This window comes from Streptomyces turgidiscabies Car8, from assembly GCF_000331005.1.
Classification (GTDB): domain Bacteria; phylum Actinomycetota; class Actinomycetes; order Streptomycetales; family Streptomycetaceae; genus Streptomyces; species Streptomyces turgidiscabies.
The window spans coordinates 1-47426 of record NZ_AEJB01000423.1 but is presented as its reverse complement, the minus strand read 5'-3'; the positions used below and the strand labels follow the sequence as shown (position 1 = coordinate 47426).

The window sequence follows — 47426 nt, the reverse complement described above, 5'->3', positions numbered from 1 at the left end:
AAGGCCACGTCACTGCCGTACCGGTACAGCCCGTTGTGGGCCGTGCTGATGTCGGCGGTGGCGGTCAGCGGGTACGACTTGTGGGCCGACGCGAAGTAGCCGCCGTCCACCGCGTAGTTGCCGTTGGGCGCGTGGTAGGAGACGACGTACGCCGTGTCGGCGCTGATCGCGACCGGGGTCGCGAACGTCATCGTCTGCCAGCCGGAGGCGGACTCGGTGGTGAAGGTGCCGGAGGCGAGGAGCGTGCCGTCGGCGGACCAGAGGCTGCCGGTGTGGGTGCCGGTGTTCGTGGCGCCCTTGTAGAAGGTGACACCGGTGACCCAGCCGCTCGCCGAGGACTGGAACCTGGTGCCCAGTTCGAGGGAGTTGGGGTCGTCGGTGACGGCCGTCCTGGCCGGCACGGTGCTGGTGTTCCACAGCGTGCAGGGGCAGGTGACCGCGGGCGGGGTGGAGCTGGTGGTGAACGACCACGTCACCGGGGCCGTCATGGCGTTGCCCCACAGGTCCTCGGCCTGGACGGACGCGGTGTACGTGGTGTGCAGTTCCAGCTCGGTCGACGGTGTGAAGGTCGCCTCCACCGCCGGGGATTGGCTTTCCCAACCGATGAGTACCGTCAGTGTTGTGATCCCGTGCTACAAGTACGGTCATTTCCTCGCCGACTGCGTGAGCAGCGTCCTCGACGAGCAGGACGGCGTTGACGTCCGGGTACTCATCATCGACGACGCCTCTCCCGACGACTCGGCGGAGACCGCGCTCAAACTGGCCGCCGCCGACTCACGCATCCAGGTCCGCGTCCACGAGACCAACAAGGGACACATCGCCACCTACAACGAGGGCCTCCTCGAATGGGCCGACGGTGACTACGTCGCACTTCTCTCCGCCGACGACCGACTGGTCCCCGGCGCACTGGTACGCTCCGCCGCCCTGCTCGACGCCCACCCGGAGGCCGGGTTCGCCTACGGCCGCCCCCTGCGCTTCCAGCACGGCGGCCCGCTGCCCAGGGCCCGCACGAGCGGCACCGGTTCGACCGTCTACCCCGGACACTGGTGGCTGGACCGCCGGTTCCGCGAAGGCACCGGCTGCATCACCTCACCCGAGGTCGTCGTCCGCACCAGCCTGCAGCGCGAGGTGGGCGGCTACGACCCCGAACTTCCGCACGCCGGCGACATCGAGATGTGGATGCGGCTCGCCGCCCGCGCCGACGTCGGCTACGTACGCGGGGCCGACCAGGCCTTCTACCGCGTCCACGGCAACAACATGTCCACCACCGACTTCGGCGGCCAGCTCGACGACCTGCGCCAACGCCTCGTCGCCTACGACTCCGTACTCGACAAGTGCGCCGACCTGCTGCCCCAGGCCGACCGGCTCGCGGAGGCCGTGCACACCCGCCTCGCCCGCTTCGCACTGCGCCGCGCCTACCGCGCCTACGACCGGGGGCGCACCGAGGTCGTCCCGGTCGACGAACTCGTCGCCTTCGCCGAGGAGTGCCTCCCCGAGTACGAGGCGCTGTCCGAGTACCGCGCCCTGCGGCTCAGACAGCGGATCGGAGCGAAGACGATGCCGTATCTGCAACCGCTGGTGTGGTCGGCAGTGGCCGAACGCGGGCGGGAGTGGCTCTGGTGGGAGTCGTGGAAGCGCCGCGGCATCTGATGCTCCCGTTCAGTCCGAAGACCGTGACCGGCCGACGCCGAGGCGCCTCGCGCCCCCTTCGGGGCTCAGCCCGTCACCGGAATCCCGCCGGGGTGCTGACGCGGATCCGGCGAGACGCCCTTCCTGTCCCTGCGGCGCAGCGCGTACTGGTCGAACCACAGCGCGCTCAGGAGCGCGACGGTCGCACCCAGCAGGGCCGTACCGGCCAGCGCGCGGCTCTTGGTGCCCAGCACCCGGGCCGCGCTCGGGGCGACCAGGACGGAGGCGTTGATCCGCGCCCCCGCCGAGATCCCCTGCGCCTCCTGGACGTCCGCGACGTGCTTGGCGTAGACGCCGATGATGTTGCGGACCGTGGTGTCGGCCTCGGCGGGGTCGGCCGCCCGCGCCTGTACCTGCAACGAGGGGATCAGATAGGCGGGCGTCGCGCTGGTGCCGCTGTTGCGCGGGATCAGCTGGTACGTCCCGCGGACGCCCGCAGAGCTCAGTTCCCTGCGTCCGGCGGGCGATTCGAGCTGCTGGATGACACCGTACGAGAGGGTGGCGAGCGGGGGTTGGAGATTCGTCAGCTGGTTCGGCTGGTTCCCCGTCACCGGCGGTTTGAGGACCACGACCGCCGAACTCAGGTACTGCGGGGCCGGCCGGATCACCGGGTAGGCCCCGGCGGCCGTCAGCAAAAGCGCGAGAACAAGCACGTACCAGCGGCGGAGCAGCGCTTCGGCGACGTCACGGGGCGACACGGGGATTCCTTCCGTCGGCACCGATCCTCGCAGGCGTGGGGGCGGATCGCCACCAGATCACGAGGCCTATGCTTGGCCGGAGCCCGGACGTCCGGTCACGCGGCACCGGGCCGGGGGGAGAAGTCATGAGCCTTGGCGACATCTGGGCGATCATGTGCAGGCGTTGGTACTTCATGGTGCCACTCACCCTGCTCAGTCTTCTCACGGGCGGATATCTGTACCGGACCATCCCGGTGTCCTACGAGTCGCAGAGTTCCGTCACCCTGCTCGACTCCACCGCGGTCGCCGATCTGGCACCCACCTTCGGCAACCCCATATCGAACGCGGGCGGTTCGCTGGTCGTCACGGCCGACGTGCTCATCAGGACACTCCAGTCGAGCGACTCGGCCAAGGAACTGCACTCCCGAGGCGTCACCGACCGGTACACGGTCGGCTTCGCGCCCGAGGCCGACAGCCCGCTGCTCACCCTGGGCGTCACCGGCACCGACCGGGCGAAGGTACTGCGGGAGACCACCACCCTCACCAGGTTCACAGGCGAGCAGCTGAAGGCCCTGCAGGCCGCCTCCAAGGTGCCGGCGAAGTACTCCGTGCAGGCCGCGCCGGTCGTCCTGCCGCAGACACCGGTCTCGCAGTCGAAGGCCCGGTACCAGAACATCGCGTCGGTGCTCATCGTCGGGATGGTCAGCGCGTTCCTGCTGTCCATCCTGGCCGAGGGCGTCGCGGTGGTCCGCAGGCGCGGTCGCGCCACCGCCGGATACGTTCCCCGGCGCCACCGCGTCCGGCCCCCCGAGCGGGCGCCCAGGGGCCTGCTGGTGCGGAAGCTGGACGCGACGACGATCCTCACCGGCTATCTGGTGCTCGCCTTCTTCGTCCCGTCGAACCTCACCCTGCCCGCGCTGGGCGGCGTCGGCACCCCCGCCAACGTCTTCGCCCTGCTGGGACTTCTCTGGTATCTCGCGACCTGGCTCGGCGGCCGAATCCGTCCCGCGGAGGGCACCAGGCTGCCGCGCGTGGCGATGTGTCTGCTCGCCATGGCCGTGCTGCTGTCGTATCTCGCGGACGCCGGCCGCGACAGCTCGCACGAGGAGGTCCTCGGGGCCGACCGGGGGCTCATCGGACTCGGCGTGTGGGTGGCGCTGGTGGTGCTCGCCTCGGCCGGCATCCAGGAGCGCAGCCGACTGGAGACGCTGATGCGCCGGCTCGTCGTCCTGGGCACGGTGGTCGCCCTGATCGGCTACTACGACTTCTTCGCGGCGACCAACATCGCCGACTCCATCCACATCCCCGGCCTGCAGTCCAGCACCGCCGGGATCAGCGCCATGGACCGCGGCTCGTTCACCCGCCCGCGCTCCACCACGGCCCACCCGCTGGAGTTCGGCGGGATGCTGGCCATCCTGGTTCCCTTCGCCGTCCACCAGGCGTTCGATCCGGTACGCCGTCACGCGGGCGCGCTGCGTCGCTGGGCCCCGGTGGCGATCATGGCGGGCGCGCTTCCGCTGACGGTGTCCAGGACGTCCATCATCGGCGCCGCCATCGTGATCCTGGTGATGGTGCCCCGCTGGAAGCCGGGGCGCCGCTGGGCCGCGATCGGGATCATCGGGGGCTCGGTGGCCGGCTTCAAGGTGATCATTCCCGGGCTGATCGGCACCATCACCAACCTGTTCGCCACCTTCTTCGCCGGTTCCGACAGCAGCACCCAGGCCCGCACCGTGAAGTACGGCGCGATCGTCCCCTATCTCGACGAACACCCCTGGTTCGGACGCGGCTTCGGCACCTTCACCCCCGACCTGTACTTCTTCACCGACAACCAGTACATGCTGACCCTGGCCGAGATGGGCTTCGTGGGCCTGGTCGCGCTGGTCGCCCTGTTCGTCACCGGGATACACACCGGCGGCGCCATCCGCCGCCTCGCCCGCGACGACTCGGACCGGGAACTCGGACAGGCGTTCCTCGCCTCGGCGCTTGTCGCCCTGGTCATCAGCGCCACCTTCGACGCGCTCAGCTTCCCCATGTACGCCGGGATGTTCTTCCTGACCCTGGGCGCCGGCGGCAGCTACCTCGGCTTCATCCGCCGCGAGGCGGCCGAGGCGGCGACATCGGCGGCGGCGGACGAAGCCGTGCCGGTCCCCGCACCCCGTAAGGCATCCGAGGCCCAGGTCCCCCAACTCGCGGAGTCCCGATGAGTCCCGTCGCCGTCATCGTCGTCACCTGGAACAGCGCCTCGGTGCTTCCAGGGTTCCTCGCCGCGCTTCCCGACGGCATGGCCGGCCTCGACTGGCGGCTCGTCGTCGCCGACAACGACTCCGCCGACGACACCGTCGAGGTGCTCCGGACACTGGCCCCCGACGCCACCGTCGTCCAGACCGGCCGCAACGCCGGGTACGCGGCCGGGGTGAACGCGGCGCTGGGCGCGGCCGGGGAGTACGGAGCCGTGCTCATCTGCAACCCCGACATCCGGATGCGGGAGGGCTGCGCCAAACGCCTCGTGGACAGTCTCGGCGACGGTGTCGGGATCGCCGTACCGCTCCTGTACGAAGAGGGCCGGGACACGCCCCACCGCTCGCTGCGCCGCGAGTCGAGTGTGACCCGGGCGCTCGGCGAGGCCCTCATCGGAAACACCCGCGCCGGCCGTTTCCCGCGCCTGAGTGAGCTTGTCACCGACCCCGCCGCGTATCGGCGGTCCACGCGCGCGGACTGGGCGACCGGCGCGCTCATGGCCATCTCGGGGGACTGTCTGGCCGCCTGCGGCCTGTGGGACGAGTCCTTCTTCCTCTACTCGGAGGAGACCGAGTACTGCCTGCGCGCGCGGGACCTGGGCTACGCCACCCAACTGGAGCCGACAGCCGAGGCCGTCCACCTGGGCGGCGACTCCCAGGTGTCCCCCCGCCTCTGGACCATCCTCACCCTCAACCGCGTCCGCCTGTACAGCAGACGCCACGGCCCCCTCGCCACGGCGGCCTTCCGCACAGCCGTCCTCCTCCGGGAAACCTCCCGCGCGGCCCTGGGCCGCCCGGCAGCCCGCGCGGCGGCAAAAGCGCTGGCAACACCGGGCGCCCTGAAGAAATCACCGGGCCCGTAATAGGGGCGCGGGGAACTGCGCGACAAGCCACAACGGCGCAGCACTCGGCCGACACCCCCGTGGCACCCCCTTACCCCGCACCACTCCGAGGCCGACAAACCATGGCGACGAAATCGTGCCCCACACCAGGAAGAACCGCGTCCTCCAAAGCGAAGCACCGCTCCAGCAGAGCCGACGTCTCAGGCTCCTGGTCAAGGAAGTTGTGCGCGATCCCCGAGAACGCGATGTGCAACACCGTCCCCCCGTACGGCCGTTCCTCGACGACGTCGAACTCGCGTCGCAGGCCCGGCAGCAGCGCCGCCGCGTCGACCGCCTCCGAGGGGTCGTCCAGCACCATCGACATCCTGCTGGGCCGCACGACACGGTGCTTGATCCGGCCGTCGGCCTGGCGCCGCCGCTCCTCGGGGAGCTGAGCCAACATGACGTTTGCCGCGTCCAGTTGACCGTCGGTCCACTGGAACCGGGTGGGACCGACGAACTCGTCGACCACGAACATGCCGTCGGATTCGATGAGTTGGGAGAGCCTCGGCAGGCCGGCGTCGAGGTCGTCGAAATGGTGCAGTGACTGCAGGCCGAGAAGTACGTCGAAGCGTTCCCCGTCGGCGGTCATCCGGTTGACGTCGGTGACGCGGAAGCGCAGGACGTCGGCGAGACCGTGCTCGGCGGCGGCGCGGGTGGCGAAATCGATGCGCTCCGGCGCCACGTCCACGCCCACCAGGAGGGTGAAGGCGCCGGTCTTCGCCCAGAGAAGCTCGTTGCCGCCGGTGCCGCACCCGAGCGACAGGCCGCGCAGACCGGTGCGCGGCGCGAAGTGCTCGGCGGCCACGTACTCGGGGAAGGAAGTGTCGGGATCGCCGGTCATCAGCAGGTTCCAGCGTCTGACGACCGCCGGTATCGCCCACCATTCCGTCAGCGACGGGTCGACCCGGGACCAGTGCTGGACCACTCGCGCGCCGCCCCGCACCCGTAACTTGGCGAGTACCGGGTCGAGTTCCAACCGCCGCACCTTGCGCAGTAACCGGTCCGCGTCATGTCTGTTGACCAGGTTGTTCAGCATACGGGCTCCGTTCTGACGGCTATGAGTGACTTCGGGGCACCGAGCACCCGCTCGCTGAGCAGCACCGACCTGGGGAACAGGTAGCGCATTTCGGTGCGGGTCAGCAGCTCGATGTTGATCACCGCGTCCATCGCCGACTCCGGGCTGTCGGGGCGGCTGTGGACGAGCGGCCAGCGCCGTACGAGACGGGCCCTGGCGGCCAGCGGCAGGAACTGGAAGCCGGGCGCCACGAAGTGGGGCTCGACGGGGAAGTAGCGGTACGGCGTCTGGATCCAGTGCAGCGGCGCCAAAGTCTCCACGGCCGAGACGAACTTGCGGCGCTGGCTGTGGCCGCCCACGTGCTCGATGGTCGAGTTGGAGAACACCAGGTCGTAACCGCCCTTGGCACTCAGCTCGGCCGCGACCGCCTCGTCGGTGACGTCGGCGACCTCCGCGCTGATCCAGTCCGGGAGTTCGGCGGGGTGCTCCTCCAGGTTGATCAGGTGGACGTGCTTGGCGCGCACCGGTGCGCGCAGCCACATCTCGGCCGTTCCGCCCAGGTCGAGGACGCTCATGTTCTCGATGCCGGGGAAGCAGCGCCGGAACCGCTCCCAGCGGGCGACGCGCATGCGTTCGCCCAGCGATCCGGGCGCGTCGACGAACTTGTTCCTGAGGGCGCGGGAGCGGGGCATGGGATCAACCACCTGTGTTCGGAACGGGAGAGGAGCAACGGCCGGCGGAGTAGTGGCCGGCGGAGTAAGGGTCGGCGGGGAGACGGTCGGGAGAGCAGGGTCGGTTCATCCCGCCGTCACCACTGGGTGTAGAAGCTGGCCGGGTTCACCAGATAGCGGACGGTGGGATGGGGCACGTGGAGCACCCGGTGCCCGCGCGCGTACCGGTGGATCAGCTCCCAGTCCTCGCGGGGCATCACCTCCGGTGTCCGGCGCAGCCGGCTGAAGCGCAGGGAGCGATCACGGCGGGCGACGAAGGCGTTGGTGTCCAGGAAGGACTCGCGGGCCGCCCTGCGCCGGTCGTAGGGCACCGACAGGACGTCCTTCTCGCTGCCGTCGGGCAGCACGCGGCGCAGTGCCGTGTAGACGCCGTCGGGCCCGTCGGAAGCCTCAAGGAACGCCAGAGTGCGCTCCAGATGGTCGGGTTCCCACAGGTTGTCGTCGTCCAGGAACGCCACGTACCGCGAGCGGCTGAGGCGGATGCCCACATTGCGCACCACTCCCGCGACCCCGGTGTTGGCCGCCAGGGAGACCGCGAACAGCCTAGGGTCGTCAGGGAGTTCGGTCAGACCGGCGCCGTCGTCGACCACGATGACGACCTGATCGCGAACCGTCTGGTCCAGAGCCGAGCGCACCGCGGCACGCAGCGCCTCGGGGCGCCGGTGGGTGGCGATCACCGTGGCGACCAGCGCCGAGGGCGGTGACGGCAGGCCCGCGGCCAGCCGCCGGGTCTCGGCGTCCTCGATCCGGCGCAGCCGCACCGCGGTGGGGGCCAGCAGGACCTTGTTCCTGACCTCGAAGAGCACCAGCCAGCCGAACAACGCCTTGAGCAGGGTCCAGGGCGCCCGTGCGACCCGGCGCACGACCCCGCTCACGACGACGGCTCCGGCGTGACCAGGCGGCCGTCGGACATCCGGTTGTTGCTCCACACGTTCCCGGCACCGCCCGCGTTCCAGTGGGCGACCACGCCGTAGCCACCGGACCCGGGGTGGTACTCCGTCGAGAAGACGTTGTCGGTGACCCTGATCCCGGTGGCGCCGGTGGAGCCGCCGTACAGGGCGTACGCGCCGCCGGCTATCCAGTTGTCGTCCACGGTGACGTTGCGGACCACCCCGGTGTCGGCGAACAGGCCGATGCTGCCCGAGGCACCCTGCTTGAGGCCGGTCGGGTTCAGCAGGGTGTTGTGGCGGATGATCAGGTGCCCGGTGTTGCCGCCGCCGCTGATCACCGTGTTGGTGTGCTGCCACTCGCCGCCCAGGTTGATGAACGGGACGATGTCGTGCACGTAGTTGTCGTGCAGGTTCCCCTGCCCCATCGACAGGGCGTCGCCGAACACCGAGACGTCGCACCAGCCGACCTCTATGGAGCTGCCCCCCATGTTCGACACCGCGTAGTCCACGCCGCCGTTGTCCGGGCCCTTGCCGGGTACGGCCGTGATGGTGGAGTGCAGGACGCGCAGACCGCTGTATCCGGGGCGCAGGTTGATGCCCCACCAGTTGTCCGAGGTGATCTTGGTGTCGATGACGGTGACGTTGTTCGCGTAGATGTCGAGCGAGCCGGTGATGTCCCAGCCCCGGATGACCTGCCCGTCGGTGCGGACCGCCATGTACCCGGTCTTGTGGGGTGTCAGTGGTACCCGCGGACCGGTGGTGTCGGCGTCGGGGAAGCCGCAGTCACCGGGGGAGGCGCATTTGGCTCGGGCCGCGGGTGGGTTCGACGAAGCGCCGGCGCCCGCTGCCGTGGCGGGTGTCCCCGTCGGGGTGGGCTTCGCCGAGGCAGTGGGCGTTCCCGTCGGGGACGCCGTCGCGGAGGGGCGGCCCGTCGCCTCGCCGACCGTGGTCGACGGAGCGGCGCTCGGTGCCGCCGAGGACCCGCCCGCAGGGCAGGTCAGCGCCTCGTCCGGGCAGTCCGGCAACGCGGCCTGCTCCGATCCGGAGCAGGCCGCGCCCAGTACCGCCAGCAGGGCCGCGAGAAGCAGTCCCGTGAGGGAGTTCCGGCTGATACGCCGTGACATCAGGTTCACCTCAGGTCCTTCTGGGTGGGCCGACCCGGTGCCGAGGACCGGTGCCGGCCGTGGTGGGACCGGTCGCCGCGGCCGACGCCGCGCAGGAAGTCGCGGCTGGGCAGGACGCACAGCGTGTAACCGGCCAGGGCGATCGCGCTGATGGCGAGAAGGGCGATCCGTCCGTCGCCGAACAGGCGCTGCAGGCCGAGGACGATCCCGGCCATCACGGCACCGCCGAAGAAGGGCCAGGCGCAGGCCTGGACGACCCGGCCGACACCGATGCCGCCACGGCTGAGGGCGACCAGGAACACGGGCACCACCATGCCGCCGGCGACCAGGACATGGGCCTGCGAGACGCCCACGATGCCGTTGAGCCGGGCGGCGACGAGCAGTACCGGGACCAGCGCGGCCAACCACAGACCCTGCACCAGGAAGAGCGACCGGCGCTGTCCGATCGCGACCAGACAGTCGTAGGCGAGTTCGCTGCCGATGCGGATCAGGCCGAGGACCATCAGCCAGGGCAGTGCCGCGGCGGCGGGGCCCCACTGGTCTCCGTAGATCGTCACGATGGCCGGCTCGGCCAGGCAGGCGAGCAGGACGCAGAGCGGGACGGTGCCGGTGATCACCACACCCAGTGCCCGGCTGAAGCCCTGGGCGAGCGCCTGCGGCGAGTCCGCCAGGCGGGAGAAGCCGGCGAAGGAGACCCGGCGGGCGGCCTCCGAGATGATCCGCACGGGCCAGCCGGACATGTTGAAGGCGAGGACGTAGAAGCCCAGAGCGACGTTGCCCAGCGTCGCGCCCACCACCATGGTGTCGACGTTGACCACCGCGAGGGCCAGCATGCTCGCCCCCGCCAGCGGGAGCCCGAACCTGAGAAGCGCCCGGGCCTGATCGGGGTCCCAGCCGAACTTCAGGGTGCCCGGAGCCGCCAGCCCGCAGCCGACCAGTGCCACGACGTTCCCCGCCACGGCTCCCCAGGCGAAGCTCATCGCGCCCCAGCCCTCGAAGGCCAGCAGCAGCGTCACCGCCGTGCTGGCCACGAAGTTGAGCCCGTCGATGATCATCCGCTTGCCCTGGGCGAACTCACGGGTGAGGAAGCCGGCCGGTACCTGTGCGATCCCGTCGATCACCACGCACAGGCACATCACCCTCAGCACGCCCGCGGCGTCCGGCGAGCCGAGCAGGCCCGCCACCGTCGGCGCCGCCGCGAACAGCGCCACGTACAGCGCGCTGCTGGAGAGGGCGCTGAGGGTCAGCACGGTCGGCGCGAACCGCCGTGCGTCGCCCTCCCAGCGCACGATGGCCAGGCCCACGCCCAGTTCGTTCGCGGACAATAGGACCAGCAGCACGGTCTGGGAGATGCCGTAGACCCCCCACTCCGCCGGCCCGAGGGCGAAGCGCGCCAGCAGGATGCCGGTCGCGAAGTTGCCCAGCCGCATCACGACGGTGTTGATCAGGCTCCAGCGCGCGGCCGAACGGACCTTTCCGCCCAGGGAGGCGGCCGGAGCGGGGGTGTCGCTCGGTTCAGCGGTCTCGCTGTCCGGTGTGCGAACGCTGTCCATGAGTCGACTCCTCGTCGAGCGGCTCGGCGGCGGGTGCCACGACCGTGGCGGTCCGTCCCGTCCTCGGCTCCGCGGGGGGACTGTTCACGGCGGACCGTGCCCAGGCGGGCGGCGTCCGCAGGGCGATGGTCCGTTCCGCGGGCGACTCCTCGGCCGACGGCCGAGGAGCGGTGACACGGGGTTCGGCCGCCGGTTCGGGGTCCTCGGCCGGCTGCTCGGGTTCTTCCGGCTGCGCCTGCGGGCGCGACCGGCGGCGTGCCTCCACGTAGAAGGAGGCGGCCAGGGTCAGGACCAGACCCCCGCCTCCGGCCATGATCATGTATTCGAGCCGGGTCTTGGTCTGCGCCATCGGGGGCTGTGGGACCACGATCGTCATCATCTGGATCATGGCCTTCGGTTCGACCGACTGTTGCTTCTGGAACTGCTCCAGGCGGTCCTTGGCGTACGCGGTCAGAATGCGGTCGGAGGCCAGGACGGAGGCCTTGCCGGTGCCGGTGACCGTGAGCCACATGAGCGGCCCCTGGGCGTTGTCGGCGATCTTGGCCTCGAACGTACCGGTGGCGCCACGGGACTTGAGTTCCCGGACGGAGTCGTCGGAGTTGAGGTTGCGGGCCAGGCTGTCGGCCATGCCGGTGAGCGATGTCTGGGTGCTCAGGAAGGGGTTGCCTCCGTAGGCGACGGTGGCCTTGGGGGAGTTCAGAAGCTGCACCGTGCTCTGCGACTGGTAGGTGACCGGAACCAGCAGCACCACGGCGGCCACCAGCCCCGCCGTCAGCAGCAGTCCGGGCAGCAGGACGTACCAGCGCCTGCGCATGACCCGGAAGATCTCAGCGAGATCCATGGCGGTCCCCCCTTGCGGCCAAATGTTCTACGAGCATGTGTTTCAAGCGGATCATATGGGGAATGTTCGATCCTTGGTTCTCGGCAGGTCGGTCGGTCTCCGCCGGGTGTTCGCGGTGCCCCCCTCCAGCAGCACGTCCGCGATGCGGTCGCTCGCGTGGCCGTCCCACAGTTCTGGTCTGCGCGGCGCGGGCGGAGCGTCCAGAACCCGGTTCACGGTGGACACGATCCGTGCCGGATCCCGGCCGGCCAGCACATTGGTGCCCTGCTCGACGGTGATGGGCCGCTCGGTGTTGTCCCGCAGGGTCACACAGGGCACGCCCAGCGCGGTGGTCTCCTCCTGGATGCCGCCGGAGTCGGTCAGTACGACGCGGGCGGAGTCCTGCAGGGCGATGAAGTCCAGGTATCCGGCGGGCGGTACGAGCCGGATGCCCCCGGGGACGCCGATCTCGGCCAGCCGCTGCGACGCGCGCGGGTGCACGGGCAGTACGAGCGGAAGGCGGCCGGCGATCTCCCCGAGGGCCTTCAGCAGGCCGGTGAGCACCGCGGGGTCGTCCACGTTGGCCGGCCGGTGGAGGGTGACGAGGCCGTACTCGCCCTTCGCCAGGCCGAGTTCGTCCAGGACGGACGAGGCCCTGGCCCGCTCCAGGTTGGCCAGCAACGTGTCGATCATGACGTTGCCGACCAGGTGGATCTGGTCGTCCCGGTACCCCTCCGCGCGCAGGTTCTCGACGGCGTCGGGGGAGGGGGCCAGCAGATAGTCGCTGACCCGGTCGGTGGCGACGCGGTTGACCTCCTCCGGCATGCTCCAGTCGCGGCTGCGCAGACCCGACTCGACGTGGGCGAGCAGCGGCCCGGCCTTCGCGGTGACCAGGGCGCAGGCCAGGGTGGAGTTGATGTCCCCGACCACCACGACGATGTCCGGGGACACCTCGTCGAGGAGCGGCTCGAACGCGGTCATCACGCGTCCGGTCTGCTCGGCGTGGCTGCCCGAACCGACCCCCAGGAAGCGGTCGGGCGGACGGATGCCGAGGTCGGCGAAGAACACGTCGTTCATGGCCGGGTCGTAGTGCTGACCGGTGTGGACGAGGACGACCTCGGCGCCCCGGCGTTCCAGGGCGTCCATCACCGGTTTGATCTTCATGTAGTTGGGGCGGGCCCCGGCGACACAGACGATTCGAGGCATGGCTCAGAGCACCTCGATCGTGGGCCCCGCCGACAGCCGGCGGCGGCAGTCGAGGACGAAGGGGGCGTGTTCGGTCACGAGTTCGTAGTCGAAGCTGTCGTGGTCGGTGAGCAGGACCACCACGTCGGCGGCCGCCAGCTCGTCCGGGGTCAGTTCGACCCGCACCAGGCGGCTGTCCACCGGCAGACCCTCGACCACGTGCGGATCGGCCGCCCTGACCTGGGCCCCCATGTCGAGCAGGAGCTGGGAGATACGCAGGGACGGCGACTCGCGGGCGTCGCTGGTGTTCTTCTTGTACGCCAGGCCGAGCAGCAGGATGCGCGAGCCGTTCACGGAACGGCGTCTCTCGTTGAACAGGTCACTGATCCGGCGCGCCACGTACTCGGGCATGTGGTTGTTGATGTCGTTGGCCAGCTCCACGAAGCGGAAGCTCTGGCCGAGTTCACGCTGCACCCGCCAGGACAGGTAGGAGGGGTCGATCGGCAGGCAGTGGCCGCCGACACCGGGTCCGGGCGTGAACTTCATGAAGCCGAACGGCTTGGTGGACGCCGCGTCGATGGCCTGCCAGACGTCGATGTCCAGATGGTGGGCGAACATCGCGATCTCGTTGACCAGCGCGATGTTCACATGCCGGAAGGTGTTCTCCAGGAGCTTGGCGAGCTCGGCCTCCTTCGGCGAGCTCACCGGCACGGTGGTGTCGACGAGTTGCGCGTAGAAGTCCTGAACCGCCTTGAGGGAGGCATCGTTGACGCCGGAGACGACCTTCGGGGTCTCCTTGAAGCCCCAGACGGCGTTTCCGGGGTCGATCCGCTCCGGGCTGTACCCGAGGTGGAAGTCGGTGCCCGCGGTCAGACCCGAGCCGTCCTCCAGGATCGGCGCGAACAGCTCCTGGGTGGTGCCGGGATACGTCGTCGACTCCAGGACGACGGTCGCTCCGGGGCGCAGATACCGGGCAAGGGTGACCGCCGAGTCCCTGATGTACCGCAGGTCCGGAGTGCCCTCGTGCAGAGGAGTCGGGACGGTCACCACGGCCATGTCGAAACCGCCGCAGTCACGGGCCGCTTCGCTCGGGCGGTACGAGCCGTTGTCCAGTGCCGCGCGGATCCGCTCGGAGGACACGTCCTCGACGAACGACTCACCGGCGGCGAGGGTCTTGACGCGCCGGGAGTCGACGTCGTAGCCGATCACCTCGTGTCCGACCTCGGCGGCGCGGATGGCAAGCGGCAGACCGACGTATCCCTGTCCGACCACGACGACGCGCATCAGTGGCTCCTGTTCGCGGTAGCGGGTGACGGGGTGGGCCGGATGAACTCCCGCGCCGTCATGAGGACGAAGGCAGCATTGGTGGTGAGGTAGCGCCGGCCCAGGCGGCGCGGCTCCTGCAGCGCACGGTAGAGCCACTCGACTCCCAGCCGCTGCCAGGTCTCGGGGGCCCGCTTGGTGATCCCCGCGAGGATGTCGAAGGAGCCGCCGACGCCGTGCACGACGCGGGCTCCGGTGCGTTCGCCGTACGCGGCGGTGAAGATCTCCTTCTTCGGCGAGGTCATGCCGAGGAACAGCATCCGGGCGCCGCTGTCGGCGATCGCGCCGGCGATGGCCTCCTGCTGGGAGTCGTCGAAGTAGCCGTTGCGGCTGCCGGCCACCTTCAGACCGGGGAAGCGGTCGGCCACCCGGCGCAGCATCTCCTCCAGCACCTCTTCCTTGGCGCCGAGGAAGTACACGGAGATGCCCGCCGACTCGGCCTCGGCCAGCAGCCGCAGGAACAGGTCGATACCGGCGACCCGTTCCGGCAGCGGGGCGCGCAGCACCCGGCCGGCCCAGACCACGGCCTGTCCGTCGGCGACGACGAGATCGCAGCCGGACACGGCGTCGGCGAGCCGCCGGTCGCGCCGCATGTTCACCAGCTTCGCGGCGTTGACGACGCCGATCTCCAGCTGTCTGTCGTCACGGACGGCTTCGAGGCAGCGCTCGACGGTCTCGTCCATGGTCAGCGGGTCCAGCTCGACCCCGAACAGGGTCCGGCGCTCGGTCATATCCGTCTCCCCAGCCAGGCGTGGAGCATCCAGCCGAACTCGTACGGCCGGCATTCGCGGTCCACGGAGACGGGCTGGTACATCCGGTCCAGGGCCTTGAGCCGGAGGTTCGGAGCGACTCGGGTGCCGAGTCCCCGGGCGGCGCGCACCGCCTTCTTCGGGTCCCCCCGGTAGACCTTGCGCCAGGTGACGCCGAGCTCGTCGAGGATCATGGGCTCCTCGTTCCCGGCGGCCAGTTCGGGCACGTCGGTCATCCAGCGCAGGCCCTTGCGGATCGCCGCGCCGAAGTCACTGCCGCCGGCGTCGGTCAGATCGAACAGGGCGGTCGGCGCCATCGCGTGCTGGTGGACGCTGTAGACGGGGTAGCCCTCCACGACACCGCCGGTGCGCGCGTCGTAGTGCCACCACCACTGCCCGCCGTCGCCCTGCAGTTCGCAGATACGGGCCGCGCACGCCTCGGAGGCGGCCAGTGCCTCCGGGTCGCCGGCCCCGTCGCCGCTCGCGTGGGCGCGGGCCAGGGCCTGGAGCGGGTACGTCTGGTCGGCGAAGCAGCTCACATGTGACCGGTACCAGGGCACCAGGCCGGGCCCGGTGGCGTGCGGGAACAACGGACTGTTCCCGATCCGGGCCCGCAGAAGACGGTCCCGGGCTGCGGAGAAACGTCTCTCCACATCCATCGTGCTGCGAGCCGCCGCGAGCGCCGACAGCACCCATGCCGCCTCGACGGTGTACTGCGGCCGGCCCTCGTCGTCCAGGGCGTCCAGCCGTGCGAGGGCGTCGGACAGCTTGGGATGGTCGGTCTCGGCGGCGGCCCAGGCGATCAGCGCCGCGTCACCGAGGTTGGTCACCGTGGGCAGCGACTGGACCAGCAGGCCCGTGAACTCCTGGGCCGTGTGCCCGCCGAGCACCGCACGCTGGCGGTCCTCGGGGAGGAACTGGGCGCCCAGCACGGTGATGGCCGCGTACCGGGTGCTGGTCCCGCGCCGCTCCAGGGTCCAGGAACCGCCGGGCGTTTCCCGCCCGGCCATGGTGAAGACGAAGGCCTCGCCGCCGGGAAGCAGCATCGACGGAAGCCCCGCCTCGGCGACGGCGAGGAGGCGTTGGGCCAGTGCGTGCAGCGGCGGTTCCTCACGACCGAGCGCTGCCAGACGTGTTGTGGTCATGGTTTGGGCACACCAACCCCCCTGTGGGTCCTGTGGTGAACAGACTGGTGACCGCCGCGGCACGGATGGGCACGCGGCGGAAGCAAACGTCGGACGATGGACGTCGGACGGCGGAGATTCGGACGCCAGGCGTCAGAAATCAGGCGTCAGGCGTCAGAAATCAGCCATGCGGCGGCGGAGCGGTTGTCGCTCCTCGCTTTTGGCACAGGCGTATCCACCCGGTAACCCCCCCTGGGCACTGGTCAGTGTGCTCATTGTGCTTGCTCTGCATACTTCGCACACATGTTATGCCTGTAGATGTTCGAAGATTTGCGTTTTGTGAGACGGAAAAGTTACGCGCGCTCGACGAGTTCGCCGTCCTTCTCGTCGTACAGCGCGCCTGTTTCGGGGCACTCCCACACGCCCGGCTCGCCTGCCCGCTCGCCGAGCCGTACGCCCGCCCGGCCGACCCAGCCGATCCTGCGCGCCGGTACGCCGACTACGAGGGCGAAGTCCGGCACGTCCCGGGTCACCACGGCGCCCGCCGCGACCAGCGCCCAGCGGCCGATGCGCACCGGCGCCACACACACCGAACGGGCTCCCACGGACGCCCCCTCGGCGACGACCACCGCGACGGCCTCCCAGTCGCCCCCGCGCTTCAGCCGGCCCTCCGGGTCCACCGAGCGCGGGAAGTAGTCGTTGGTGAAGACCGCCGCCGGGCCGACGAAGACCCCGTCGCCGAGCACCGCGGGCTCGTAGACCAGCGCGTAGTTCTGGAGCTTCACGTTGTCGCCGATCCGCACTCCCGGACCGACATAGGCTCCCCGGCCCACGATGCACCCGGTGCCCAGCCGGGCGTCCTCCCGTATCTGGGCCAGATCCCAGACCGTCGTCCCGTCGCCGATCGTGGCTGTCTCGTCGACCTGGGCGGTCGGCTGGATCCTGGAGCTCACCTGGTGGAACCTTTCTGCTCACTGGGCAACAACAGCGCCTTCACGGGGTCACCATACTTACGCCGGATCGGGGGGCAACGGTGGCCGGTACCCGGCCGCGCCCGCGCGTTCGCCGCGCGGAACGGCGAGTTCGCGGCGGGCGGCGCGAGAACAGCCGCCCGCGCCGTCACTTCACAGAATGCACACGGAAGTTCATAGGCTCTTTAAGTTTCAAGCGCTAGGCTCGGCGTCAGTCGAGTGTCCGACGGCCCCCACGCCCCGGTGCTCGTCCCCCCACAGGCACAGGAGACTCGGCGTGCACGACGGCGACGTAGTGGTGATCGGCGGCGGCTATGCGGGAGTACGGCTGGCGCGACGACTGGACGAGACGGCGCGGGTCACCCTGGTGGACCGCAAGGACGTCTTCTTCCACCGTATTGCCTCCCTGCGGGCGGGCGTGCACCCCGAATGGACGGTCACTCCGTTCATCCCGTACGACCGACTGCTGCGCAAGGGCCGGATCGCCGTGGGCAAGGCGGTCCGTATCGACACCGCCGAGCGGCAGGTGGTCCTCGCCTCGGGCGAGCGACTCCCGTACGACGTGGTGGTGATCGCCACCGGCGCCGACTACCCGGAACCGGCCCGGTTCAACGGCACCACTGTCGAGGAGGCGGCCCAGTCGTTCGCCGAGCACCAGCGGAACATCGCCGCCGCGGATCATCTCCTCGTCGTCGGCGGCGGGCCCTCCGGCGTCGAACTCGCCGCCGAGATCCGCCTGGCCCGGCCCGGCGCCCGCGTCACCCTCGCCCACTCGGGGCCGACGCTGCTCCACGCCACGGGCAGCGCACGCGCGGGGAAGAGGGCCCGTGCCTGGCTGGAGTCCCATGACGTGGAGGTCCGGCTCAACGCCTTCATGTCGCCCGGCAACGACTTCGGCACCTACCGCGACGCCGGCGGCAACGTCATCGAGGCCGACCGCTCCTTCTGGGCCACGGGCACCACACCCAACACGTTCTGGCTGCGCATGGCCGGCCACAGCGACTGGCTGAACGACTCCGGCCATGTGCGGGTCGACCGCACGCTCCGGGTCGAGGGATGGCCGGACGTGTTCGCGGTCGGCGACGTGAACGACGTCAGCGAACTCAAGATCACCCCTGTCGCAGTCGCCCAGGCGGACCTCGCGCTGCACAACATCCGTGCCTACCTCCAGAGTTCGGGCAGGCATCGCAGGCGTCCGCGCTTCTACCGTCCGATCCACCGCACCCCGCTCGTCGTGCCGTTCGGCCCCGCCGACGGAGTGACGATGGTGCCCGTGCCCGGCGGCGAGACCGCGGTTCTCGGAGGCCGCACCGCCACCCTGGCCAAGGCCAAGACCCTCCTGACCCCCTACATGAGGCGCCAGCTCGGATACACAGCGGCCTGAGAGCCCGCGCGTGGAGACCGTGTGGAGACCTCGCGGAGGCCACGTGCAAGCCGTCTTCGGCGGGTTCGCACCTGTGAGTTGCGCCCCCGTTGTTACTCCGCCGTACCCCCTGCGGTAGGGTCCCCACCGTTTCCAACTACCGGCTGAACGTGCGCCGGTACGGGGAGTGTTGGAGGGGCGGCGCGTAGATGAAATCCCAGTGGGGCGACGGCGGATCCGTGGACCTGGACGACACACGGCTGGAGGAGATGAGCCCTGAACCGTTGCTGACCAGGGACTACGAGACGCGTCCCGCGCTCGTGTACGAACGGCTGCGGCAGCGGCACGGCCCCGTCGCACCGGTCGACCTGCTGGGCGTGCCCGCCTGGCTGGTCCTCGGCTACAAGGAGTCGCTCCAGGTACTCCAGGACGACGACGGATGGCCGAAGGGACTCGAGAAGTGGCGGGCCCGCTCGGAGGGCAGAGTGCCGTCCGACTGGCCGCTCGGACCGTCCCTCGAGGTCAACCATGTGCTGATCCAGGGCGGCCCCGGCTACCGGCCGTTGCGGGCGGCGTGGGACGTGGCGCTGAAGCCGTTCCAGGATCCGGCCCATCCGCAGGCGAAGCGGCTCAAGAGGGCCGTCACCGAGTACGCCGACGAACTGATCAGCCTGATGGGCCAGGGCGGCGGCACGGGCCTGGCGGATCTGTCCGCCCAGTTCTCCCGGCCTCTTCCGCTGATGGTCGCCAGCCGTCTGCTGGGCTTCCCCGGTTCGCAGGGCGACGACGCCCTGATGGACATGTGGCGGGTACTGGACGCCGGCCCGGACGCGGAGCCCGCCCTGGAGCGGCTGCTCGCGACCCTGGCCCAACTCGCGGCGGTGAAACTGGACAAGCCCGGGGACGACTTCCCGTCGTACCTGATAGCCGCGCACCCGGGTCTCTCCCTCGACGAACTGGCCCGCGAGCTGTTCATGCTGCTGGGCATGACCTCCGACCACGTCGGCATCCTCGTCTCCAACACGGTGGTCGAGGTCATCTCGGGCGAGGGCGGGGTACGGGCCAGCCTGTCCGCCGGGATGGTCCGGGAGACCATGAACCGGGTCGTCATGCGCAAGCCGCCGCTGGTCAACTTCGTGCCCCGCTTCGCGGCCAGGGACGCCGTGCTGGGCAACTACACGATCCGGGCTGGCGACCCGGTGTGGGTCTCCTCCGCCGCGGCGCACGCCGACCCCCTCTTCGCCGAGAACGTGTGCCCGAGCACCACGGTCAGCACCCGGGCGCACCTCTCCTGGGGCGCCGGCCCGCGCCAGTGCCCGGCGCGCGAGCTCGCGTCGACGGTCGCGTCGGTCGGCGTGGACCGGCTGTTCGAGCGGTTCTCCCACCTGGACCTCGCCCTCCCCGTCGACCAACTGCCATGGCGCTCCTCACCGTTCATGCGCGGACTGCGGTCACTGCCCGTCCGGTACGAACTCGCCCCGTTGCCCGAGCGACGCCTGGCGTACGACCAGGCGGGCCCGTCGGCCGAGACGGAACTGCCGGACCCGTCGGCCCGGCAGCGTTCGTCGCTGTGGCGCTATCTGACGGGGCTGATCCGCACCGGCCGCTGAGGTGACCGCCGGTGGTCCGGTGGCTCGGTGGCTAGGCCGCCGGGTCACCGGCGGCGGGCCGTGCGGGGTCGCCGGTTCGGCCCACGGGGCGACACGGGAGGGGCCGGTCCGAACCCTCCCGCACGCACTGGCTCCCGCACATCGGAGGGGCGGCCCGGCGGCTGGGGGTGATCCGGTGAGCAGTGCGCGTATCGCCGCGCGCCCTCCCCTCCATGCACGGAGAGGCGGCCCAGCGGTTGAGTGTCCGGGCCGCGTATCCGCAGGTCGGGTGCTCAGGTGCCGTACACCGGCGCGGGCGCGGGCGCTTCGGTGAGCAAGTCACGTACCGCCGGGCCGATCTCGGCCGGAGTCCAGCGGCGGTCGCGGACCCGCTGCGGGCCGTGCTGCCAGCCGTCGGCGACGCCGATCATGCCGCCCTCGATCTCGAAGACGCGGCCGGTGACGTCGCCCGACCCGGCCGAGGCCAGCCACACCACCAGCGGTGAGACGTTGCCGGGGTGCGGGGCGTCGAAGCCGGATTCCGGTGCCCGCATCTGCTCGGCGAACGCCTCGACCGCCTCGGTCATCGGGGTACGGGCGGAGGGCGCGATCGCGTTCACGGTGACGCCGTACCGGGCCAGTTCGGCGGCGGCGATCACGGTGAGTGCCGCGATACCCGCCTTCGCGGCGCCGTAGTTGCCCTGACCGACGCTGCCCGACAGCCCGGCGCCCGAGCTGGTGTTGACGATCCTGGCGTCCACCGGCCGACCCTGTTTGCTCAGCTCCCGCCAGTACGCGGCAGCGTGGCGCAGCGGTGCCGCGTGCCCTTTGAGGTCGACCTTCACGACCAGGTCCCAGTCCGCCTCGGTCATGGAGACCAGCATCCGGTCGCGGTTGATGCCCGCGTTGTTCACCAGCGCGTGCAATCCGCCGAACTCGTCGACCGCCCGACCGATCAGCCGCTCCGCGTAACCCCAGTCGCTGACGTCGCCAAGGTCGGCGACAGCGGTGCCACCGGCGGCCCCGATCTCCTCGGCCACGGCTTTCGCCGCCTCACCCAGGTCGTTGACCACGACCCGCGCTCCCTCGGCCGCCAGCGCGAGGGCATGCTCGCGCCCCAGGCCCTGCCCTCCTCCGGTGACGACGACGACCCGGTCCCGACAGATTCCGCTCACGTTCCCGCCCCTTCGCTGACATGGCCGGCCGACCCGGCGAGTCCCAGCCGCCGTGCGATGAACTCCCGGTGCTCCGCGGGCCCGCCCCAGTCCGCGGCCAGTGCCCAGGCCCGCTTGGCGTACAGATGGAGGTCGTACTCGGTGGTGTACCCGATGGCGCCGTGGCACTGGATCGCCGTACGGGCCGTCTTCCTGGCCGCCTCCGACGCGAGCACCTTCGCCATCGACGTCCGTACGGCGGCCTCCGGATCCCGGGCCGCCTGTGCCCAGCCCGCCGCGAGGACCGCCGGCCGGGCGAACCGCACCGCCAGCTCCACATCGGCCAGGGCGTGCTTGACCGCCTGGAACGACCCGACCGGTACGCCGAACTGGTGCCGCTCCCGGACATGCGTCACGGTCAGTTCGAGCATTCGCCCGCAGAGCCCGACCAGCAGAGCGGCCGTGGCCAGCACCCCGCGCCGGTAGGCGACGGCCAGCTCGGCGGGCCCCTCGGCCAGCAACAGCCCACCGCCCGCCGGAACCCGGACCCTGGCCGACCGCCGGGAGCCGTCGACCGATTCGACAGGCTCGGTCTCCACCTCGTCCCGCGTGTACAGGCACAGCTGGTCCTTGTCCGCCACGGCGATCAACTCGGCGCGTGCGGCGAAGGGGACCGGAGCATCGGGGGTGAAGGACACCGTGAGCAGGTCCGATCCGCTGATGACGGACGGGAGTCGGGGCGCGCCCGCAGCGGCGAGCAGGGGGGCGCCCACGGCCACCGTCTCGGCGGCGGGGACCGGCAGGCCACAGCGGCCCAGGGCCTCCATCAGCGGCGGCAGCGCGTTCTCGTCGAGGCCGAGACCGAGGCCGTCCGCGCTCTCCGCGACCAGCGCGCCGGTGACACCGACTCCGGCCAGGGTGCGCCACACGGCGTCGACGCTCTCGGCGCGGCCCCCCGGCCATCCGGCCCGGATCTGCTCGGCGCCGGACTGCTTGGCCAGCACCTCACCGGCGGCCTCGGCGAGAGCCGCGTCCCGTTCGGTCATGGCGAAACGCATCTCCTCCGGTCACCTCCTCGGCAGGCCGAGCAGCCGCTCGGCGACGATGTTGCGCTGGATCTCGTTGGTCCCGGCGTAGATGGGGCCCGCCAGCGAGAAGAGGAAACCCCGGCTCCACGGCCCGTCGACCCCGGCCTCGGGACCGAGCAGGTCGGCAGCCGTCTCGTGCAGGGCGATGTCGAGCTGGGACCAGAACAGCTTGTTCAGGCTGGACTCGGCGCCGATCTGCCGGCCCTCGACGATCGAGGTCACCTGTTCCAGGGTGAACAACTCATAGGCCTGGGCCTCGATCCACGACTGAACGACCCGGTCCCGGTGCGCCCCCGGCCCGGTCGCCCGCGCCAGATCGAGCAGCCGGTCGGCGGTGTGCAGGAAGCGGCCGGGGGAGCGCAGGGTCAGGCCGCGCTCGGAACCGGTCGTCGCCATCGCCACCCGCCAGCCCTCCCCGACCCCGCCGAGCACATCGGCGTCCGGCACGAGGACGTCGTCGAGGAAGACCTCGGCGAACCCCTCGTCGCCGTCGAGGCGTTCGAAGCCGCGGACGGTCACACCGGGTGCGTCCAGGGGGACGAGGAAGTAGGTGAGGCCGCGGTGGCGCTCCGCCTCCGGGTCGGTGCGGAAGAGGCCGAACAGGTGTGTGCAGAAGGCGCCGCGGGTCGTCCAGGTCTTCTGGCCGGTCAGCCGCCAGCCCCCGGCCCCCTCGTCGCGGACGGCCCGGCTGCGGATGCCGGCGAGGTCGCTGCCCGCGCCGGGCTCGGACCAGCCCTGCGCCCACAGGTCCTGGGCTGCGGCCATCCTCGGCAGGATGCGCCGCTGCTGTTCCTCCGTACCGAACGCGAACACCGTCGGGGCCAGCAGGAAGATGCCGTTCTGGGTGACCCGGGCGGGCGCTCCGGCCCGGTGGTACTCGTCCTCGAACACCAGCCACTGCCACAGCGACGCGTCCCGGCCGCCGTACGCCTCGGGCCAGGACACGACCGACCAGCGGGCCTCGAACAGTGCCCGCTCCCACTCCAGATGGGCGGCGAACCCCGCGCGGGTGTCACCGGACGGCAGCGGGCTTCTGGGCACGTTCGCCGCGAGCCATTCCCGCGCCTCCCGCCGGAAGGCCTCCTCCTCGGGACTCCAGGTGAGATCCATGGCTCACCGCTCCCCGGCCGGACGGCCGCCGAAGGTGTCGCGGACCTCGGCGGCGACACCCGAGAGGTTGATCTCGAAGGTGAAGCCCTGTTCGTAGCGGTAACTGCGCTTGACGTCCCACAGGTCGATGCCGTTGAAGGCCTCCTTGGCGGCACGGATCACCACTGGGTTCTTCCCGGCGATCTCGGCGGCGACCTCCAGGGCCCGGTCCCGCAACCGGTCGGCCGGGACGACGTCCAGCACGGAACCGAAGGCGTGCAGTTCGGCGGCGGACGCGGTGGCGCAGGTGTACATCATCGCCCTGGCCCGGTGCTGCGGGACGAGACGGGACAGATGGGTCGCGGCGCCCAGCGCACCGCGGTCCACCTCGGGCAGTCCGAAGTACGCGTCGTCGGCCGCGACGATCACGTCCGAGTTGCCGACCAGCCCGATCCCGCCCCCCAGACAGAAGCCCTGGACCGCGGTGACGACCGGCACCGCACAGTCGTAGACCGCGGCGAACGCGGCGAAGCAGCCCCGGTTCACCCCGATGACGGCCGCGTGGCCGGTGTCGGCCTGCAACTCCTTGACGTCCACACCGGCGTTGAAACCACGCCCCTCGGCACGCAGCAGCACCACCCGCACATCCGGGTCGCGGCCGAGCCGTTCGACCGTCTCCGCCAGCTGGTACCAGCCCGCCACCGGCAGGGCGTTGACCGGCGGACAGTCGACGACGACCTCGGCGATGCCACGCGCGTCGACGGCCGTCCTGATGATTTCCGTGCCCATGGGACCTCCTGTGTCGCGGGGCCGGATCGCGGGGCGCCCCTCCGTGGTCACCGTTTCGCTCCGGCGGTGGTCAGGCGGGTGAGGACGGCGTCGGCCTCCGCGATGATGCGTTCGACGAGTTCGGCGCAGCTGGGCAGGTCGTCGATCACGCCCGCGACCTGGCCGGAGGCGAGGGTGCCCAGGTCCGTCCGCCCGTCGACCATGGCGGCGCGCAGCATCATCGGGGTGTTCGCCGCCATCACGACCTGGGACCAGCCCAGTTCATGGCTGCGGCGCATCGCCAGTCCCTCGCGGACCAGTGCGGACCACGGGGTACCGGAGACCTTCCGGAACGCGACGGCGTGCCGCAGCGAACGGACGAGTCGCGCGGGCGCCCGCTCCCGCAACAGCCGTTCCACCGCTTCCGTCCGCAGCACGCGCTGGGGGATGCCGTCGAGGACCGGGGTGACGACGGTGTCGGCGACGCCCCGCCCCAGATATTCGGCCTTGACCGAGTCGCGCACGGTGCTGTCGCTGGTCAGCAGGAACCGTGTGCCCATCGCGATGCCGACGGCCCCCTGGGCGAGCGCGGCCACCAGCCCCCGCCCGTCGCGGAACCCGCCGGCCGCGATGACCGGGATGTCGACGGCGTCCACGACCTGCGGGAGGAGGATCGAGGTGGGTACGCCCCCGGTGTGGCCGCCGCCCTCACCGCCCTGGACGACGACGGCGTCCACCCCCCACGCCTGGACCTTCTCGGCGTGGCGGCGGGCCCCGACGGACGGGATGACCACGAGCCCGGAGTCCTTCAGCTCGCGGACGACGCGTTCGGGGGGCGCGAGGGCGAAGGACGCGATCTTCACGCCCTCGCGCACCAGGAGGGCGCCGCGTTCCAGGACGTCGGGTGAGTCGCCGCGCATGTTCACACCGAAGGGCGCGTCGGTGCGCTCCCGGACGGCACGGACGGCGTCCCGGGTCTCGTCGAGGGAGAGCGTCGCGCCGGCCAGGATGCCGAGCCCGCCGGCCGCGGCGGTGGCGGCCGTCAGTTCCGGGCCGGAGACATACCCCATGCCGGTCTGCACGATGGGGTGGCGGACGCCGACCAGGTCGCACAGCGCGGTGTGCAGAGCGGGGTGGACGGGGGCGGTGGGAGCGCTCATGCCGGGTCTCCTTCTCGCGCCACTGCCGGGGCGGGGACGAATCCTCGGGTCAGGTTTCCGAGGGGGTTGTCGGTCGAGCCAACGTAACCTAACAATTGTTTGCTAGGTAAGACTCCGTATGGGTGAGAGCGTGGGAGGAACAGTCCATGGGTGACAAGTCGATGTCCCTGGAGGACTTCGCCGGCACCGTCGAGTCGGGCATGACGATCGGTATCGGCGGCTGGGGATCGCGGCGCAAACCGATGGCACTGGTGCGCGGGCTCCTGCGCGCCGACGTACGCGATCTGACCGTCGTCACCTTCGGCGGCCCGGACGTGGGGCTGCTGTGCGCGGCGGGCAGGGTCCGCAAGCTCGTCTACGGCTTCGTCTCGCTGGACAGCATCGCCCTCGACCCGCACTTCCGCGCCGTACGGGAACGGGGCGACGTGGAGACCGCCGAGTACGACGAGGGCATGTTCGTCACCGGGCTGCGGGCCGCCGCGAGCCGGCTGTCCTTCCTGCCCACCCGCGCGGGCCTCGGTTCCGACGTCCTCACGATGAACCCCGACCTGGTGACGATCGCCTCCCCGTACGACGACGAGGAGTACGTCGCGATGAAGGCGCTGCGGCTCGACGTCGCCCTGGTGCACGTCAACCGTGCCGACCGGGCGGGCAACGCCCAGTATCTGGGCCCCGATCCGTACTTCGACGACCTGTTCGCGATGGCGGCCGACCGGTGCTATGTGAGCGCCGAGCGGATCGTCGCCCCGGAGGACCTGCTCGCCTCCGGACCCGCGCAGTCACTGCTGATCAGCCGTCTCTTCGTCAACGGTGTCATCGAGGCGCCCCGCGGCGCCCACTTCACCTCCTGCGACCCCGACTACGGGCGGGACGAGGCCTTCCAGGCGCACTACGCGTCGGCGGCGCGCGACGCCGACTCCTGGAAGTTGTTCCACAAGACGTTCCTCGACGGCGACGAACAGGCGTACCAGGAGGCGGTGGCGGAGTTCCATGCGCACCGCGCTGGGCAGGAGGAGGGGCGATGACGGAGATCACCCGGGCCGAGGTGTGTGCCGCCGCCTGCGCGGACGCGTGGCGCGGGGCCGGAGAGGTGCTCGCGCACACGGCCGGAGTACTGCCCTCGATCGGAGCGCGCCTCGCCCGGCTGACGACCAGCCCGGACCTCGTACTGACCGACGGCGAGGCCTACTTCATGAGCGACCCGCCGCCGCTGGGGCGGACCGCCGCGGACGGGGGAGTGGTCGAGGGCTGGGTGCCGTACCGGCGGGTCTTCGACATCGTCGCCAGTGGCCGCCGGCAGAGCATGATGGGCGCCAGCCAGATCGACCGGTACGGCAACCAGAACATCTCCCTGATCGGAGACTGGCGTCGTCCCACGCGCCAGCTCATCGGCGTGCGCGGCGCTCCGGGCAACACGGCCAACCACCGTACCGACTACTGGGTGGCCCGGCACACCCCGAAGGTCTTCGTCGAGAAGGTCGACGTGGTCTGCGGTGTGGGCAACGACCGTGCGCGCGGCGCCAGAGGGCTGAGGTTCCACGACCTGGGCGTGGTCGTCACCAACCTCGCGGTCCTCGACTACGGGGACGACGGGCGGCTGCGCGTGCGCTCCCTGCATCCCGGCGTCACCGCGGACGAGGTCCACGCCGGCACCGGCTTCGAACTCGACGCGACCGGCGCCCCCGAGACCCGCCTGCCCGACGAGACCGAACTGCGGCTCATCCGCGAGGTCGTCGACCCGGGCGGCCTGCGCGAGCGCGAGGTGAGCCGGGGCACCGGGTCGTAGGACCCGCCACCCCGGCTCGTCATCGGGACCGGAGGCCCGTCAGCAGTTCGAGTTGGTCTGGGTGAGCAGGCCGAGACGCCACGGCAGCGTGTTGTAGTCGCCGGTGGCACTGGGATTCATGCCCTGGTACAGGTATTGCAGCCTGCAGGCCGGAATGGTGAGCGTCTGGTCGTAGCCCGCTCGGATCATCTCCCCGTGACTGATGTCGCGGGTCCAGGACCCGGCGGGGAAGGTGACGTTGTTGGCGCGGGCGAACGGGTTGCTCTCGGTGGCGGCGAGGGGAGTCCAGGAGCCGGCGAGGCTGCCGGTGGTCCAGGAGCGGAACCAGCGCCTGGCGTCCGAGCCGATGGCCTCGACGAGCATCAGGTACTGGTTGCTGCCCTGGACCTTGTAGATGTTGGCCGCTTCGAACAGGGCGTACCTGTTGGAGTCCTGGGCCGCGATGACCGTGTTGGTGAAACCGCCCGGGAACTGGCCGACGGTGGTCTGCGAGCGGTACAGGTGTCCGTTGTCGTCGGAGGAGAACAGGTAGCAGTTGGCGCTGTCGCAGATCACCCACATGTCGACCCAGTAACCGTTGCCGATGTTCTGCTTGATGATGTCCGGCATCGACGAGTAGAAGTTGCGCGGTGCGCTCCACCCGTTCGGGTTGCTGATGTCGGAGTTGGTGGAGAACGAGGCGTTGCCGGTCTGGTAGACGAGGTACCACAGCTTCTGCGGCGCGTTGTAGAAGACCTGGGGTGCGGCCCGGTAGCCGGTGCCGATCGCCGTGCGGTCCAGGTAGTGGTGCGTGGCCGAAGCAGCCTGCGACCAGTCGGTGAAGTTCAGGTACACCAGGTTGTACCCGGAGGCGCTCGCGGTGCTGGCGAACACGTGGTACTTGCCGTTGTAGTAGACGACCGTCGGGTCCTTGATCCCCGCGATGTTGTGGGTCGCGTCCGATTTCGGGCCGATCAGCGCGCCGCTCGAACTCCAGGAGAAGCTGGAGGGCAGCGCGGCGGCGGACCGGGGTGCGGTCGCGTCGCGCGTCGCCGCGCTGCCGCCCAGCGCGGTCAGCGTCGCCTGGAAGGCCGCCTTCTTGTTGCCGTTGCCGTCGAACAGCAGTGGGTTCTCCCCACTGCGCCACGAGTCGCTGTCCCGGATGCCCCACACCGTGATCCCGGTGCAGCGCGCCACGTTCATACACGCCCGGACGGTGTTCGTGTACGCGGCCGACGGCGCCTGCGCGATGTCGAGTTCGGTGATCTGTACGTCCACACCGAGCGCCGCGAAGCTCGACAGTGTGGTCTGGAAGTTCGACGGAGGGCCACCGGTGCCGAAGTGCGCCTGGAAGCCGACGCAGTCGATGGGTACGCCCCGCGCCTTGAAGTCACGCACCATGCGGTAGACGCCCTGCGTCTTCGCGGCGGTCCAGTTCTCGATGTTGTAGTCGTTGTAGCAGAGCTTGGCGGCCGGGTCGGCCGTCCGCGCGGTGCGGAAGGCCTGCTCGATGAAGCCGTCGCCCAGCAGGTTCTGGAACACCGAGGAGCGGTGCGTGCCGCTCCCGCCGTCGTTGAACGCCTCGTTGACGACGTCCCAGGCGTAGACCTTGCCCTTGTAGTGGTTCGCCACGGTGGTGATGTGGTTGTTCATCACGCTGCGCAGGGTGTTCGCGTCGGTGATGGAGCTGACCCAGCTGGGCAGTTGGGAGTGCCAGACCAGGGTGTGTCCGCGCAGACGCTGGCCGTGCGACGAGGCCTGACTGGCGATCCGGTCACCGGGGGCGAAGTTGAACGAGCCGCGTGAGCGCTCCGTGGTGTCCCACTTCAGCTCGTTCTCGGGCGTGACCATGTTGAACTCACGGTTCAGGATGTTCGTGTACGTGGTGTCGCCGAGCTTGCCGGCCGCCACGGCCGTCCCGAAGTACCGCCCGGACTGGGCCGCTTGGGCGCCCAGAGTGGTGGCCCGGACGTCCGACGCGGCCTTGGTCGGGGCCTCGGTTCCGGGCACGGCCGTGGCGGTGCCGGTCGCCATCAGCGCGGTCGCGGCCAACAGGACCGTGGCGCCGAGCGGGTGCGCTTTCCTGCGCCGGGAATGGATTTGAAGAAGCCATGACATGTTGGCGCTCCTCTTGTCTGGGGGCTAAGAGGTGTGCGGGATCAGGCGGGGGATGGTCGAGCTCTCGATGTTCGCCATGTCGAACATCGGCCGCTCTTGTGGACGTCTTGGATATTAGGGAGTGCGTGGGGCGCGTCAATACCTCTCGCATCATTCGCTTGTCACGTCGAAATGTTTCGCTCTCACTTGCCGGTGAGCAGCCGCCTCGGATTGGCGATGCGGAAGGCGTACGCCGCCGCTCCGCCCAGGCCGAAACCGGGGTGCAGCGGCGGCTCCGCGTAGGGCCGGTCCGAACCCTGGACGACGGCGCCGCTACCGAGGGCACGGACGATCGCGTCGACGGCACGAGGGCCGTAGGACGAGGTGTCGACGAAGACGCCCGGGTCCGTGCCGGGCTCCGAGCCACCGCTCCGGGCGGTGAAGCGCTCCCCGTGCAGCGGAGCGAGCCCGGCCAGCAGGGCGAAGCACACGCGCAGGTGCGGATGGCGCGGCCGGCCGAAGGCACGGAAGGCGAACCAGGCGGCGTGCATCTGCTGGACGTACGGGACCATCGCGGGCCACCAGCCGGGCCCCTCCGGTTCGCCGGCCGCCGGTCCCGGGTGGACGAACAGCGGCAGGTCGCGTTCTTCGAGCAGGTCGAGGAGCGGGGCGCACCGCGCGTAACCCGCCGCGTCGGCGAGCGCGTTCGCCGGGAGCTGGAGGCCGGCGAACCCCCGGTCGAGGTCCTTGGCCGTCGCGCCGGCATCGATGTCCCGTACGCAGGCTGCGGCCCAGGCGTCGAACGGTTTCGGGAGTGCGGCCGATCCTTCGTGATACGCGTCCAGCAGGGGACGGGCCTCGGCGGCGGGCAGCCACTCCACGCCGATCGGGGCGGACAGCGAGACGAGTACCCGGCCGAGGCCGTCGGCGGCGGCGAGTTCGGCGCGGCCGGCGATGTCGTGATCGGTGGGCGGGATCGCGTAGGGCGGCTCACCGTGCAGATGCAGGGTCCAGCCGTCCAGGAACGGTGGCTCGCGGCGGGAGCGCAGGGCTGCCACCAGCGAGGGGGTCCACAGGTGCTGGTGCACGTCGACGCTGGTCATGACGTTCCTCCCGCCGGGGATGACGATTCTCCCAGCAACGCGCGCAGCGCGTGCCGGACGTCGTCGGACCCCAGGATGCCGTGACTCACCGCCTCCACGTCCACCCCGCAGGGCCGGTCGTCGTCGAGGCGGGGCACGGCCGCCCGGATCGCCCGGTGCAGAAGCCGGGGTCCGCGCCCCAGGGCGGGCGGCGCCGCCAGGTCCACCGCCTGGGCGGCGACCACGGCCTCCACGGCGAGCAGAAGCCGCAGCCGGTCGAGGATCGTGGCCAGTCGGCGGGCTCCGAGCGCCGCGTTCGTCGAGTCGTCCTCGACGGCGTCCGCACCGTGGCGCGGGTCGGTGGACACGGGCGCGGAGAGCATACGGATCTCGGCGACGAGTGCCTGCGCCGTCTTGGTCAGGGGAGCGAAGCCCGAGCGCTCGGGCCCGTGCGGGGAGAGGTTCGCGGGCAGTCCGCTGACGGCGGGATCGAGCAGCCGGCGCATCCGCTCGGCCGAGACCGCCGCCGTCTGGGCCAGGGCCAGCGCGAGGGTGTCGAGAGCGAGAGCCAGGGCCGGGGTGTGGAAGTTGCCGGAGGAGAGGATCTCGCCGGTGTCGGGCAGCACCACCGGATTGTCGCCACAGCCGTTCAGTTCCGGATCCAGGGCGGCGTCGGCGAACTCCAGGGCGGCGTAGGCGGCGCCGTGCACCTGGGCGGCGCAGCGCAGGCTGACGGGGTCCTGGACCCGCCGGGCGTTCCGTGGATCGCCCAGCTCGCCGCCGTCCAGCAGGGCGAGCAGCTCACGCGCGGCCCGGGCCTGGCCGGGGGCGGCACGCAGGCCCAGTACCCGTGGGTCGAGAGGGCTCGTGTTGGCCCGGAAACCCTCGTAGGTCAGTGCCGTGACCGCCTGGGCCAGTGCGAGGAGCGCGGCGGCCTCGTGCAGGGCGAGGGCGCCCTGCCCGGCCGCCAGCGGGCTCGCGCTGCACAGCACATGCCCGTCCTTGGGGCCGAGCCCGACCGGCGCGAGACCGGCCCGCCGCAGCGCAGTGGCGCCGTCGAGCACCTCCCCGCCGAACTCGGCGCTGCCCTCGCCGATGACGACCAGGCCGACGTGCGCCAGCTGGCACAGGTCGGAGGCGCCGATCGAGCCCACCTCCGGGATCACGGGATGCACCCGCGCGTTGAGCATCGCCACGAGCAACGCCGGGACCTGGGGCCGGACTCCGCTGCCGCCGCCCGAGAGGCCGTTCACCCGGGCGAGGAGGGCGGCGCGGACGACGGGGACCGGCAGGGGATCGCCGACCGCGTTCGCCCGTCCCCGGACCGTACGGACGCTGAACGCGTCCAGCTCGGCGCGTGGGAGGGCGTAGGAGGAGCGGGTGCCTAGCCCTGTCGTCAGGCCGTATGTCGGTACCTGGCGGTCGACGATGTCGTCGACGACGGCCCGTTCGCGCTCCAGCCGGGGCGACACGTCGTCCGCGAGGGTGACGTGGGCGCCGTGGTGGGCGACGGCGACGACATCGGCGTACGACAACGTCCGACCGTCGACGACGACCTCCGTGCTGCCGGTGCCGAAGTTGGTGCCACTACCGTCGCCGATGCCCCTCATGAGAAGCGGAGTTTCTGGCCGAGGCCGCGTTCCTCGGCCTTCCTCAGCATGGCGGCGCCCAACGCGATGTCGGAGAGGGAGAGTCCGCGGTGCCAGAACAGGTTCGTCTCCCCGGGGCTCTCCCGACCGGGCTTGCGGCCGGCGACGATCTCACCCAACTCCCCGTACAGGTTGGACTTGTTGAGCCTGCCCCCAGTCGTCGACGACGATCTTGTCCATGATGTCCGTCAGGCTCAGCTCGACCGCGCTGTTCGTCCCGTAGGGCACGACCAGGGCGCCGGGGGCGATCCAATCCGTCCTCAGCAACGGCTCCGGGTGTTCGAGGCGGGACGCCTCCACCACGATGTCCGCGCCTTCCACGCAGCTCCGCCAGTCCTCCGTCACGACGACCGTCTTCCCGAGGTCCCGCTCCAGACGCGCGGCGAAGGCCTCGCGGCTCTCCGGGCGGCGTGAGTGGACTCGGATCTCGGTGAGGTCGAAAATCCGGTCCAGGAGACGGACGTTCCAGTACGAGGTGGCGCGGGCGCCGATGTGGCCGAGCACCCTGGAGTCGGGGCGGGCCAGGTGACGTGCCCCCAGCGCGGTGAGCGCACCCGTCCGCATCTCGGTGAGGGCGGTCGCGTCGACGACGGCCACCGGCATACCGGTGCGCGGGTCGAAGAGGTTGAGCAGGGCCATCTCGGAGGGCAGCCCGGCCCGGTAGTTGCCGACGAAGTCACCCACGATCTTGACCCCGGCCAGCGAGAGCGGAGCGACATAGCCGCGCAGCACGTTGAAGTGGCCGTTGAACGCGGCATCGGGCACGAGGTGGACGCGCGGCTCGATCACCGTCTCGCCCTGCCCCTGGGCACGCAGTCCCTCCTCCACGGCGGCGAGAATCTCGGTGTCGGTCAGCTCCAGCCGCACGATGTCCGAGCCGTTCAGAAAGGTGAACCAGACCGGTTCCATGGGGGTGGCTCCCGTGTGTTTCGGACGTCCCTGGCCTGATTTGGCGTGACTGTAACGTGCCGTTTACAGATGGGCATTGACTGTCATTCAGTCACCGATAACTCTGCATGACCATATGCAGTCGGGTAAGGGGCAGCTTTGATCAGATTCGACGCGGTGAGCAAAAATTATCCCAACGGGACGACGGCGGTGGACGAACTGTCGCTGGAGTTGGCCGAGGGCGGCATCACGGTCCTGGTCGGTCCGTCCGGCTGCGGCAAGACCACGACGTTGCGCATGGTCAACCGTATGGTGGAGCCCACGGCAGGGACGGTGAGTCTGCGCGGCAAGGACATCCGGGAGGTCAACGCCCCCGAGCTGCGCCGCGGTATCGGGTACGTGATCCAGCACGCGGGGCTGTTCCCGCACCGCACCATCCTCGACAACATCGCCACCGTTCCGCTGCTGCTGGGCTGGAGCCGGAAGAAGGCGCGGGCACGGGCGGCGGAACTGCTCGAACTGGTGGGGCTGCCGGGCGAGATGGCCAAGCGCTATCCCAACCAGCTTTCCGGCGGGCAGCAGCAGCGCGTCGGCGTGGCCAGAGCGCTGGGCGCCGATCCGCCCGTACTGCTGATGGACGAGCCGTTCAGCGCGGTCGACCCGATCGTCCGGGCGGAACTCCAGGCGGAGTTCATCCGGCTCCAGAAGGAACTGCACAAGACGATCGTCTTCGTCACGCACGACATCGACGAGGCGATCAAACTCGGCGACAACATCGCGGTGTTCCGGACCGGCGGAAGGCTGGCGCAGTTCGACACGCCCGAACGGCTGCTCGCCGATCCCGCCGACGACTTCGTGGCCGACTTCGTGGGGCACGACCGGGGTATCCGCCGGCTGTCCTTCGTGAACGCGGCCGATGTGCCGCTGCGCGACGGTCCGGTGCTGCCGGCGACCTCCTCCGTGGCGTCGGCGCGGACGGGCGGCGAGCCGTGGGTCCTGGTCGTCGACGACGCCCGCCGGCCGCTCGGCTGGGCCGAGGTCGCCGACCTGCCGGCGAGCGGCACGCTCGCGGACGCGACGCTGGCACCGCTCGGCCACACCTTCAGCCTCGTCGGCGACTCGGCACGGGCCGCCCTCGACTCGGCGCTCCTCTCACCCGCCCGGCTCGCGGTGGGCGTGGACGCGCACGGCGCGGTGGCCGGAGTCGCGGACGCCCACGAGCTGTCCGCGGGCACGGCGGACGCCGCCGGGACGCAGGCGGGCGCCGCCGGGACGGACGGTGACGAACGATGAGTGACGACGAGCCGCTGATCCGGTGGCAGTGGATCGGTGATCACGCCGGTGAACTGGCCGACTACACCGGCATCCATCTGAGACTCGGCCTGCTGCCGGTGCTGTTCGGGCTGATCATCTCCGTGCCCCTCGGCATCCTCTGCCACCGCTGGCGCTGGCTCTACCCACCGGTGCTGACCGTGGCCAACATCCTGTACTCGATCCCGTCGCTGGCCCTGTTCATGATCTTCGTCAGGTACACGGGGCTCACCGAACGCACAGTCATGATCCCGCTGACGATCTACACGCTGTCGGTGCTGGTGCCCAACGTCGTGGACGGGCTGGCCTCGGTCCCCGAACCGGTCCGGCTCGCGGCCACCGCGATGGGATTCGGCGCCGTCAGACGTGTCGTCCAGGTCGAACTGCCGATCGCCGTCCCCGTCGTCATCGCGGGGGTCCGTGTGGCGGCCGTGTCGTCCATCAGCCTGGTAGCGGTGGGACAGCTGATCGGACAGGGCGGACTCGGGTACTACATCACCCGTGGCCTCCAACTCGACTTCCCGACTCCCATCATCACGGCGATCGTGCTGATCATGCTGCTCGCACTCGCCACAGACGCCCTGCTGGTCCTGGCGCAGCGGCTGCTGACCCCGTGGTCCCGGAACAAGGTGACGGCGCCGTGAACGACTTCCTGAACCAGATGCGGCTCGTGGGGGACTGGCTGACGTCCTCGAAGCAGTGGCACGGAGACGACGGAATCCCCCATCGGCTCCTCGAACACCTCATCTACAGCGGTCTGTCCCTGCTGTTCGCCGCCCTCATCGGGCTGACCCTGGGGCTCCTCGTCGGGCACACCGGCCGTGGGGCGTTCGCCGTGGCCAGCGTGGCGAACCTGGCGCGGGCGATCCCCACCTTCGGTCTGGTGGTCCTCGTCGTCACCCTCGCCGGGCTCAGCACGACGCCCGTACTGGTCGCGCTGGTCGCCCTCGCGGTCCCGCCCATCCTCATCAACACCTTCGAGGGCGTCCGGGGTGTGGACCCCGACACCAGGGACGCGGCGCGCGGGGTCGGTATGACCGAGTGGGAGGTCCTGGTGCGGGTGGAGGTGCCGATGGCGCTGCCACTGATCCTGCTCGGCCTCAGGGTCGCCGCCATCCAGGTCGTGGCCACCGCGACCGTGGCCGCCTACCCCGGTCTCGGGGGCCTCGGCCGCTACATCGTCGACGGTCTCGCCCGCAACGACTACGAACTGGTCATCGGCGGCTCGACGGTCGTCGTCGCCCTGGCTCTGGTCGTCCAGGTCGCCTTCACCGCGCTCCAGCGCGTCATCGTCTCGCCGGGCCTTCAGGTCTCGGCGTCCAAACCATGAGCCTTCGAATCCCTCGAAACCCCTTGGTCCCTTGAAAAACTACGAACACTTCGAACCCCTCGAACACGTCGAACCGTTGATTTCCGAGCTTCCGGGCTCCGAGAGAGGAAACACCCCATGAGCACCGTCCGAGGCATTTACCGTGGCGCGGCGTTCGGCCTGATCGCCGCGTTCTCGCTCACCGCCTGCGGTGGAGGCGGCGACAGTGACAGCAATCCGCTGACCGGCGACAGCGGGGGCGGCGGGAAAACCATCGTCGTCGGCTCGGCGAACTTCCCCGAGAACCAGCTGCTCGCCGAGATCTACGCCCAGGCGCTGGAGGCCAAGGGCCTGAAGGTGACCCGCAAGTTCGACATCGGCGCCCGCGAGGTCTACTACGACCAGGTCGTCAAGGGCGGCATCGGTGTCTTCCCGGAGTACAACGGCGCCCTGCTGTCGGTGGCCGTCGACAAGAAGAGCACCGCGACCAGCACCGAGCAGGTCAACGCCGAGCTGAAGGCGAAGCTCCCGTCGTCGGTGGAGATCCTCGACTCCGCCGCGGCCGAGGACAAGGACTCGGTGACCGTCACCTCCGAGATCGCCGCCAAGTACAAGCTCAAGACCCTCGCCGACCTCAAGCCCGTCGCCAAGGACATGACGCTCGGGGCCGGTTCCGAGTTCAAGACCCGCACCCAGGGCGGGGTCGGCCTGAAGACGGTCTACGGGGTCGAGTTCGGGAAGTTCCAGCCGCTGGACGCGGGTGCCCAGACCACCCTGGTGAAGCTGCTGAAGTCGAACGACGTGCAGGCCGCCAACCTCTACACCACCGACCCCGCCATCGTCGAGGACAAGCTGGTGGTCCTGGAGGACCCGAAGAACCTGTTCTCCTCGCAGAACGTCACGCCCCTGGTCTACAAGTCGGCGGTCAACGACACGGCCAAGTCGGCGCTCAACGCCCTCTCGGCGAAGCTCACCACCGAGGACCTGCTGGAGATGATGAAGAAGCTCGTCAACGACAAGGAGGACTCCAGCGCCGTCGCCAAGGAATGGCTGACGAGCACCGGCCTCGTGAGCTGACCCGGTCGGGCTGTGGCAGTACCGTCCGCCCTCTCCTCCGTCCGGTACGCCGGGCAGGGGAGAGGGACCGATCAGGACCGGCTGGGGAGCGGATGAGCGACGGCGTCGGCACCGACCCGGCCGGGGGGACCGGCTCCTCCGTACCACTGCACCGCCTCTTCGAGGGACGCCGGCTCACCCCGACACAGCGCCGTATCGCGCACTGTCTGGTCCGGCAGGCGGCGGACGTGCCCTTCCTGTCGAGCGTGGAGCTGGCCCGGCTGGCAGGTGTCAGCCAGCCGTCCGTGACACGGTTCGCGGTCGCTCTGGGCTTCGACGGATATCCGGCCCTGCGCAGACATCTGCGGGAGGTCGCGCCCGCCGGTGCGGAAGCACGGGAGCGGGCGGGCAACCCCTACCAGCAGGCCGTACAGGCCGAGATCGACAACCTGCGGCAGCTTGCGTCCCTGCTCGCCGACCCCGCGCCCGTGGAGCGCGCGGGACGACTGCTGGCCGCCTCCCGTCCCCTGCCGGTGCTGGGGCTGCGCGCCTCCGCCGCCCAGGCGCGGGGCTTCGCCTACTTCACGGCCAAGGTCCATCCCGACGTACGACTCCTCGACGAGGGCGGCTCGCTGCTCGCCGACCGGATCGACGCGGCCCGGCGGGCCGGTGCGAGCGCGCTGCTGTGCTTCGCGCTGCCGCGCCATCCGCGCGAGGTCCTCGACGCCCTCGCCCACGCCCGTGACGCGGGGCTGACGGTGGTGACGATCGCCGACGGCACCTTCGCCCCGGTGGCCGCGCACAGCGATCTGCTGCTTCCGGCGGCCGTGGGCACCGGCCTGGTGTTCGACACCGTGAGCGCTCCGATGCTGCTGGGGCAGGTCCTCCTGGAGGCCGTGTGCGACGCCCTGCCGGACGCGCAGGCCCACTTGGAGGAGTTCGACGCGCGGGCCGCGGCGCGGGCGTTGTTCGTCGAGTGAGCCATCAGGATCAAACAGAGTCAGACAAAATTATTGCCTCGGCTGTGTTGTAAGTCCTAGGGTGAGCCTGGCTCGGCAGCTCCCACTGTCACCAGCAGTTGTGTGCTGACTCAATATCAACTCCTGCACCGCCCCGGTGAGTTGAGCCGTCACCGATGACCACAGCGCTGCCGGATTCCGGGTCGATTGTCAACAGTAACGAACACGATCTGACGCACCCTCAGTCCGAACAGCGCCCTGTCGTACCGAGGAAGGCCACGGTCATGCCCCACCCCCACGAGTTCGCCGTCAGCCGCCGCCGTCTCCTGGAGGGCGGAGCCGCCGTCCTCGGCGCGCTCGCCCTGTCCGGACCGGCCGCCGCACACCGGGCTGCCGCTGCGGACGCGTCGGACGTCACCCCCGAGTGGAACGGCCACATCGACGTCTTCCGCGTCGGCACCGAACCCGCGCACACCACGCTGATGCCCTACGCGACCGTCGCCCAGGCCCTCACCGCCGACCGCACCCGCTCCCCGTACCGTCAGAGCCTCGACGGCACCTGGAAGTTCGCGTACGTCGACCGACCCGACGACCGGGACACCGACTTCTACCGCACCGACGTCGACGACAGCGCCTGGGACACCATCCCGGTGCCCTCCGCCTGGCAGCTGCACGGGTACGACAGCCCGATCTACATCAACAGCGACTACCCCTGGTGGGGCGCCAACGGCCGGGGCGAGGACGTGCAGCCGCCGGCCGCGCCCACCGTCCACAACCCCGTGGGCCAGTACCGACGCACCTTCACGCTCCCGCGCGACTGGTCGGGACGGCGGACGTTCCTCCACTTCGAGGGCGTCAAGTCGGCCCACTACGTGTGGATCAACGGCGCGCTCGTCGGCTACCACGAGGACTCGTACGACCCCTCCGAGTACGACATCACCAAGCACCTGAAGCCGGGCACCAACCAGATAGCCGTGGAGGTCTACCGCTACTCCGACGGCGACTGGATGGAGGACCAGGACATGATCCGGCTGAGCGGCATCTTCCGCTCGGTGTACCTGTACTCCACCCCGGCCGTGCGCCTGCGCGACTTCCGCCTCGACACCCCGCTGAGCGACGACTACACGGCGGCCGAACTGTCCGTCACCGCGAACGTGCGGGACTACGGCGGCAAGGGCGCCGGCGGCTACTCCGTCGAGACACAGCTGTACGACGCCGGCGGGCACCCGGTCTGGTCACGTCCGCTCCAGCAGACCGTCGCGCTCGCCGCCGGCGAGGAGAGGTCCGTACAGGCCACGAAGGCCGTGCCCGCGCCGCGCCTGTGGTCGGCCGAACACCCGAACCTCTACACCGCCGTGCTCCGCCTGCGTGACCCGGCCGGCAAGGTGATCGAGACCCTCTCCCACCGGGTCGGCCTGCGCGAGTTCGCCCTCAAGGACGGGCTGATGCGCATCAACGGCAAGCCGGTCTCCTTCCGGGGCACCAACCGGCACGAGATGCACCCCGTCCATGGCTCGGCCCTCACCCGGGCGGACATGGTCCAGGACATCGGCATCATCAAACGGCTGAACATCAACACCGTCCGCACCTCGCACTACCCGAACAACCCGCAGTGGCTGGAACTGGCCGACGAGTACGGCCTGTACCTCGTGGACGAGACCAACCTCGAAACCCACGGCGTCCGCGGCGAGTACCCCGGAAACCACTCCGAGTGGACCACGGCGTGCGTGGCCCGCGCCCAGAACATGGTCCACCGGGACAAGAACCACGCCTCCGTCGTCATCTGGTCCCTCGGCAACGAGGCGGGCGGCGGGAGCACGTTCAACGCCATGTACGAGTGGATCCGCTCCTACGACACCACCCGGGTCATCCAGTACGAGGGCGACGACCGTCCCGGGATCAGCGACATCCGCTCCGAGATGTACGACAGCCCCGCCCGCGTCGAGCAGCGCGCGAAGGACACCAGCGACACCCGGCCGTACGTGATGATCGAGTACTCCCACGGCATGGGTAACTCCAACGGCAACTTCAAGAAGTACTGGGACCTCGTCCGCCGCTACCCGGTCCTCCAGGGCGGCTGGATCTGGGACTTCGTCGACCAGGCCCTCAGCTGGCCCACCCCGACGCGCAAGCTGCTCACCGAGACCGGGCCCGCCGCGCTCCACGGCGAGATCATCGCCCCCGCCGGCACCTTCACCCGCGACCAGGGCGTCTCCGGCGGCACCGTCTTCGCCCGCGACGAGCGCCTTGACCTCACCGGGTCCCTGACCCTGGAGGCGTGGATCACCCCGCACTTCCTCGGCTACCACCAGCCGATCATCGCCAAGGGCGACACCCAGTACGCCCTGAAGCAGTCGGACAAGGGCCTGGAGTTCTTCATCTACGGCGGCGGCCAGTGGATCAGCGCATGGTGGGCACTGCCCGACGACTGGACCGGCAAGGAGCACCACATCGCCGGTGTCTTCGACGCGGCGGCGGGCACGCTGACCCTCCACGTCGACGGCGTGGCCCGGGCCACCAGGAACACCACCCAGCGGCCCAGCAACAACACCGCGTCCCTCGCGCTCGCCACCGACATCGACAACCCCACCCGCGAGTTCAGCGGCACCATCCGGCGGGCCTGCGTCTACGCCCGCGCGCTGAGCGCCGCCGAGCTGGCCTCCGACAGCCGGGGCCCCGGCGACGACGGCGTACGGTTCTGGTTCGACGCCGCCAGCGCCGGCCTCACCGAGAAGCGGCCCCGCGACAAGACGTTCTACGCCTACGGCGGCGACTGGGGCGACAACCCCAACGACGGGGCCTTCGCCGGGGACGGCATCATCACCGCCGACCGCGGGCTCACCGGCAAGTCCGCCGAGGTCAAGCGGATCTACCAGGCGGTGCAGATCACGTCGGGTACGACACCGGGGGCGGTCACCCTCACCAACGAGTACCTCTTCACCAACCTCCGGGAATTCGACGGGCGTTGGGAACTGGTCGCCGACGGAGAGGTTGTCCGGCGCGGAAAGCTGACCCGTGCCCAGCTCGACGTCGCGCCCCTGTCCACCAAGTCCATCACCGTGCCTTTCGTACTGCCGGCCGACCCGGCACCCGGCGCGGAGTACTTCCTGGAACTGTCCTTCACCACCAGGGAGAGCACGAAGTGGGCCAAGGCCGGCTTCGAGGTGGCCCGGCAGCAGCTCGCCCTCGACGCGGGCAGCCCCGCCGTCACGCCCAGGCCGCTGACCAGTGTCCCGACGCTGCGTCACGAGGACGGGGACGCCTCGGTCACCGTCAAGGGCAAGTCCTTCTCGGTCACCGTCGACAAGGTGACCGGCACCATCACCTCGTACAAGGCGGGCAGTACCCGGCTGATCGCCTCCGGGCCCACCCCGAACTTCTGGCGGGCGCCCACCGACAACGACCGGGGCAACGGCCAGCACACCCGCAACCAGATCTGGCGCGACGCGGGTGCCCGGCGTGCGGTGACCGGCGTGAGCGTCCGCGCCCTGCGGGACCGGGCCGTCGAGATCAAGGTCACCGGCACACTGCCGACGACGCCGGCATCTACGTACACCACTACCTACACCGTCTTCGGCAACGGCGAGATCAAGGTCGACAACACCCTTCACCCGGGGGCGAGTTCACTGCCGTACATCCCGGAGGTCGGCAACCTGCTCCTCCTGCCCGGCCGCCTGGACAGGCTGCACTACTACGGCCGCGGCCCCGAGGAGAACCACTGGGACCGCAACAACTCCACCGACGTGGGCCTCTACTCGGGCACCGTCGACGGGCAGTGGAGCGGCTATCTGCGCCCGCAGGAGAACGGCAACAAGACCGACGTCCGCTGGATCGCCCTGACGGACCGCAAGGGCGCCGGCCTGCTGGTCTCCGCCGAACCGCTCCTTGAGGTCAACGCCTCGCACTTCACACCGGAGGACCTGTCGGTCGGGGCGCGCCACGACTACCAGCTCACCCCGCGCGACGAGGTCGTCCTGCGGCTGAGCCACCGCCAGATGGGTGTCGGCGGCGACAACAGCTGGGGCGCGCACACCCACGACGAGTACAAGCTCTTCGCCAACCGCGACTACTCGTACAGCTACCGGCTGCGTCCCCTGACGGACGTCGACGACGCCATGGCGGCCTCGCGGAAGCCCACAGCGGGGGAGTCCGCCGGATAGCGGCGGGAGCACGGCTCCGGGGGCGTCACCCTTCGTCGGGGGTGGCGCCCTCGCCCAGTTCGTCGGCCAGACAGGCGAGGTACAGGGCCATGGTGGTCCGGTGTTGGCGCAGCGGGCGGCCGGTGATCTGCTCGATCTTGTTCATCCGGTAGACGACGGTGTTGCGGTGGATGTGCAGAGCGGCGGACGTCCGGACGAGGTTGAACCCGCTCTCGCACCAGGCGGTGATCGTGTCCCGCAGCACCGGCCAGTCCGGCTGGGCCCGCAGACTCGCGGCGGTCAGTTCGACGAGGCGCCGACGGGCCGGCTGGTTGACCGCCGCCAGGACCTGATGGACGCGCAGTTCGGCGATCAGATGCACCCGGGATCCTGCCCCACCCTGCGGGCGGGGGGACCCCCATCTCGCTTCGTCCGTCACCCGGGCGCCGAGGCGCAGCGCGTCACGGGCGTCCTGCCAGGAGTCGCGCAGACCGGAGACGGAGACGGCCGGTTCCCCGATCCCCACGCGGGCGGTGAGCCCGTCCTGCGCGGCGATGACGTCGGTGATCCGCCGGCAGTCGGCGACCAGGGAAGCCACCTCCGCCCGGGCCGGCAGGCGGCGCAGTACCCCGATCCACCCGGGAGCCGTGGACGCCACGACGTCCTGTGGGTCGGCGAAGACCTCGCGGACCGTGCGCAGCAACTCGGAGCGGACCAGCGCCATGTCCCGGGTCGGGGCGCCCTGGCGGCGGGCTCCCGTGGCCGGCACGCTCACCTCGATCGCCACCGCGACCCGCTGCAGCCGCAGGTCGAAGCCGAGTTCGGCGGCCCGGAACACGAGGAAGTCGCCCTCGACGACCTGGGGGTCGTAACTGGCGATGTCGGCGAGCAGGGTCTCCGCGGCCCGCTCGGCGAGCAGCCGGGAGCGCAGCATGACGGACTCCCTGAGCAGGATCTCCGTCTGGCGCTTCACCAGTAGTCCGAACCGGCGCACCTGGGCGGGAGTTCCGGTGATGCCGACGGTGCCCACCGCCTGGCCGCCGGTCACCAGCGGCAATGTCACACCGGGGCGCACTCCGCGCAGTTCCCCCACCTCACCGCCGTGGAGAACGTCGTCCTGGCCCAACGCAGGGCGGGAACACCGGAGTCGGAGGCACTGGAGCGCGCTGTCATGCTGCTGCGCCGGGTCGGGGTCGCCCACCGCGCGCTCGCCCTGCCCGACCAGCTCTCCGGCGGTGAGCAGCAACGCGTCGCCATCGCACGGGCGTTGGCTCTCAAACCCGAGCTGCTGCTCTTCGACGAACCCACGTCCTCCCTGGACCCCGAGGCCACCCGGGAGGTACTTAGCGTGATGCGGGAACTCGCCGCCGACGGAATGACGATGATGCTGGTCACCCATGAACTGCCCTTCGCCCGCGAGGTGTCCGACCATGTCGTCTTCGTCGACGGCGGCCGGATCGTCGAGGAAGGCAGCCCCGAGGACGTCCTGGGCGCCCCCGCGCAGACCCGCACCCGGGAGTTCCTCGCGTCGTACGGCACCACCTCATGACCGGCGTTCCGGACAGCCCCGTCGCCGTCGTGGGAGGCGGCGTCGTGGGCCTGTGCACCGCCTACTACCTGGCCGCGGCCGGCCTCCCGGTCGTGGTCGTCGAGCGGCGCGGCCTCGGCTCGGGCGTGTCCCGGGGCAACGCGGGCTGGGTCTGCCTCAGCCACTCCACACCCGTCCCCGCCCCCGGCATGCTGCGCTACGCCCTGCGCTCACTCGGCCGGCCCGACTCCCCGCTCTATCTACGGCCACTGCCCGATCCGGCGTTCGTCCGCTGGCTGTGGCGGTTCTGGCGCAGCAGCACACCGGCCGCGTTCCGGCGTGGCTACGAGGCGATGGCCGAGCTGAACCGGCCCACCTTCGACCTCTTCGACGGTCTGCGCGAGGCGGGTGTGGACACGACTCTCACCCGGCCAGGCATGGTGCACGCGTTCCTGTCCCCGGCCGAGGCCCGGCACCACCTCGCGGTCCAGCGGGAGATGGCGGACGGCCACTATCCGATGCCCGAGGACGTCACCACGGGCGCCGAGGCCCACCTGCTCGACGAGGCGCTGTCACCCCGGGTGCGCGCGGCCTACCGCGTCGAGGGGGAAGGGGTGGTCGACCCTGAGGCGTTCGCCCGAGGGCTCGGCGAGGCGCTCGCCGCGGCCGGAGTGAAGGTCCACGAGAACGCCGAGGTGACGGGGTTCCGCACCGGCGGAGGGCAGGTCACCGCTCTGGCAACGGACCAGGGCGACATCCCCTGCTCGACGGTCGTCGTCGCGGCCGGCATGCGCTCACCCGCCCTGCTGCGGTCCCTGGGACACCGGCTGCCGCTGCAGGCGGGCAAGGGCTACAGCTTCTCCGTCGACCTGGACCCGGCACCCCGGCACACCCTGTACTTCGGCGAACGCCGGGCCGTCGCCTCACCGATCGGCGGCACCACGCGTATCGGCGGCACCATGGAGCTGAGCGGCAACAACAACCGGCTCGACTGGCGCAGAATCGTCGCCGTGGCACGCGCGAGCCGCCACTATCTCGGCCCCTGGTTCGACGACCCGGACGACCTGGTGAGCCTGATCCGCGAACCCTGGGTGGGTGGGCGGCCGTTCCTCCCCGACGGACTCCCGGTGATCGACCGTCTCCCCGGGTACGGCAACGCCTACGCGGCCACCGGCCACGGCATGCTCGGCGTCACCCTGGGCCCGGTTACCGGCCACCACCTCGCCGAGTACATCCGCACCGGCGACCGTCCCGACGCCCTCGCGCCGTTCAGGTTCGACCGGCTCCGGTACTGAGCGGGACGGACGGCTACCTGCCCTGGTTCGCCCGCTTCTCCTGCTGCTCCTGGTGCAGCTCCTTGATGCGCGCCGACTCCTTGCGGACATCGACCTGCACGGCGCGCTCGTGCCGGAGCCACTCGGGGGCCTCCTGCTTCAGGGCCTCGATCTGCTCGGTGGTGAGGGCCTCGGTGACCCCGCCGCGGGCGAGCCCCGCGATGGAGACGCTCAGCTTCGCCGCGACCACCGGACGGGGGTGCGGGCCGTCGCGGCGCAGGTCGCGCAGCCACTCCGGCGGGTCGGCCTGCAGCGCGGTGAGCTCGGCGCGCGTGACGACACCCTCCTGGAACTCGGCGGGGGTGGCCTGGAGGTACACACCCAGCTTCTTCGCCGCGGTCGCGGGCTTCATGGTCTGGGAGGTCTGGTGCGTCGTCATGGTGTCAAGGGTATCGAGCGTATGAACCAGCGCCGACCACGAGGGGCGGGGCGGGGAGCACCGCCGACAGGGCGGGCAGCACGGCGCGAGGAGTACTGCAGGTAGCCTGGCGCGGTGACTGGCTCGGTAGATTCCCCCGCGTTCCGGCTCGCGTACGTCCCCGGAGTGATCCCCGCCAAGTGGGTGCGGATCTGGAACGAGCGGCGAACCGACGTCCCCCTGACCCTGCTCCAGGTGTCCGCCGCCGAGGCGAGCGACCTGATGCTCGCCGGTGACGCCGACGCGGCCCTCGTCCGCCTGCCGGTCGACCGTACGGTGCTCAGCGCGATCCCCCTCTACACCGAGACGTCGGTCGTCGTGGTCCCCAAGGACCATGTCGTCGCCGCCGTCGACGAGGTGACCGCCGAGGACCTCGCCGACGACATCGTGCTGCACCCCCTCGACGACACCCTCGGCTGGGCGAGCCTCCCCGGTCTCCCCGCGATCGAGCGCCCAGCGACCACCGAGGACGCCGTCGAGTTGGTCGCGGCCGGGATCGGCGTCCTCGTCGTCCCCCAGTCCCTGGCCCGCCTCCACCACCGCAAGGACCTCACCTACCGCCCGGTCACCGACGCGCCCGAGTCCCAGGTCGCACTGTCCTGGCCGGAGGACCGCACGACCGACCTGGTCGAGGACTTCATCGGCATCGTGCGGGGCCGCACCGTCAACAGCTCACGCGGACGCCGCCAGGAGCCCGAGGCGGAGCAGCCGAAGCCGAAGGCGAAGAAGCGTGCCGGTGCGGAGGGCACGGCACGCAAGCCCGCCGCCGGAAGGTCGGCGGGCCGGGGCGGAGGCGGGGGCGCGGGTAAGGGCGGATCGGCGGGCAGGGGCGCCCGCGGCGGCGCAGGCAAGACCGGCGGTGCCCGCCAGGGGAAGCCCCGCCGCAAGTCGTAGCAGCTCGCCGAGACCTGGAAGCCGGGCACGGAACCGCGCCGCGCGTGCGGTCAGGAGTGGTGATCAACCGGCGATCGTGCGGCCGATCGATTCCACCAGGGGCAGCAGTCGGTACGGGACACGCTCGCGCAGGGCCACCTCCGTGCGGGTGCGGACCACGCCGGGCACGCTGATCAGCGACTGGATCACGTCCTCCAGATGGGCGTTGTCGCGGGCCACTACCCGCGCCAGGAGATCACCGCCGCCGGCGATCGAGAACGCCTCGACGATCTCCGGCACGCCCGCCAGCGCGTCCCCGACCTCGTCGAGATGGCCCTGGGTGACCTCGATGTGCACGAACGCGAGCACGGGGTGGCCGAGCGCGGCGGGGGACAGGGAAGGACCCGTGCCGGTGACCACGCCGTCCCGTTCGAGACGGTCCAGGCGGGCCTGGAGGGTGCCGCGCGCGACGCCGAGGACCCGGGCGTACTCGCGGACGCTGCTGCGGGGCTGTTCCAGCAGCAGCCGCAGGATCCGGGTGTCCAGCTCGTCCACGGCCATGGTGTCGCCCTCCTCGTGTACCTGGTCCGTCGGTCACCTGGTCCGTTGGTTCGACGGTGGACACCTGCGGACCGATATGTCTGTGCCAATGGCCCAGCGTATTCGCCCTGACTTGAGCCGGTCGTGGCGGAAGTGCTGCAATGTGCCTGTCGATGGCGCCGCGGACTCCGTGGCGCCTTTCTCATGCCGATTGCAGTGGGGGCGGGCCAGCAGTGCTGAAGAGGGTGTTCATGGCGCCGGACCCGGGCCGTGCCCGGTTGCGCTTCGCCGTGCGGGCCGTGCTCGGCGTCGGCCTGGCCGTCACCGTCTGCGGTCTCGCCGGGTACTCGCTCACCGGGGCCGTGACCGGCGGACTCGCCGCGATGCTCGCCCTGTTCACGGTCACCGACGCCACGGTGCGCGGGCAGGCGGTCACCACCGCACTGCTGCCCGCTGCCGGCCTCCCGGTCCTCGCCGCCGCGGCCGGGCTCCACGACCACCCGGTCGCCCGCGGCCTCGCCCTGCTCACCGTCGTCGGCGCCGGCGTGTACGCGCGCCGCTGGGGCCCGCGCGGCCACAGCCTGGGCGTCTTCGCGTTCATGACCTTCTTCGTCGCCCAGTTCCTGCACGCCGTTCCGGCACAACTGCCCGAGCTGTACGGCGCTGTCCTCCTGTCTCTGCTCACCGCCTCGGCGGTGCGCTTCGGACTGTGGTGCTACGAGCGCCGCACGCCCCCGCCCCCGGTCCCCCTCGCGCCCACCGGCGAACGCGGCCTGGCCCGCGCCACCACCCGTCAGGCCGTCCAGGCGACGGTCGCCGCCGGCTTCGCACTGGTCATGGGGCAGCTGGTGTCCGGGGACCGCTGGTACTGGGCCGTCGGCGCCACCTGGTGGATCTTCGTGAACACCACCTCGCGCGGCGAGACCCTGGTCCGCGGCTTCCGCCGCGTCCTCGGAACGGTGCTCGGCATCGCGCTGGGCCTCGCAGTCGCCGTTCCGGTGGCGGGCGCCGCCGTCCCCACGGCAGTGCTGGTCGCCGTATGCGTGTTCGGCATCTTCTACTCGGCCGCCGTGTCGTACACGTGGATGATGCTCTCGGTCACCCTGCTCGCCGAGCTCCTGTACGGGCTTCTGGGCGTCCTCGACCCCGCCCTGCTCGGCGTACGGCTCGCGGAGACCGGTGTCGGCGCCCTGGGCGCCCTGCTGGCCGTGGTCCTCGTGCTGCCGATCACCACGCACGCCACCACCGACGCCTGGATCCAGCGCGCCCTGCGCTGCGTCCACGCCTGCACCGCC

At 70.7% G+C, this 47426-nt stretch carries 43 protein-coding genes; 17 read left to right on the top strand and 26 right to left on the bottom strand.

The genetic code is table 11. The annotated features are described in order from the left end of the window. Window positions 1-578 (bottom strand): DUF4082 domain-containing protein (locus STRTUCAR8_RS31405; protein ID WP_006380158.1); only part of this gene is annotated, 578 nt, incomplete at its 3' end. A 43-nt stretch (window positions 579-621) separates the two neighbouring features. Between STRTUCAR8_RS31405 and STRTUCAR8_RS31400 the strand changes: the two genes are divergently transcribed. Beyond that, window positions 622-1650, top strand: coding sequence for a glycosyltransferase (locus tag STRTUCAR8_RS31400; protein ID WP_234372684.1), 1029 nt, complete (start codon window positions 622-624; stop codon window positions 1648-1650). 65 nt (window positions 1651-1715) lie between these two features. Here the strand turns inward: STRTUCAR8_RS31400 and STRTUCAR8_RS31395 are convergent, their stop codons facing one another. Beyond that, window positions 1716-2387 (bottom strand): hypothetical protein, encoded by a 672-nt coding sequence (locus STRTUCAR8_RS31395; protein ID WP_006380166.1) that lies wholly within the window; start codon window positions 2385-2387, stop codon window positions 1716-1718. Between the two features lie 125 nt (window positions 2388-2512). Here STRTUCAR8_RS31395 and STRTUCAR8_RS31390 point away from each other — a divergent pair, with 125 nt between their 5' ends. Continuing rightward, on the top strand, window positions 2513-4570 hold the full coding sequence (locus STRTUCAR8_RS31390) for an O-antigen ligase family protein (RefSeq protein WP_006380179.1): 2058 nt from the start codon (window positions 2513-2515) through the stop codon (window positions 4568-4570). Next, window positions 4567-5466, top strand: coding sequence for a glycosyltransferase family 2 protein (locus STRTUCAR8_RS31385; RefSeq protein ID WP_006380149.1), 900 nt, complete (start codon window positions 4567-4569; stop codon window positions 5464-5466). Before STRTUCAR8_RS31390 ends, STRTUCAR8_RS31385 begins: the two co-directional genes overlap by 4 nt. A gap of 70 nt (window positions 5467-5536) precedes the next feature. Here the strand turns inward: STRTUCAR8_RS31385 and STRTUCAR8_RS31380 are convergent, their stop codons facing one another. The 11 genes from STRTUCAR8_RS31380 to STRTUCAR8_RS31330 form a co-directional block, all read right to left on the bottom strand. Next, window positions 5537-6523 carry a class I SAM-dependent methyltransferase gene (locus tag STRTUCAR8_RS31380; protein WP_006380173.1) on the bottom strand — a complete coding sequence of 329 codons (987 nt, stop codon included), beginning with the start codon at window positions 6521-6523 and terminating at the stop codon, window positions 5537-5539. Then, window positions 6517-7194: a class I SAM-dependent methyltransferase gene (locus tag STRTUCAR8_RS31375; RefSeq protein WP_006380180.1), complete on the bottom strand. Its 678-nt coding sequence runs from the start codon at window positions 7192-7194 to the stop codon at window positions 6517-6519. The genes STRTUCAR8_RS31380 and STRTUCAR8_RS31375 overlap by 7 nt, the downstream gene beginning before the upstream one ends. A gap of 116 nt (window positions 7195-7310) precedes the next feature. Further along, on the bottom strand, window positions 7311-8108 hold the full coding sequence (locus STRTUCAR8_RS31370; RefSeq protein ID WP_006380170.1) for a glycosyltransferase family 2 protein: 798 nt from the start codon (window positions 8106-8108) through the stop codon (window positions 7311-7313). Then, complete coding sequence (locus STRTUCAR8_RS31365) at window positions 8105-9247, bottom strand: right-handed parallel beta-helix repeat-containing protein (RefSeq protein WP_100247717.1); 1143 nt, start codon at window positions 9245-9247, stop codon at window positions 8105-8107. The genes STRTUCAR8_RS31370 and STRTUCAR8_RS31365 overlap by 4 nt, the downstream gene beginning before the upstream one ends. Before the next feature lie 5 nt (window positions 9248-9252). Further along, the gene (locus tag STRTUCAR8_RS31360) at window positions 9253-10800 is read right to left on the bottom strand and encodes a lipopolysaccharide biosynthesis protein (RefSeq protein ID WP_006380147.1); all 1548 of its coding nucleotides are present in this window, start codon (window positions 10798-10800) and stop codon (window positions 9253-9255) included. Next, window positions 10763-11641 (bottom strand): YveK family protein, encoded by an 879-nt coding sequence (locus tag STRTUCAR8_RS31355; protein WP_006380152.1) that lies wholly within the window; start codon window positions 11639-11641, stop codon window positions 10763-10765. The genes STRTUCAR8_RS31360 and STRTUCAR8_RS31355 overlap by 38 nt, the downstream gene beginning before the upstream one ends. Before the next feature lie 51 nt (window positions 11642-11692). Continuing rightward, window positions 11693-12826: a non-hydrolyzing UDP-N-acetylglucosamine 2-epimerase gene (gene wecB / locus STRTUCAR8_RS31350; RefSeq protein WP_006380167.1), complete on the bottom strand. Its 1134-nt coding sequence runs from the start codon at window positions 12824-12826 to the stop codon at window positions 11693-11695. A 3-nt stretch (window positions 12827-12829) separates the two neighbouring features. After that, window positions 12830-14089 carry a nucleotide sugar dehydrogenase gene (locus STRTUCAR8_RS31345; RefSeq protein WP_006380150.1) on the bottom strand — a complete coding sequence of 420 codons (1260 nt, stop codon included), beginning with the start codon at window positions 14087-14089 and terminating at the stop codon, window positions 12830-12832. Further along, complete coding sequence (locus tag STRTUCAR8_RS31340) at window positions 14089-14859, bottom strand: WecB/TagA/CpsF family glycosyltransferase (RefSeq protein WP_006380175.1); 771 nt, start codon at window positions 14857-14859, stop codon at window positions 14089-14091. The genes STRTUCAR8_RS31345 and STRTUCAR8_RS31340 overlap by 1 nt, the downstream gene beginning before the upstream one ends. Further along, window positions 14856-16022: a hypothetical protein gene (locus tag STRTUCAR8_RS31335; RefSeq protein WP_006380163.1), complete on the bottom strand. Its 1167-nt coding sequence runs from the start codon at window positions 16020-16022 to the stop codon at window positions 14856-14858. Before STRTUCAR8_RS31335 ends, STRTUCAR8_RS31340 begins: the two co-directional genes overlap by 4 nt. Before the next feature lie 332 nt (window positions 16023-16354). Further along, window positions 16355-16954, bottom strand: coding sequence for an acyltransferase (locus STRTUCAR8_RS31330; protein ID WP_006380186.1), 600 nt, complete (start codon window positions 16952-16954; stop codon window positions 16355-16357). Window positions 16955-17249: 295 nt separating this feature from the next. Here STRTUCAR8_RS31330 and STRTUCAR8_RS31325 point away from each other — a divergent pair, with 295 nt between their 5' ends. Continuing rightward, window positions 17250-18356 carry an NAD(P)/FAD-dependent oxidoreductase gene (locus tag STRTUCAR8_RS31325; protein ID WP_006380176.1) on the top strand — a complete coding sequence of 369 codons (1107 nt, stop codon included), beginning with the start codon at window positions 17250-17252 and terminating at the stop codon, window positions 18354-18356. A gap of 188 nt (window positions 18357-18544) precedes the next feature. Further along, on the top strand, window positions 18545-19945 hold the full coding sequence (locus tag STRTUCAR8_RS31320; protein ID WP_044473212.1) for a cytochrome P450: 1401 nt from the start codon (window positions 18545-18547) through the stop codon (window positions 19943-19945). 272 nt (window positions 19946-20217) lie between these two features. Here the strand turns inward: STRTUCAR8_RS31320 and STRTUCAR8_RS31315 are convergent, their stop codons facing one another. From STRTUCAR8_RS31315 to STRTUCAR8_RS31295, 5 genes are read right to left on the bottom strand one after another with little or no spacing between them, the layout of a single operon-like run. Continuing rightward, a complete protein-coding gene (locus STRTUCAR8_RS31315) occupies window positions 20218-21099 on the bottom strand; it encodes an SDR family oxidoreductase (protein WP_006380183.1) in 882 nt (293 codons plus the stop codon). Next, a complete protein-coding gene (locus tag STRTUCAR8_RS31310) occupies window positions 21096-22124 on the bottom strand; it encodes an acyl-CoA dehydrogenase family protein (RefSeq protein ID WP_234372683.1) in 1029 nt (342 codons plus the stop codon). Before STRTUCAR8_RS31310 ends, STRTUCAR8_RS31315 begins: the two co-directional genes overlap by 4 nt. 21 nt (window positions 22125-22145) lie before the next feature. Then, the gene (locus STRTUCAR8_RS31305; protein WP_006380182.1) at window positions 22146-23276 is read right to left on the bottom strand and encodes an acyl-CoA dehydrogenase family protein; all 1131 of its coding nucleotides are present in this window, start codon (window positions 23274-23276) and stop codon (window positions 22146-22148) included. Window positions 23277-23279: 3 nt separating this feature from the next. Continuing rightward, entirely contained in the window at window positions 23280-24044 is a 765-nt protein-coding gene (locus STRTUCAR8_RS31300) for an enoyl-CoA hydratase family protein (RefSeq protein WP_006380146.1), read from the bottom strand. A 47-nt stretch (window positions 24045-24091) separates the two neighbouring features. Further along, the gene (locus STRTUCAR8_RS31295; RefSeq protein WP_006380148.1) at window positions 24092-25183 is read right to left on the bottom strand and encodes an NAD(P)H-dependent flavin oxidoreductase; all 1092 of its coding nucleotides are present in this window, start codon (window positions 25181-25183) and stop codon (window positions 24092-24094) included. Window positions 25184-25329: 146 nt separating this feature from the next. Between STRTUCAR8_RS31295 and STRTUCAR8_RS31290 the strand changes: the two genes are divergently transcribed. Next, complete coding sequence (locus tag STRTUCAR8_RS31290; protein WP_006380159.1) at window positions 25330-26208, top strand: CoA transferase subunit A; 879 nt, start codon at window positions 25330-25332, stop codon at window positions 26206-26208. After that, window positions 26205-26969 carry a CoA-transferase subunit beta gene (locus STRTUCAR8_RS31285; protein ID WP_006380157.1) on the top strand — a complete coding sequence of 255 codons (765 nt, stop codon included), beginning with the start codon at window positions 26205-26207 and terminating at the stop codon, window positions 26967-26969. Before STRTUCAR8_RS31290 ends, STRTUCAR8_RS31285 begins: the two co-directional genes overlap by 4 nt. Window positions 26970-27008: 39 nt before the next feature. Here STRTUCAR8_RS31285 and STRTUCAR8_RS31280 read toward each other — a convergent pair whose 3' ends face one another. From STRTUCAR8_RS31280 to STRTUCAR8_RS31265, 5 genes are all read right to left on the bottom strand, one after another. Beyond that, window positions 27009-29066, bottom strand: a complete 2058-nt coding sequence (locus tag STRTUCAR8_RS31280) for a glycoside hydrolase (protein WP_006380165.1) — start codon at window positions 29064-29066, stop codon at window positions 27009-27011. 182 nt (window positions 29067-29248) lie between these two features. After that, window positions 29249-30148, bottom strand: a complete 900-nt coding sequence (locus STRTUCAR8_RS31275) for an amidohydrolase family protein (RefSeq protein ID WP_006380172.1) — start codon at window positions 30146-30148, stop codon at window positions 29249-29251. Continuing rightward, entirely contained in the window at window positions 30145-31737 is a 1593-nt protein-coding gene (locus STRTUCAR8_RS31270; RefSeq protein ID WP_006380187.1) for an HAL/PAL/TAL family ammonia-lyase, read from the bottom strand. The genes STRTUCAR8_RS31275 and STRTUCAR8_RS31270 overlap by 4 nt, the downstream gene beginning before the upstream one ends. After that, window positions 31734-31895 carry a hypothetical protein gene (locus tag STRTUCAR8_RS55220; protein ID WP_006380174.1) on the bottom strand — a complete coding sequence of 54 codons (162 nt, stop codon included), beginning with the start codon at window positions 31893-31895 and terminating at the stop codon, window positions 31734-31736. The genes STRTUCAR8_RS31270 and STRTUCAR8_RS55220 overlap by 4 nt, the downstream gene beginning before the upstream one ends. Next, window positions 31888-32685 (bottom strand): ornithine cyclodeaminase family protein, encoded by a 798-nt coding sequence (locus STRTUCAR8_RS31265; protein WP_006380178.1) that lies wholly within the window; start codon window positions 32683-32685, stop codon window positions 31888-31890. Before STRTUCAR8_RS31265 ends, STRTUCAR8_RS55220 begins: the two co-directional genes overlap by 8 nt. Before the next feature lie 138 nt (window positions 32686-32823). Between STRTUCAR8_RS31265 and STRTUCAR8_RS31260 the strand changes: the two genes are divergently transcribed. The 6 genes from STRTUCAR8_RS31260 to STRTUCAR8_RS31235 all read left to right on the top strand — a co-directional run bounded on the left by STRTUCAR8_RS31260 (window position 32824) and on the right by STRTUCAR8_RS31235 (window position 41459). Then, a complete protein-coding gene (locus STRTUCAR8_RS31260; RefSeq protein WP_006380184.1) occupies window positions 32824-33957 on the top strand; it encodes an ABC transporter ATP-binding protein in 1134 nt (377 codons plus the stop codon). Continuing rightward, window positions 33954-34619: an ABC transporter permease gene (locus STRTUCAR8_RS31255; protein WP_006380151.1), complete on the top strand. Its 666-nt coding sequence runs from the start codon at window positions 33954-33956 to the stop codon at window positions 34617-34619. Before STRTUCAR8_RS31260 ends, STRTUCAR8_RS31255 begins: the two co-directional genes overlap by 4 nt. Beyond that, window positions 34616-35305, top strand: a complete 690-nt coding sequence (locus STRTUCAR8_RS31250; protein ID WP_006380155.1) for an ABC transporter permease — start codon at window positions 34616-34618, stop codon at window positions 35303-35305. Before STRTUCAR8_RS31255 ends, STRTUCAR8_RS31250 begins: the two co-directional genes overlap by 4 nt. A gap of 117 nt (window positions 35306-35422) precedes the next feature. Next, window positions 35423-36361 (top strand): glycine betaine ABC transporter substrate-binding protein, encoded by a 939-nt coding sequence (locus tag STRTUCAR8_RS31245; RefSeq protein WP_006380185.1) that lies wholly within the window; start codon window positions 35423-35425, stop codon window positions 36359-36361. Window positions 36362-36453: 92 nt separating this feature from the next. Next, window positions 36454-37320, top strand: a complete 867-nt coding sequence (locus STRTUCAR8_RS31240) for a MurR/RpiR family transcriptional regulator (RefSeq protein WP_006380168.1) — start codon at window positions 36454-36456, stop codon at window positions 37318-37320. A 263-nt stretch (window positions 37321-37583) separates the two neighbouring features. Continuing rightward, window positions 37584-41459 (top strand): glycoside hydrolase family 2 TIM barrel-domain containing protein, encoded by a 3876-nt coding sequence (locus STRTUCAR8_RS31235; protein ID WP_006380162.1) that lies wholly within the window; start codon window positions 37584-37586, stop codon window positions 41457-41459. Window positions 41460-41484: 25 nt separating this feature from the next. On the opposite strand, the gene STRTUCAR8_RS31230 is transcribed toward STRTUCAR8_RS31235, so the two are convergent. Further along, window positions 41485-42501 carry a PucR family transcriptional regulator gene (locus STRTUCAR8_RS31230; protein WP_234372682.1) on the bottom strand — a complete coding sequence of 339 codons (1017 nt, stop codon included), beginning with the start codon at window positions 42499-42501 and terminating at the stop codon, window positions 41485-41487. A gap of 39 nt (window positions 42502-42540) precedes the next feature. Between STRTUCAR8_RS31230 and STRTUCAR8_RS31225 the strand changes: the two genes are divergently transcribed. Together STRTUCAR8_RS31225 and STRTUCAR8_RS31220 are read left to right on the top strand one after the other, a co-directional pair. Then, the gene (locus tag STRTUCAR8_RS31225) at window positions 42541-42987 is read left to right on the top strand and encodes an amino acid ABC transporter ATP-binding protein (protein WP_006380164.1); all 447 of its coding nucleotides are present in this window, start codon (window positions 42541-42543) and stop codon (window positions 42985-42987) included. After that, entirely contained in the window at window positions 42984-44261 is a 1278-nt protein-coding gene (locus STRTUCAR8_RS31220) for an NAD(P)/FAD-dependent oxidoreductase (protein WP_006380169.1), read from the top strand. The genes STRTUCAR8_RS31225 and STRTUCAR8_RS31220 overlap by 4 nt, the downstream gene beginning before the upstream one ends. Window positions 44262-44274: 13 nt before the next feature. On the opposite strand, the gene STRTUCAR8_RS31215 is transcribed toward STRTUCAR8_RS31220, so the two are convergent. Further along, a complete protein-coding gene (locus tag STRTUCAR8_RS31215) occupies window positions 44275-44679 on the bottom strand; it encodes a DUF5997 family protein (protein WP_006380181.1) in 405 nt (134 codons plus the stop codon). Window positions 44680-44793: 114 nt separating this feature from the next. Here STRTUCAR8_RS31215 and STRTUCAR8_RS31210 point away from each other — a divergent pair, with 114 nt between their 5' ends. Further along, complete coding sequence (locus tag STRTUCAR8_RS31210) at window positions 44794-45612, top strand: LysR substrate-binding domain-containing protein (RefSeq protein ID WP_006380156.1); 819 nt, start codon at window positions 44794-44796, stop codon at window positions 45610-45612. A 63-nt stretch (window positions 45613-45675) separates the two neighbouring features. Here STRTUCAR8_RS31210 and STRTUCAR8_RS31205 read toward each other — a convergent pair whose 3' ends face one another. After that, window positions 45676-46152 carry an Lrp/AsnC family transcriptional regulator gene (locus STRTUCAR8_RS31205; protein ID WP_006380154.1) on the bottom strand — a complete coding sequence of 159 codons (477 nt, stop codon included), beginning with the start codon at window positions 46150-46152 and terminating at the stop codon, window positions 45676-45678. A 212-nt stretch (window positions 46153-46364) separates the two neighbouring features. Here STRTUCAR8_RS31205 and STRTUCAR8_RS31200 point away from each other — a divergent pair. Continuing rightward, window positions 46365-47426, top strand: a 1062-nt coding sequence (locus STRTUCAR8_RS31200; protein WP_044473214.1) for an FUSC family protein, incomplete at its 3' end; no start/stop codon positions are given.

Coding starts and splice junctions, on each gene's coding strand:
- STRTUCAR8_RS31390 (WP_006380179.1), top strand. CDS start 2,513: ATGAGCCTTGGCGACATCTGGGCGATCATGTGCAGGCGTTGGTACTTC.
- STRTUCAR8_RS31385 (WP_006380149.1), top strand. CDS start 4,567: ATGAGTCCCGTCGCCGTCATCGTCGTCACCTGGAACAGCGCCTCGGTG.
- STRTUCAR8_RS31380 (WP_006380173.1), bottom strand. CDS start 6,523: ATGCTGAACAACCTGGTCAACAGACATGACGCGGACCGGTTACTGCGC.
- STRTUCAR8_RS31375 (WP_006380180.1), bottom strand. CDS start 7,194: ATGCCCCGCTCCCGCGCCCTCAGGAACAAGTTCGTCGACGCGCCCGGA.
- STRTUCAR8_RS31365 (WP_100247717.1), bottom strand. CDS start 9,247: ATGTCACGGCGTATCAGCCGGAACTCCCTCACGGGACTGCTTCTCGCG.
- STRTUCAR8_RS31360 (WP_006380147.1), bottom strand. CDS start 10,800: ATGGACAGCGTTCGCACACCGGACAGCGAGACCGCTGAACCGAGCGAC.
- STRTUCAR8_RS31355 (WP_006380152.1), bottom strand. CDS start 11,641: ATGGATCTCGCTGAGATCTTCCGGGTCATGCGCAGGCGCTGGTACGTC.
- wecB (WP_006380167.1), bottom strand. CDS start 12,826: ATGCCTCGAATCGTCTGTGTCGCCGGGGCCCGCCCCAACTACATGAAG.
- STRTUCAR8_RS31345 (WP_006380150.1), bottom strand. CDS start 14,089: ATGCGCGTCGTCGTGGTCGGACAGGGATACGTCGGTCTGCCGCTTGCC.
- STRTUCAR8_RS31340 (WP_006380175.1), bottom strand. CDS start 14,859: ATGACCGAGCGCCGGACCCTGTTCGGGGTCGAGCTGGACCCGCTGACC.
- STRTUCAR8_RS31335 (WP_006380163.1), bottom strand. CDS start 16,022: ATGACCACAACACGTCTGGCAGCGCTCGGTCGTGAGGAACCGCCGCTG.
- STRTUCAR8_RS31320 (WP_044473212.1), top strand. CDS start 18,545: ATGAAATCCCAGTGGGGCGACGGCGGATCCGTGGACCTGGACGACACA.
- STRTUCAR8_RS31310 (WP_234372683.1), bottom strand. CDS start 22,124: ATGACCGAACGGGACGCGGCTCTCGCCGAGGCCGCCGGTGAGGTGCTG.
- STRTUCAR8_RS31305 (WP_006380182.1), bottom strand. CDS start 23,276: ATGGATCTCACCTGGAGTCCCGAGGAGGAGGCCTTCCGGCGGGAGGCG.
- STRTUCAR8_RS31300 (WP_006380146.1), bottom strand. CDS start 24,044: ATGGGCACGGAAATCATCAGGACGGCCGTCGACGCGCGTGGCATCGCC.
- STRTUCAR8_RS31295 (WP_006380148.1), bottom strand. CDS start 25,183: ATGAGCGCTCCCACCGCCCCCGTCCACCCCGCTCTGCACACCGCGCTG.
- STRTUCAR8_RS31290 (WP_006380159.1), top strand. CDS start 25,330: ATGGGTGACAAGTCGATGTCCCTGGAGGACTTCGCCGGCACCGTCGAG.
- STRTUCAR8_RS31285 (WP_006380157.1), top strand. CDS start 26,205: ATGACGGAGATCACCCGGGCCGAGGTGTGTGCCGCCGCCTGCGCGGAC.
- STRTUCAR8_RS31280 (WP_006380165.1), bottom strand. CDS start 29,066: ATGTCATGGCTTCTTCAAATCCATTCCCGGCGCAGGAAAGCGCACCCG.
- STRTUCAR8_RS31275 (WP_006380172.1), bottom strand. CDS start 30,148: ATGACCAGCGTCGACGTGCACCAGCACCTGTGGACCCCCTCGCTGGTG.
- STRTUCAR8_RS31270 (WP_006380187.1), bottom strand. CDS start 31,737: ATGAGGGGCATCGGCGACGGTAGTGGCACCAACTTCGGCACCGGCAGC.
- STRTUCAR8_RS31265 (WP_006380178.1), bottom strand. CDS start 32,685: ATGGAACCGGTCTGGTTCACCTTTCTGAACGGCTCGGACATCGTGCGG.
- STRTUCAR8_RS31255 (WP_006380151.1), top strand. CDS start 33,954: ATGAGTGACGACGAGCCGCTGATCCGGTGGCAGTGGATCGGTGATCAC.
- STRTUCAR8_RS31245 (WP_006380185.1), top strand. CDS start 35,423: ATGAGCACCGTCCGAGGCATTTACCGTGGCGCGGCGTTCGGCCTGATC.
- STRTUCAR8_RS31240 (WP_006380168.1), top strand. CDS start 36,454: ATGAGCGACGGCGTCGGCACCGACCCGGCCGGGGGGACCGGCTCCTCC.
- STRTUCAR8_RS31235 (WP_006380162.1), top strand. CDS start 37,584: ATGCCCCACCCCCACGAGTTCGCCGTCAGCCGCCGCCGTCTCCTGGAG.
- STRTUCAR8_RS31220 (WP_006380169.1), top strand. CDS start 42,984: ATGACCGGCGTTCCGGACAGCCCCGTCGCCGTCGTGGGAGGCGGCGTC.
- STRTUCAR8_RS31215 (WP_006380181.1), bottom strand. CDS start 44,679: ATGACGACGCACCAGACCTCCCAGACCATGAAGCCCGCGACCGCGGCG.
- STRTUCAR8_RS31205 (WP_006380154.1), bottom strand. CDS start 46,152: ATGGCCGTGGACGAGCTGGACACCCGGATCCTGCGGCTGCTGCTGGAA.